This is a genomic window from Anaerocolumna xylanovorans DSM 12503 (assembly GCF_900143645.1).
Classification (GTDB): Bacteria; Bacillota; Clostridia; order Lachnospirales; family Lachnospiraceae; genus Anaerocolumna; species Anaerocolumna xylanovorans.
Window position 1 is genome coordinate 57,672 of record NZ_FRFD01000007.1, and the last position, 57,671, is coordinate 115,342.

56 protein-coding genes (2 of these 56 cut by a window edge) are annotated in these 57,671 nt (G+C 39.9%); 1 reads left to right on the forward strand and 55 read right to left on the reverse strand.

The features are described from left to right. The 34 genes from BUF11_RS12295 to nrdR form a co-directional block, all read right to left on the reverse strand. Positions 1-1,744, reverse strand: the 5' portion of a protein-coding gene (locus BUF11_RS12295; protein WP_073589160.1) for a chemotaxis protein CheA. The gene continues 341 nt to the left of window position 1, outside the view; the window shows 1,744 of its 2,085 coding nt (coding positions 1-1,744); the start codon lies at positions 1,742-1,744; the stop codon falls past the left edge of the window. 1 nt (position 1,745) lies between these two features. Then, complete coding sequence (gene cheB / locus BUF11_RS12300; RefSeq protein WP_073589161.1) at positions 1,746-2,900, reverse strand: chemotaxis-specific protein-glutamate methyltransferase CheB; 1,155 nt, start codon at positions 2,898-2,900, stop codon at positions 1,746-1,748. 107 nt (positions 2,901-3,007) lie between these two features. Continuing rightward, positions 3,008-3,763 carry a flagellar brake protein gene (locus BUF11_RS12305; RefSeq protein WP_073589162.1) on the reverse strand — a complete coding sequence of 252 codons (756 nt, stop codon included), beginning with the start codon at positions 3,761-3,763 and terminating at the stop codon, positions 3,008-3,010. A gap of 15 nt (positions 3,764-3,778) precedes the next feature. Then, positions 3,779-4,660, reverse strand: a complete 882-nt coding sequence (locus BUF11_RS12310; protein ID WP_073589163.1) for a MinD/ParA family protein — start codon at positions 4,658-4,660, stop codon at positions 3,779-3,781. After that, entirely contained in the window at positions 4,660-5,883 is a 1,224-nt protein-coding gene (gene flhF, locus BUF11_RS12315) for a flagellar biosynthesis protein FlhF (RefSeq protein WP_073589164.1), read from the reverse strand. Before flhF ends, BUF11_RS12310 begins: the two co-directional genes overlap by 1 nt. Next, on the reverse strand, positions 5,883-7,916 hold the full coding sequence (gene flhA / locus BUF11_RS12320) for a flagellar biosynthesis protein FlhA (protein ID WP_073589165.1): 2,034 nt from the start codon (positions 7,914-7,916) through the stop codon (positions 5,883-5,885). The genes flhF and flhA overlap by 1 nt, the downstream gene beginning before the upstream one ends. A 28-nt stretch (positions 7,917-7,944) precedes the next feature. Further along, positions 7,945-9,051 carry a flagellar biosynthesis protein FlhB gene (gene flhB, locus BUF11_RS12325; RefSeq protein WP_073589166.1) on the reverse strand — a complete coding sequence of 369 codons (1,107 nt, stop codon included), beginning with the start codon at positions 9,049-9,051 and terminating at the stop codon, positions 7,945-7,947. Between the two features lie 22 nt (positions 9,052-9,073). Beyond that, positions 9,074-9,805, reverse strand: a complete 732-nt coding sequence (gene fliR, locus BUF11_RS12330) for a flagellar biosynthetic protein FliR (protein WP_242952370.1) — start codon at positions 9,803-9,805, stop codon at positions 9,074-9,076. A gap of 29 nt (positions 9,806-9,834) precedes the next feature. Beyond that, a complete protein-coding gene (gene fliQ / locus BUF11_RS12335) occupies positions 9,835-10,110 on the reverse strand; it encodes a flagellar biosynthesis protein FliQ (protein ID WP_073589168.1) in 276 nt (91 codons plus the stop codon). Positions 10,111-10,124: 14 nt separating this feature from the next. Further along, positions 10,125-11,000 carry a flagellar type III secretion system pore protein FliP gene (gene fliP, locus BUF11_RS12340; protein ID WP_073589169.1) on the reverse strand — a complete coding sequence of 292 codons (876 nt, stop codon included), beginning with the start codon at positions 10,998-11,000 and terminating at the stop codon, positions 10,125-10,127. 11 nt (positions 11,001-11,011) lie between these two features. Further along, positions 11,012-11,449, reverse strand: a complete 438-nt coding sequence (locus BUF11_RS12345) for a flagellar biosynthetic protein FliO (RefSeq protein WP_073589170.1) — start codon at positions 11,447-11,449, stop codon at positions 11,012-11,014. Beyond that, entirely contained in the window at positions 11,449-11,811 is a 363-nt protein-coding gene (locus tag BUF11_RS12350) for a response regulator (RefSeq protein ID WP_073274046.1), read from the reverse strand. The genes BUF11_RS12345 and BUF11_RS12350 overlap by 1 nt, the downstream gene beginning before the upstream one ends. A 146-nt stretch (positions 11,812-11,957) precedes the next feature. Next, positions 11,958-13,091 (reverse strand): flagellar motor switch phosphatase FliY, encoded by a 1,134-nt coding sequence (gene fliY / locus BUF11_RS12355; RefSeq protein WP_073589171.1) that lies wholly within the window; start codon positions 13,089-13,091, stop codon positions 11,958-11,960. 4 nt (positions 13,092-13,095) lie between these two features. Further along, positions 13,096-14,073 carry a flagellar motor switch protein FliM gene (gene fliM / locus BUF11_RS12360; protein WP_073589172.1) on the reverse strand — a complete coding sequence of 326 codons (978 nt, stop codon included), beginning with the start codon at positions 14,071-14,073 and terminating at the stop codon, positions 13,096-13,098. 70 nt (positions 14,074-14,143) lie between these two features. Continuing rightward, on the reverse strand, positions 14,144-14,662 hold the full coding sequence (locus BUF11_RS12365) for a flagellar basal body-associated FliL family protein (protein WP_084558630.1): 519 nt from the start codon (positions 14,660-14,662) through the stop codon (positions 14,144-14,146). 56 nt (positions 14,663-14,718) lie between these two features. Beyond that, entirely contained in the window at positions 14,719-14,919 is a 201-nt protein-coding gene (locus BUF11_RS12370) for a flagellar FlbD family protein (RefSeq protein WP_073589173.1), read from the reverse strand. A 144-nt stretch (positions 14,920-15,063) separates the two neighbouring features. Further along, on the reverse strand, positions 15,064-16,530 hold the full coding sequence (locus BUF11_RS12375) for a flagellar hook protein FlgE (protein WP_073589174.1): 1,467 nt from the start codon (positions 16,528-16,530) through the stop codon (positions 15,064-15,066). A gap of 78 nt (positions 16,531-16,608) precedes the next feature. Then, positions 16,609-17,001, reverse strand: coding sequence for a TIGR02530 family flagellar biosynthesis protein (locus tag BUF11_RS12380; protein ID WP_073589175.1), 393 nt, complete (start codon positions 16,999-17,001; stop codon positions 16,609-16,611). A 107-nt stretch (positions 17,002-17,108) separates the two neighbouring features. Beyond that, positions 17,109-17,942, reverse strand: coding sequence for a flagellar hook capping FlgD N-terminal domain-containing protein (locus tag BUF11_RS12385; protein WP_073589176.1), 834 nt, complete (start codon positions 17,940-17,942; stop codon positions 17,109-17,111). 16 nt (positions 17,943-17,958) lie between these two features. Beyond that, a complete protein-coding gene (locus BUF11_RS12390; RefSeq protein ID WP_073589177.1) occupies positions 17,959-19,371 on the reverse strand; it encodes a flagellar hook-length control protein FliK in 1,413 nt (470 codons plus the stop codon). 84 nt (positions 19,372-19,455) lie between these two features. After that, positions 19,456-20,232, reverse strand: coding sequence for a MotE family protein (locus BUF11_RS12395; protein ID WP_073589178.1), 777 nt, complete (start codon positions 20,230-20,232; stop codon positions 19,456-19,458). A gap of 11 nt (positions 20,233-20,243) precedes the next feature. Further along, positions 20,244-20,690: a flagellar export protein FliJ gene (fliJ, locus tag BUF11_RS12400; RefSeq protein WP_073589179.1), complete on the reverse strand. Its 447-nt coding sequence runs from the start codon at positions 20,688-20,690 to the stop codon at positions 20,244-20,246. A gap of 34 nt (positions 20,691-20,724) precedes the next feature. After that, positions 20,725-22,029, reverse strand: a complete 1,305-nt coding sequence (fliI, locus tag BUF11_RS12405) for a flagellar protein export ATPase FliI (RefSeq protein ID WP_073589180.1) — start codon at positions 22,027-22,029, stop codon at positions 20,725-20,727. Between the two features lie 32 nt (positions 22,030-22,061). Continuing rightward, complete coding sequence (locus BUF11_RS12410; RefSeq protein WP_073589181.1) at positions 22,062-22,883, reverse strand: FliH/SctL family protein; 822 nt, start codon at positions 22,881-22,883, stop codon at positions 22,062-22,064. Then, positions 22,867-23,877, reverse strand: a complete 1,011-nt coding sequence (gene fliG, locus BUF11_RS12415) for a flagellar motor switch protein FliG (RefSeq protein WP_073589182.1) — start codon at positions 23,875-23,877, stop codon at positions 22,867-22,869. The genes BUF11_RS12410 and fliG overlap by 17 nt, the downstream gene beginning before the upstream one ends. A gap of 13 nt (positions 23,878-23,890) precedes the next feature. Continuing rightward, entirely contained in the window at positions 23,891-25,486 is a 1,596-nt protein-coding gene (locus BUF11_RS12420) for a hypothetical protein (RefSeq protein WP_073589183.1), read from the reverse strand. 24 nt (positions 25,487-25,510) lie between these two features. After that, the gene (gene fliE / locus BUF11_RS12425; RefSeq protein WP_073589184.1) at positions 25,511-25,822 is read right to left on the reverse strand and encodes a flagellar hook-basal body complex protein FliE; all 312 of its coding nucleotides are present in this window, start codon (positions 25,820-25,822) and stop codon (positions 25,511-25,513) included. Between the two features lie 17 nt (positions 25,823-25,839). Beyond that, complete coding sequence (gene flgC / locus BUF11_RS12430; RefSeq protein WP_073589185.1) at positions 25,840-26,280, reverse strand: flagellar basal body rod protein FlgC; 441 nt, start codon at positions 26,278-26,280, stop codon at positions 25,840-25,842. Positions 26,281-26,291: 11 nt separating this feature from the next. Continuing rightward, the gene (flgB, locus tag BUF11_RS12435) at positions 26,292-26,684 is read right to left on the reverse strand and encodes a flagellar basal body rod protein FlgB (RefSeq protein ID WP_073589186.1); all 393 of its coding nucleotides are present in this window, start codon (positions 26,682-26,684) and stop codon (positions 26,292-26,294) included. A 301-nt stretch (positions 26,685-26,985) separates the two neighbouring features. After that, a complete protein-coding gene (gene codY / locus BUF11_RS12440; RefSeq protein WP_073589187.1) occupies positions 26,986-27,756 on the reverse strand; it encodes a GTP-sensing pleiotropic transcriptional regulator CodY in 771 nt (256 codons plus the stop codon). Between the two features lie 193 nt (positions 27,757-27,949). Next, entirely contained in the window at positions 27,950-30,004 is a 2,055-nt protein-coding gene (gene topA, locus BUF11_RS12445; RefSeq protein ID WP_073589188.1) for a type I DNA topoisomerase, read from the reverse strand. Positions 30,005-30,176: 172 nt separating this feature from the next. After that, positions 30,177-31,268, reverse strand: coding sequence for a DNA-processing protein DprA (dprA, locus tag BUF11_RS12450; RefSeq protein WP_073589189.1), 1,092 nt, complete (start codon positions 31,266-31,268; stop codon positions 30,177-30,179). A 35-nt stretch (positions 31,269-31,303) separates the two neighbouring features. Then, positions 31,304-32,839 carry a YifB family Mg chelatase-like AAA ATPase gene (locus BUF11_RS12455; RefSeq protein ID WP_073589190.1) on the reverse strand — a complete coding sequence of 512 codons (1,536 nt, stop codon included), beginning with the start codon at positions 32,837-32,839 and terminating at the stop codon, positions 31,304-31,306. A 76-nt stretch (positions 32,840-32,915) separates the two neighbouring features. Further along, positions 32,916-33,374, reverse strand: a complete 459-nt coding sequence (nrdR, locus tag BUF11_RS12460; RefSeq protein ID WP_073589191.1) for a transcriptional regulator NrdR — start codon at positions 33,372-33,374, stop codon at positions 32,916-32,918. A 157-nt stretch (positions 33,375-33,531) separates the two neighbouring features. Between nrdR and BUF11_RS12465 the strand changes: the two genes are divergently transcribed. Further along, positions 33,532-33,795, forward strand: coding sequence for a PRC-barrel domain-containing protein (locus BUF11_RS12465; RefSeq protein WP_073589192.1), 264 nt, complete (start codon positions 33,532-33,534; stop codon positions 33,793-33,795). An 11-nt stretch (positions 33,796-33,806) separates the two neighbouring features. On the opposite strand, the gene BUF11_RS12470 is transcribed toward BUF11_RS12465, so the two are convergent. From BUF11_RS12470 to pknB, 21 genes are all read right to left on the reverse strand, one after another. Further along, positions 33,807-34,859: a ComEC/Rec2 family competence protein gene (locus tag BUF11_RS12470; protein WP_073589193.1), complete on the reverse strand. Its 1,053-nt coding sequence runs from the start codon at positions 34,857-34,859 to the stop codon at positions 33,807-33,809. A 132-nt stretch (positions 34,860-34,991) separates the two neighbouring features. Continuing rightward, on the reverse strand, positions 34,992-35,771 hold the full coding sequence (gene sigG, locus BUF11_RS12475) for an RNA polymerase sporulation sigma factor SigG (RefSeq protein WP_073589194.1): 780 nt from the start codon (positions 35,769-35,771) through the stop codon (positions 34,992-34,994). Positions 35,772-35,905: 134 nt separating this feature from the next. Next, the gene (gene sigE, locus BUF11_RS12480; protein WP_073589195.1) at positions 35,906-36,646 is read right to left on the reverse strand and encodes an RNA polymerase sporulation sigma factor SigE; all 741 of its coding nucleotides are present in this window, start codon (positions 36,644-36,646) and stop codon (positions 35,906-35,908) included. A gap of 192 nt (positions 36,647-36,838) precedes the next feature. After that, a complete protein-coding gene (locus BUF11_RS12485; protein WP_073589196.1) occupies positions 36,839-37,732 on the reverse strand; it encodes a sigma-E processing peptidase SpoIIGA in 894 nt (297 codons plus the stop codon). 254 nt (positions 37,733-37,986) lie between these two features. Beyond that, a complete protein-coding gene (ftsZ, locus tag BUF11_RS12490; protein ID WP_073589197.1) occupies positions 37,987-39,186 on the reverse strand; it encodes a cell division protein FtsZ in 1,200 nt (399 codons plus the stop codon). A gap of 152 nt (positions 39,187-39,338) precedes the next feature. Further along, entirely contained in the window at positions 39,339-40,061 is a 723-nt protein-coding gene (locus BUF11_RS12495) for a cell division protein FtsQ/DivIB (protein ID WP_073589198.1), read from the reverse strand. Positions 40,062-40,102: 41 nt separating this feature from the next. Then, complete coding sequence (gene murA, locus BUF11_RS12500) at positions 40,103-41,362, reverse strand: UDP-N-acetylglucosamine 1-carboxyvinyltransferase (RefSeq protein WP_073589199.1); 1,260 nt, start codon at positions 41,360-41,362, stop codon at positions 40,103-40,105. Between the two features lie 105 nt (positions 41,363-41,467). Beyond that, on the reverse strand, positions 41,468-42,613 hold the full coding sequence (locus BUF11_RS12505) for an FtsW/RodA/SpoVE family cell cycle protein (RefSeq protein ID WP_073589200.1): 1,146 nt from the start codon (positions 42,611-42,613) through the stop codon (positions 41,468-41,470). A gap of 23 nt (positions 42,614-42,636) precedes the next feature. Further along, on the reverse strand, positions 42,637-43,992 hold the full coding sequence (gene murD / locus BUF11_RS12510) for a UDP-N-acetylmuramoyl-L-alanine--D-glutamate ligase (protein ID WP_073589201.1): 1,356 nt from the start codon (positions 43,990-43,992) through the stop codon (positions 42,637-42,639). A 150-nt stretch (positions 43,993-44,142) separates the two neighbouring features. After that, the gene (gene mraY / locus BUF11_RS12515; RefSeq protein WP_073589202.1) at positions 44,143-45,111 is read right to left on the reverse strand and encodes a phospho-N-acetylmuramoyl-pentapeptide-transferase; all 969 of its coding nucleotides are present in this window, start codon (positions 45,109-45,111) and stop codon (positions 44,143-44,145) included. Between the two features lie 123 nt (positions 45,112-45,234). Beyond that, a complete protein-coding gene (locus BUF11_RS12520) occupies positions 45,235-47,184 on the reverse strand; it encodes a penicillin-binding transpeptidase domain-containing protein (RefSeq protein ID WP_073589203.1) in 1,950 nt (649 codons plus the stop codon). A gap of 89 nt (positions 47,185-47,273) precedes the next feature. Further along, positions 47,274-49,319 (reverse strand): peptidoglycan D,D-transpeptidase FtsI family protein, encoded by a 2,046-nt coding sequence (locus tag BUF11_RS12525; RefSeq protein ID WP_073589204.1) that lies wholly within the window; start codon positions 49,317-49,319, stop codon positions 47,274-47,276. Between the two features lie 24 nt (positions 49,320-49,343). Further along, the gene (locus BUF11_RS12530; protein ID WP_073589205.1) at positions 49,344-49,916 is read right to left on the reverse strand and encodes a septum formation initiator family protein; all 573 of its coding nucleotides are present in this window, start codon (positions 49,914-49,916) and stop codon (positions 49,344-49,346) included. 33 nt (positions 49,917-49,949) lie between these two features. After that, the gene (gene rsmH / locus BUF11_RS12535) at positions 49,950-50,906 is read right to left on the reverse strand and encodes a 16S rRNA (cytosine(1402)-N(4))-methyltransferase RsmH (RefSeq protein ID WP_073589206.1); all 957 of its coding nucleotides are present in this window, start codon (positions 50,904-50,906) and stop codon (positions 49,950-49,952) included. 18 nt (positions 50,907-50,924) lie between these two features. Then, a complete protein-coding gene (mraZ, locus tag BUF11_RS12540; RefSeq protein WP_073589207.1) occupies positions 50,925-51,353 on the reverse strand; it encodes a division/cell wall cluster transcriptional repressor MraZ in 429 nt (142 codons plus the stop codon). A 355-nt stretch (positions 51,354-51,708) separates the two neighbouring features. Further along, the gene (gene lgt, locus BUF11_RS12545) at positions 51,709-52,641 is read right to left on the reverse strand and encodes a prolipoprotein diacylglyceryl transferase (RefSeq protein ID WP_073589208.1); all 933 of its coding nucleotides are present in this window, start codon (positions 52,639-52,641) and stop codon (positions 51,709-51,711) included. Positions 52,642-52,658: 17 nt separating this feature from the next. Next, positions 52,659-53,756 (reverse strand): redox-regulated ATPase YchF, encoded by a 1,098-nt coding sequence (ychF, locus tag BUF11_RS12550; protein ID WP_073589209.1) that lies wholly within the window; start codon positions 53,754-53,756, stop codon positions 52,659-52,661. Positions 53,757-53,769: 13 nt separating this feature from the next. Further along, positions 53,770-54,426 (reverse strand): thiamine diphosphokinase, encoded by a 657-nt coding sequence (locus BUF11_RS12555; RefSeq protein ID WP_073589210.1) that lies wholly within the window; start codon positions 54,424-54,426, stop codon positions 53,770-53,772. Next, positions 54,423-55,103: a ribulose-phosphate 3-epimerase gene (gene rpe / locus BUF11_RS12560; RefSeq protein WP_330393884.1), complete on the reverse strand. Its 681-nt coding sequence runs from the start codon at positions 55,101-55,103 to the stop codon at positions 54,423-54,425. The genes BUF11_RS12555 and rpe overlap by 4 nt, the downstream gene beginning before the upstream one ends. A gap of 21 nt (positions 55,104-55,124) precedes the next feature. Further along, positions 55,125-56,006, reverse strand: a complete 882-nt coding sequence (gene rsgA, locus BUF11_RS12565; RefSeq protein WP_073589211.1) for a ribosome small subunit-dependent GTPase A — start codon at positions 56,004-56,006, stop codon at positions 55,125-55,127. 91 nt (positions 56,007-56,097) lie between these two features. Beyond that, positions 56,098-57,671 carry the 3' portion of a Stk1 family PASTA domain-containing Ser/Thr kinase gene (pknB, locus tag BUF11_RS12570; RefSeq protein ID WP_073589212.1) on the reverse strand. The gene runs 592 nt beyond the window's last position, so the window shows 1,574 of its 2,166 coding nt (coding positions 593-2,166); its start codon lies off the right edge, out of view; its stop codon occupies positions 56,098-56,100.

Below are 57,671 nucleotides of genomic sequence, written 5' to 3' on the forward strand. Positions count from 1 at the left end.
GGGGTATCGCATATTTTTCAGCTCCAAGTTCAACCATAAGAGCCTGTATGATGGCAAGTGTAAGCGGTAAGCGGATAATAAAATTACTTCCGGCACCTAACTTTGTTTTTGCCTCAATATCACCACCCAGGGCTTCAATCTTTGTCTTAACAACATCAAGGCCTACACCTCTGCCGGATACATCAGTGATAATCTCTGCTGTAGAAAAGCTTGGTCTAAACAGTAAATCTATAACTTCCTTATCACTCATTACTTCAGCCTGTTCCAAAGTTATCGTTCCTTTTTCAACAGCCTTTTTCTTGACTTTTTCTACGTTGATGCCGGCACCGTCATCCCTTACTTCAATTACTACATTGTTACCATCCTGATAAGCATCAAGGAAAATAGAACCCATTTCCGGTTTGCCTTTTGCAAGACGCTCTTCATTGCTCTCCAAACCATGGTCAGCCGCATTACGCAATAAGTGCATGAGCGGATCCCCGATTTCATCAATAACGGTCCTGTCAAGCTCTGTTTCTTCACCTGTCATATAAAGTTCCATCTTTTTATTCAAAGACTTTGATAAATCCCTGATCATACGAGGAAAACGGTTAAGAACGCTCTCAATGGGCACCATTCTCACCTTCATGACAGATTCGTGAAGATTGGTCGTTACTCTTTCAAGATATTCTATTTGTTCATTAAAACTGGACTCTGACTTTGTACCTTTTTCACTGATATTCATGGAAACGAGGCCATTCTTTGCAATAATCAGCTCACTTACGAGATTCATAAGCACATCCAGTTTTTCAATATCAACACGGACAGAACGGTTTACTACCGGTTTTGATGACTGCTGTTTGGCACTGCTCTGTGCCACAGCCTTATTTTGGATGTTACCCCGCAGTTCGACTTCCTCTGTATGAACAGCTTCTCCCTTTTCTTCGGGTACTTCGTCTGCACTTACGCTTATCTCTTCTACATACACTTCTTTAATTTCTGAAACATTCAAAATTGTTTTTTTAACTTTTTCAATATCGTCCTTCGTCAGCAATACCACACTAAAATCCAAATCAAACTTCTCATCTTCAATATCCTGCACTTCGGGTTTTGACTTAATTACATCGCCCATACTTTCCAATGCTTTAAATACCAAAAATGCTCTTGCTGCCTTCAGAATACAGTATTCCTGTATATAAACTGTTACCCCAAAAGCATGAATGTCCATCTTTTGCGCTTTTACGATTGCATTTCTTTCGTAATCAGCAAGGGGCAGTTCCTTATATTTATTCCCGGCAGCGCCTGCCGTATCTGCAGCAGCCGTACCACCTGCTGCCTGAACTGTTCCTTTTGCCTCTTCTTTCTTAACTTCTTTTCCCAAGCCAATATTTAGAATATTGTTAAGCTGTTCTATGATATCTTCATAATCTTCCGTTCCTTCATCAGCACTTGCCTGTATGTTGCTTAGGTAGCCTTCTAAAGCATCCAATCCTTTAAACAATACATCCACTAATTCAGCAGTAACACCCATCTTACCATTACGGATTTCCGAAAAAACATTCTCCATGTCATGGGTCAACCGCTGCATCCTCTTAAATCCCATTGTTCCTGCCATACCTTTTAAGGAATGGGCGGCTCTGAAAATCTCATTAATTGTTTCACTGTTTTCGGGTTCTGTTTCCAATATTAATAACTGTTGGTTTAAACTCTGCAAATGTTCCTTGGTTTCATCAATAAAAATATCCAGATATTGACTAACATCCATCTTATTGTACCCCCAGACTTTTTTGTATTGCACTTGCCACCTGCTCTAATGAAACAACCTCATTGACCAGCCCGGCATCTTTGATTACCTTGGGCATTCCATATACGGTACTGGTTGCTTCATCCTGTGCAATTACATATATATTCTTTTTCTCTTTTAGTTTCTTGATTCCGTAGGTTCCATCGCCGCCCATACCTGTTAATACCACACAGATTATTTCTGAAAAGTTTGATTCCGCCAATGATTCATACATATAGTCGGCACAAGGTTTTAAACCATTTTTAGCTGCCTCCTGCGTAACCGTCAGAACGTCTTTTCCCTGATCTGTGCAATGAAAACGCATCTGGTAACCACCTCTTGCAATGTAGACTGTGTTATCCTCCAGCCCATCAAGGTGTTCTGCTTCTTTTACCTTTATTGCACTTATCTCGTTCAATCGGCTTGCTAAGGATGCTGTAAATCCTTCCGGCATATGCTGAACAAGCAATATGCTGCATCCCAATGTAGCACTAAGCTTTGGTATTACCTGCTGTAACGCTTTGGGGCCTCCTGTTGAACAGGCAATCGCCACCAGTTTCTTTCCTGTACCGCTTCTGGTTGGAATCCTCGTGTTTATAGCATTTTCGGTAATGTTTCTTGAAACGATCTCTCTTTTAGGCGGAAAGCTGGTATCCACCGTAACAGGTGTTTTAGGAATCAGAGGTTTTATAAATCCCTCTTCCTTTAATACCTCTTTCACGTTTAAATTATACAGTTTTGTAGCAGTTTCAAGACAGGAGATAATCTTATCCTTAAACTTATCACTCTTTACTTCGAAAAAGCTCTCCGGCTTGGTAACAAAATCAAATGCACCCAATTCCAAGGCACGTATTGTTTCTTTTGCCCCTTCTTTTGCCACTGTACTGACTATTATGATGGTGGCTTTGATTTTCTTTTGCTCCAGCTGTTCTAATAGTTCGATTCCGCTCATCTTTGGCATATTGATATCTAAAATAATCGCATCATATGTCTCTTCCTGCTGCGTCAATAATAGAAATGCCTCAAGTCCGTTAACAGCAACTTTTGAAACCTGAAACCTAGGATCTGAATTAATTATATCAGAGAGTACCCTTCTCATGAGTGCAGAGTCATCAACTATTAAAACTTTTTTCTGCATATTTACCTCTTTTCCGTATATTCAATCTATAATCAGACACATTTCGTGGAAAAATGCCGACTATTCGATTTTCTATATCTATCAGGATTACATGTAAACGGTTACGATTATTTTTTATCTTTCGTATGCTGCTTGATTTCTTCTTCAAATATGTATTTAATGATTGCTTCCCTGTCTTCTTTCAGCAATTCTCTAAACTGTACCCGATGTTCATAAAAACCAACTCTGTTTACCATTTTCTCTGCAGATATGATTATTCCGGTTAAATAATCTGCCTTTATCTTGACTTTACTGCCAAACTGTATACGCATTTGCATATAGTTTCCTACTTCGTGGACATTCTCTGACATCAGTCTTGCACCGCCGCCGCTTAAATCCACAATGATTCCCATAAGCCATTCTTTTTTACATTGCTCCAATGCCTCTATACAAGCCTGCTTGTCTTCCGGATTTTTAAATATATTCTGTTTTAGTTTGTACCGAAGCGTCAGTTCTGCTTCCGTTGCTATGTAATAGTCTAAATCCAATACACAGTTCAGCCGGAAAAACTGGCGTCTCTGGTATTTTTCCAGTGCTGATGTGAACTCAACTGTCAATATGTATATTTTATCATCATTGGATCTGCTTGTAATCACACCCCTGCATTCATAAAGTCCAGTTTGTGAAAAGAAACGTAAGCTGTATTTATCACCTACAGAAAGAGGTATCACTCTTCCTTTGATAATAGGCATTGTTATAATGACAGAAGTATAATCGGGGAAATCCAACACTTTACTTTTGTATATCTTCTTTTCCATGTCTTCATTTCTATCCATTATCATAAGTTCTACCTTATCTCCAATGGCTACTACATCCCGTACCATGTTATGTCACCCCCGTTATTTGCTTGTCTTACGATGAAGAAGGCTTGAAAAGAAATGAGCAATTCCTCGCTGTCCTAAATTGCCGGCCGGAACATCATCACATAAAGCTTTAGCCAAAACAGATACAGCCCTTGAAGAGGGAGAATTCGGATACAGGACGGAATAAGGTTTTTGCTGCATAACTGATCTTGAAACATTCGAATCCTGCGGTATTCCTCCCAGATATTCCAGCTTTATTGTCAAAAATTTCTCTACAACAAGATTCATTTTGTTATAAAGGCTGCGTCCCTCCTCTTCCGAGTTTATCCTGTTAGCTATCATTTTAATGGATGTCATGTCAGAATTAAAATCTTCCCGCTTATTGAGTACCTTAAGTAATGCATAAGCATCTGTTATAGAGGTTGGCTCCGGTGTTATAACCAACAATACTTCCGAGCTTGCCATAACAAATTCTAATACACTGTCTGTAATACCAGCACCGGTATCAATTATAATAATATCGGCTATTTCATCTAATTCATACAGCTTCTCATTCAGAAAACTTATCTGCCCCTTCGTAATATTGGACAATTCCTGAATTCCTGAACCACCAGAAATAAACATCAGGTTTTCAGGTCCCTTTGTGATAATTTCCTGTAAGCCTTTACTGCCATATATGATATCTGCCAAATTGTATTTGGGTCTGATACCAAGCATAACTTCTACATTGGCCAAACCGAAATCAGCATCGAGTATTATTACCCTTTTACCCATTCTGCACAACTGAATTCCTAAGTTCACAGAAAGATTTGATTTGCCGACTCCGCCTTTTCCGCTTGTTACGGTTACAACTCTGGCAAGTTTGTCAGGCATATTTTGTCTTTTTATAATGTTGCGAAGCTGTTCTGCCTGATCCATCAATCAAACCCTCCTAATAATTTCTTGGCTGTTTCCTGTGTATCAAGCTTCCCTATGTCATCCGGTACATTCTGCCCGCAGGTTGCATAAGATAGCTCTGCATTTGTTAGCATCTTTATATTAAAAATATTTCCTACTGAAATGGTTTCATCTAATTTGGTAAATATGATACGGTAATTTGTAATTTCAGAATAATTTTCAGTGATTCGAATTAAGTCTTTATATTTTGTAGTAGCACTTAATACAAGATATATTTCCTTTTCATCCTCTTCAACTGTTCCAAGAAGCCTTAAGATGTCGTCCCTTTGCTCCCTGTTCTTATGGGAACGTCCGGCAGTGTCTACAAGAATAATATCATAATCCGATAACTCTTCCTTTGCCTGTGCCATTTCGTCTTCCGTATAAATTACTTTCATAGGAATACCAAGGATATTGGCATAAGTTCTAAGCTGTTCAACAGCAGCAATTCGGTAAGTATCGGATGTCAGCATAGCAACCTTTAACTTTTTATTTAATTTCAGGTCTGAAGCTATTTTAGCGATGGTTGTAGTCTTCCCCACACCGGTAGGTCCGATAAAGAAAATGAATTTGCATTTATTTTCAACTACTTCAATTATTTTTGGCTGTCCCAGCTTCAAAATAATCTTCTGATACACGTGGGATAGAATGTTGTCGATTGTGATATCTTTGGTCAGCTTGCTTTCAATCTCCCGGACTAATTGCGTAACATATTTCTCATCCACTTCATTTCGAAGCAGCTGGTCATATACCAGTTTAATACAGGCTTCTCTTTTTTGCTCCTCCGGATCTTTCTGCTTTACCACCTCTTCTGCCTTTTTTGTTTCCTGATGCTCTAAAAGCTGTTTCTCAAGCAGTTCCTGAAGACTGTTAAGTTTCTTTTCAATAGCAGAAGCCTCCTCTTTGGCATTATAAGGCTCTTTTGCTCTGCTGCTAGACATCCCCCCCTCACCATAACCTGATGGGGTATTCGTAAAAAAGGATGGTTTTGACTTCGGCACTTCCGCTTCTTTCTTCCCTCCGGATAAAACGCCCGTATCGTCTACAGCAGCTGTTATTTCAACAGTAGGTTTTCGAAAAAGCCGGTAAACACCCTTTGGTGAAATTGTCTTAATATTCATTACAATGGCATCTTTGCCCAGCTCATCCTTTGCCAAAAGAATTGCTTCTGTTTCTGTATTTGCCTGATATTTTTTAATTATCACTATACCGTCACCATCCCTACCGATTGTAATTCTACATTGGATTCAATCTCGTTATAGGATATTACGATTAAATCCTTAAAGTAATCCTGCGTAAGCTTCTTAAAATACATTCTGACAATGGGAGAAGTTATAACAATAGGATTCCTTCCTATGTTCTCCAACTTTTGGATTTCTTCCTCCACAGAATTCATGATACTCTTGGTTTTTTCCGGATCTAATGTTAGATATGCTCCCTGCTCTGTCTGCTTTACGCTGTTCATGATATCTTGCTCCACCTTCGGATCCAGCGTTACTACATTTGTAACCTCCGCTGCAGGGAAATATTTATTGCTGATAGCTCTCTTAAGGCTCTGGCGTACATATTCCGTAAGTACATCCGTATCTCTTGTTGTGGCTGCATAATCTGCAAGGGTTTCAAAAATAGTTACCAGATCTCTGATGGATATTCCTTCTTTTAAGAGGTTCTGTAATACCTTCTGAATCTCACCTACGCTTAACAGTTTAGGAACAAGTTCCTGAATAAGGGTTGCATTTGCCTCCTGAATATTGTTGATAAGGTTTTGTACATCCTGTCTTGTAAGCAATTCATAGATGTGGCTTCTGATAACCTCTGTCAGATGTGTTGCAATGATTGACGGAGGATCTACTACGGTATACCCTAAGGACTCTGCTCTTTCTCTCTGACTCTCTGTTATCCAGATAGCCGGTAAATGGAAGGAGGGTTCAAAGGTTGGAATACCGGTAATTTCTTCTTCCACATACCCCGGATTCATTGCCATATAATGATCAAACAGGATTTCTCCTTCACTGATAGGCACTCCTTTTATCTTGATCAGATATTGATTGGGATTCAACTGGATATTATCCCTTAAGCGGATAATGGGTACCACACAGCCTAATTCCAGAGCTATCTGCCTTCTGATCAGAACAACCCTGTCAAGCAAATCGCCTCCCTGATTGACATCGGCAAGGGGAATAATACCATAACCAAATTCCAGTTCTATCGAGTCCACCTGCAAGAGAGATACCACATTTTCCGGTTTACGTATCTCATCCCCACTGTTTTCTTCCATTGAAGCAGCACTTTCAATATCCTCTACTTCTATTCGGCCTGCTATGCTTCTGCCGCAAATAATGAAAACAACACCATATGCACAGAATACAAGATCAGGAAGAGGTGTTACGATTCCTAAAAACATCAGCGCTCCGCCGACAATATAGAGAACCTTAGGGATGGAGAAAAGCTGCTTAAGTAATGTATCGCCTATATCCGCATCCTTCGTTGCCTTTGTTACCACAATACCGGTAGATAAGGATATCAAAAGTGAGGGTATCTGACTGACAAGCCCTTCACCAATAGTAAGTATGGTATATTGATCAAAAGCATCATTCATGGATAAGCCGCCGCGTAATGCTCCGATAGCGATACCGCCGACGAAATTGATTATTACAATAATAAGTCCTGCAATGGCATCACCCTTTACGTATTTGGTGGCACCATCCATGGCTCCGAAAAAGGTGGCTTCCTGCTGGATCTTTTCACGCCTTTCCTTCGCCTGGATATCATTGATGGCCCCGGTATTTAAATCCGCATCTATCGCCATCTGCTTACCGGGCATGGCATCCAGTGTAAATCTTGCCGTTACTTCTGCCACACGTTCCGAGCCCTTATTAATAACAATAAACTGAACCAGAATCAGGATTACAAATACAATAATACCAATAATGGCATCACCGCCGCCGACGAAACCACCAAAAGTCTGGATTACCTCGCCTGCAAATCCATCTCTTAAAATCAGCCTCATGGCAGATACATTAAGAGATATTCGAAATACGGTTGTAAATAACAGAATAGTAGGGAAAGCGGAAAGACTTAATGCTTCCTTCGAAAACAAGGCATTGAATAGGACAATCAATGCTATGGATATATTTAGCGCTAATAGAACATCCAATAATATACTAGGTATGGGTACAATCAGAAATATAATTGCTGCCAGTAAATAAAGTCCCACAGCCATGTCCGTTTTTTTCATCAGCAATGCCCCCTGAATTTATAAGTAATCATGTCTTATTTTTTAAATTATAAACATAGGCTAAAACTTCCGCAGTCATCTGATAAAGCTCCGGCGGAATTTCATTGCCAACATCAACATTATAGTAAAGCATTCTGGCGAGAGGTTTATTCTCTACAATTTCAATTTTATTTTCCTTCGCCACTTCTTTTATTTTCTGTGCCAGATAATCCGCACCTTTCGCAATGAGCATCGGTGCGTCACTGCTATCCTTATCATACTTGATTGCCGCAGCAAAGTGAGTAGGGTTGGTAATAACCACATCTGCTGTGGGAAGCATCTGCATCATCCTTCTTTGGGATACCTCCCTCATCTTTGACTTGATTCTTCCCTTGATCTGAGGATCACCTTCTGACTGCTTGTATTCGTCCTTTACTTCCTGCTTTGACATCCTCATATCTTTCTTAAACTTTAACTTCTGATAGATATAATCTGCCATACCAATGATAAGAAAAACAACGCTTATATTCAGGCCTAATTTTATTACGATATTTCCAATGAATTCAATAGCCTGAATCAGTTCCATATCATAAAGCCTTTGTAGTCCGGCTCCATAATCAATTAATGTGTTGTAAGCAATATATATAATGGCGATTATTTTAAGGGCCTCTTTTAATGTGTCCACCAATTTATCTTTTGAAAATATCTTCTTAAATCCCTTAATTGGATTAAATTTATCAAATTTAGGCTTCAATGGTTTTGTTGTTAATTTCCATTTCACCTGGAATACGTTAATAATGATTACAACGACTACCGCAATCGAAAATATCGGTATCAAAATCCGAATAATACTGTAAATGCATTCTTTTAAAAGTGCTGTTGCAACAGCAACACTAAAATCATCCTCCGCTATCTTCTCTATATTACCATAAAACTCATAGAAGGACTCGATAAACTGATAACCGATCCTGGAGGCAAATACCTTTAAGGTAACAAATAAAGCAATCAGTGCTGAAGCAGTTATTAAGTCCGTACTTCTTGCAACCTGTCCTTCATCTCTGGCATCGTTTAATTTCTTGGGGGTCGGGTCTTCTGTTTTTTCACCGCCGCCTCCGTCTGCAAAAAATTGCAGATTATAAACCAATAACTTTCCCATTCCAAAGTCCCCTTACGGATAACTATTTTAATACCTGAACGGCTGCTTTCATCATACCAATCATTTCATTAAAAATAAACCCGGATACGGTTGGTAAAAACTTAACCAGTATAAACAGCATCAGTAAACCGGTCATTATTTTCAGCTGAAAGCCAATAACAAACATATTCATCTGGGGAGCTACTTTCGCAAGTATTGCAAGTATGGTATTTATAATCAGCATAGCCGCAAAAACAGGCAGTACTATGCGAAAGCCAATTATAAAATAATTTTTAATGAAGTCTGCCATCAGCAGATATATATTGGCGTCTATATGAGCCTCTCCCACCGGAATTACTTTAAAGGTATCCGCAAATGCCTTGATAATATAAAGATGCATATCTGTTACCATTAGCATAAGCATAACCGCATAGGAATATAGATTACTGGTTATGGTAGTTTGAATATTTGCAACCGGGTCAAGTTCATTTACCATGGAAAATCCTATTTCCATGTCCATTAACTGTCCCGCAAAGTTCAGGATATAGTAACTCACATTGGTAAAAAAGCCTATGATAAGGCCAGTTAATGCTTCCTTCAAAATCAAAGTAGCATACTCTATCACTGTACTGTATTGTATGTCAACCGTCGTTATTTGGAAAAGCACCAGTGCAAACATAAGGGAAAAGCCTGCTTTTACTCTCCCGGGAACATTGGGAATACTAAAAAAGGGAGCCACAAAAACAAAGGCCGATATCCTCACAAGAATTAGCATAAAGCTATCAAATCCATTAATTGTAAAGGTCATACGCTTTTAATGTAATATGGGAGATTATTGATAAGCTCCACAAAAAAGTCTCTGGTCTCCGACATTATCCAGCCTCCAAAAAGCATAATAATCAAAAAAATGGCTATAAACTTCGGAACAAATGTGAGGGTTTGCTCCTGAATAGAAGTTATAGTCTGCAGGATACTTATTATAAGACCTACTATAAGCGATACCAAAAGCATGGGAGCCGAAACTTTTATAATTATCCAAAGTGCTTCTCTGATAATATCAATTACAACATCTTCATTCATACTCTACCATCTTTCTAGGTGTAAAAGGTCTTAACCAGTACTCCTATAACAAGATTCCATCCGTCTGCCAATATGAACAGCAGAATTTTAAACGGCATGGATATCGTTGTTGGCGGAAGCATCATCATACCCATTGACATGAGGGTAGATGCAACTACCATATCAATAATTATAAAGGGTATATATATAACAAAGCCAATAATAAATGCAGTGCGTAATTCACTGATTATAAAGGAAGGTATAATTACTGTAATCGGTATATCATTAAGGTTATCAACCTTACCAATCTCTGCAATGTCCATAAACAGCTTAAGATCCTGTGCCTTTACTTCCTTTAGCATAAACTGACGCAAAGGCTTAATACCTGCATCAAACGCTTCCTGCTGTGTAATCTCTCCATTTGATAATGGCTTAATGGCATCATTATTAACCTGTGTAAATACCGGGGACATGATAAAAAATGTCAGGAATAAAGCTAATCCGATAAGTACCTGATTTGGTGGAGTTGTCTGCGTTCCTAATGCAGACCTCACAAAATGCAGCACAATAATAATCCTGGTAAATGACGTTACCATAATTAAAATTGAAGGTGCAAGAGAAATCAGCGTAATCACTAACATAATCTGTAGTGTGGAGGTTATACCTCCGCCGTTAGGATCTGTATCCATATTAAATTTAAACGGCCCAATCTGGCCGCTTAAATTATTTCCCGTCTCTGCGCTGTTATCCTGCTGTGACTGGTTATCGTTATCTGCGCCTGTCACGGCTGTTTCACTCGTTTGTGATGCGTACACAAAAACAGTTGTTTTATTGGTCAATATACCGGTAATGAATAAAATACAGATAATACATACCAGTTTTTTTAATGTCTTTTTATTCTTACTCTCCATGCATACTAACCTTAGTGAGGATTTGTTTTGTCTGCGTTGTCATGTTCATCCGACTGCTCTGCAAACAAATCACCACTATTATCTTCTTTCTCAATTTGTTTCTTAAAAGCCTTCAAAATATCCTGAAAGTTATTATTTTGCTTGGTACTTCTGTCCTTTACCGTGATTTCATCTTCCTTCAGCTCGGTAAGAAGCCTTATGTCATCTTTCCCCACCGCTATGACAAAATATCTGGTACCCACCTTTATTATCTGCAGATATTTATTCTGCATGAGTTTATAGGTATCAATAACCTTAAAATTACTGTCCTTTAAGGTTCCCATTTTAACACCGCCCACAAACTTGGTGGTCAGATACGTTATAACCAGTACCACAACGAAAAGAAGGATGACACCAAGAAGCTGCAGGAAATTATCTACTCCTGACAACCCCGATACAAAAATATTCATTAGCCCACAGCCTTCTTAACAGCTTCCAATACCCTGTCCGCCTGAAAAGGTTTTACAATAAAATCCTTTGCTCCAGACTGGATGGATTCAATAACCATGGCCTGTTGCCCCATGGCAGAACACATTATAATATTAGCAGAAGGATCTGCTGACTTGATTTTCTTTAAGGCCTGGATACCATCCATTTCCGGCATAGTAATATCCATCATTACCAGATCAGGCTTCGTCTCATTGTATTTTTCAATAGCTTTTGCTCCATTTTCAGCTTCTCCTACAATCGTATAACCATTTTTACTCAAAATGTCCTTAATCATCATTCTCATAAAAGCAGCATCGTCACAAATTAAAATACTTTTACCCATTTTTATTCTCCTATCATGTGTTGTATTTTATAATTAATAATATCACTATTCACCCTTAAATTAAAACCCTCTTAGAATCAATTATTATGATTATTTTCATGCATGAATGATTTGCATCACATGATTCATGGTTACACTTACAACTGCTACTTAATAATTTCGGTTACTCTTATGCCAAAGGATTCTTCGATTACTACTACTTCTCCCTTTGCAACAAACTTACCGTTTACAAGAACATCTATCGGTTCTCCTGCCAGTTTATTAAGCTCAATGATTGTACCCGGTGTAAAATCCAATATTTCTTTTATGGATTTATTTGTCCGACCAAGTTCTACTGTAACTTCCAAAGGAACATCCATGATCAGGTTTATGTTCTCAGGCTGGGGTGTCACCTGCTGTGGAACCGTAAAGTTCTGGAACTGCGCCGGTGATATATTAATATCCGGTGCAACATAAGGCATTTGGTATCCTGGCGCCTGCATCTGCGGGTATGGCATTTGCGGATATGGCATCTGTACTTGTGGAGCCGGTTGAACAGGTATTTCAGCTGCTTTAGGCTGCTGCTGTGGTTTCTGAACTTTCTCCGGTTCTACTTTTACCTCTTCCTTGACAAAATTACTGTAAAGTTCTCTTGCCAGCTCAAAGGGATATAATTGCATTAATTCACTGTCGACCAATGTTCCTATCTCCATTTTGAAAGAAACCTTGACAAATTTGCCTTTTAAGAAAGGTGCTATGTCAGAACCATCTATTGCCTCATTCATATCCACCAATGTTGAAATCGGAGGACTGATATCAACTCTCTTCTCAAGCATTGCTGAAATAGAAGTTGAAGCCGAACCCATCATCTGATTCATTGCTTCACTGATAGCACTTAAATGAAGCTCAGTTAATTCACCGGTTATATTTGTGCCGTCACCACCCATCATTAAATCTGTTATAATCTTTACGTCAGATTCTTTCAATATCAGGATATTGTTACCGTCTAAACCATCCTTATAATAGATTTGTATAAAAACACACGGTCTGTCATACGATTCTGTCAGATCATTCCATGTTGCATAGGAAACGACCGGAGTGGTTATGACAACCTTTTGATTAACCAAAGATGAAAGGGTAGTGGCTGCTGTCCCCATGCTGATATTGGAGACTTCACCAATCGCATCTTTTTCAGCATCTGACAGTGTTTCTGAACTATTGTCAATTCCCGCACTGCCCACATCTGCATTCATCCCACTTAGAAGCGCGTTAATCTCCTCTTGAGATAACATACCATCCATATTATTACTCCTCCCTAATTATTGATGTAATTCTTACTGCATAAGCATCCGAAGATGCCCCCGGCAATGCTTTAAATTTATCCAAATTACCTACATAAACGTCTAATTCATCTTCTATCTTTGTATTTAGCTTTATGATATCTCCAGTTTGAAGCCCCAGAAAATCATTTACTGAAATCGAGCTTCTTCCCAGTATTGCCTTAATCGGTATCTTTGCTTTGGATATGGCCATCTCGATAAGCTCCTGGTAAGACTTATCATCTTTAACCTGCATTGTTGAAAACCAATACTTTGTATTCAATTTATCTATAACACTCTCCAGGCAAGCATATGGCAAACATATATTCATCATCCCTTCCACATTTCCTATTTTTATATTCATAGTAATAATGGAAGTCATTTCACTGGGTGCAATAATTTGGGCAAACTGTGAATTTGTTTCTATCCTTATGAGCCTTGGTTCCAAATGCACTACTGTTTCCCATGGTTCGCCTAAAAGATTCGTACAGACATTGAATATGCGCTCCATAATAATCAATTCAATTTCTGTAAAATCCCTTGCTTTTTCTAACGGCATCCCAGTTCCGCCTAACATACGGTCTACCATTGCATAACCTAGATTGTCCGCAATTTCTATAATTATATTACCCTCTAAAGGCGAGAAATCAACTATCCCCAGCAGCACGGGATTTGAGAGGGCATTGCTGAATTCAGAATAAGCTACTGCTTCCGAGCTTACTACTTCTATTTGGACATTCTTCCGAAAATAAGCCGGTAAATTTGTAGAAAGCAATCTCCCATAATGTTCAAATATTATTTCTAATGTCCTAAGATGTTCCTTTGAAAACTTGGAGGGTCTTGCAAAATCATAATTTTTAACTTGCTTTTCGCCGCTGCCTTTAAATTCTTCTGCATCCAATTCTCCGCTGCTTAACGCTTTAAGCAGATTGTCAATCTCATTTTGAGACAAGACGTCGCCCATTGCCACTACCTCCCGGGTGATTACTTAATACCATAATATCACAAACCTCTACTGAAATCATCAAAATCCTTTATTGAGCGACTGTAAACTCAATAGTAATACCGACAATAAAATCAGATTTAAAATACTCCTGTAATGCTGCCAGTATATTGCTCTTTATTTCTTCTTTTTTCACTGTTACTTCATCCATGGTATATTTCATGAATTCATTCTGTATCATTTCATTAATCTTACTTTCATTGGTTTCTACCAGTGGTTGAAGCTTGGCATAATCCTCTGATTTTGTATTGAGAGATAAGGAGGTTTTAACCAATGCATAACTTGGTATGTTATCAGTCCCTTTTTTCAGGTTGATTGTAAGTTCTTTACTCATCCCATAATTTTCGATATCCTCAATACTTACTTCTTGGTTCGCAGGCGAGCCGTTGATTTCTAAATCTATGGTAGAAGCTACCTTGGATATCAGTTCATTTGTTCTCATAGTTGTTGGTACTACGGCAAATACAATAACCGCCGTCAGAATCATATTAACTATTCCTAAAGCCAGGATAATGACCGTTAAGAAGCTCTTCTTCATACTATTTCCCATCTGCCTTCCATAGGCATGTCCTTTCTTCCCTCTCTATCGGTTAGACTTGCAGTGTGTCATAAATTTGGTATACCAACAGAATAAAGTTCTTTTTTGTAACATTTTACAAGATTTATAATCTCTTGTCTACTCTCTTTTACCAGTATTTTTTTCCCATTGGAAAGGGTAATTACTGTTTCCGGTACTTCTTCTATTGTTTCAATCATATCACAATTAAGCGTTACTTCTACACCACTCAATTTCGTTAAATTTATCATCCATGCCTCTTTCCTATATAAAATATAAGTATTATTGAAAGATGACTACTATATTCCACAGTTTTTGAATCAGGAAATGCTCATAACCCCTCTGCTGCATTGTAATAAAAGATGGCGGCGGTTTACGCCGCCATCAGCCTATATTTATCTTTTCAAATTAATGAGTTCTTCCAATAAAGTATCGGAAGTGGTTATAATTCTTGAGTTTGCCTGGAATCCTCTCTGTGTTGTAATCATTTCCGTAAATTCAGCAGCCAAATCTACGTTAGACATCTCCAGAACACCCGTTGTAAAGCTTCCGCCGTCACTTTTAACATCATGACCAATTCCGTCGAATTTTCCTGAGTTCTGAGTCTCTGCAAAAAGGTTTCCTCCCTTTGACTCAAGTCCGGCAGGGTTAGAGAAGGATGCCACTGCAATCTGCCCTAAGAGCCTGTTATCTCCATTACTGTAGGTTCCGTAAATTTTACCGGAAGTATCAACACTAAGGCCTGTCATATTACCGGCTTTACGCCCTTTACCAAGTCCATTCAAATCACCCATAGCGGAACCTAAGGTAGTACTTCCGCTGCCTGCATACATTGTGATAGTGGAAAAGTCAACCTTTATATCACTGAAATGGTTGGTTGCTGCCGTGGCCCCCAGCTTTAAGTCTATCGCTTTGTCCGTAGACGTTGCAGAACCAATACCAACAAACTTACCGGTCGCAGCATTGAAAGTCAAAGTTGGCATGGCATTCGTAAATGAAACTGCTCCGGTTGTGGCATCTACATTATAAGCCAGGGATGTCCCTGCAAAAGACGAACCGGATAATCCGCTGGAAGCATAAGTTACATTTCCCGTGGACGCATCAACAGTTTTCTTTACGAAAACAGAATTTCCCTGGGAATCCAATACATCCACCAGCTGTACGTCGTACTGGTTCTCTATTGCCGTAGGCGGGGTTCCTGTACCGGAATGAATAATTTTAAAGGTGGCGCTGTAAGACTCTCCAAGCTTGTCATAAAAAGATATATTTACCGTTTTTCCGGTTCCGGTTAAGGCAAGCTGTGTATCCTTGCTGTCAATGTTACCGCTTATATAGGTATTCGTAGTTGCTACCGGTGTTGAATACTGATTTTCCGGAGCCATAATCCTTAAAGGTGAAACTACGTCAGCTACCGTTTTTGTTGCATCTTTCGGATCTACCTGCCAGCCCATAACAGTCGCGCCGCTTGAGGTACAGAGGTTTCCGTCGGCATCAACTTTAAAATCTCCGGCCTTTGTAAAGTAGTTGGTCCCTCCCTGGTTTACAATAAAGAAGGAATCCCCGTTAATCATAATATCAAAGGGATTGTCCGTCCTTTGGGCACCGCCTGTTTTCGTAGGTGAAGCCACAATGGAAGAAACCGTACTTCCAAGACCTATCTGCATCGCATTCTGTCCCGCTGCGCCGGTAGATTCATTAGGACCGGTAGCGCTCTGGACAGTCTGATAAAATACATCCGAGAAAGCTACCCTGCTTGCCTTGAATCCGACTGTATTAACATTTGCAATATTATTACCGATTACATCCATTTTAGTCTGGTGAACACTTAATCCGGAAATTCCGGAATATAATGATCGCATCATAGTGAAATGACCTCCTTATTTTTTGTGCCTGTCCTCTCTGTCAGTCAAGGACCTTATGCCTCCCAAAGGTCCGGCATATTACATAATTACGGCACCATCAATATTTGTAAATATCTTGTCTTCTCCCTCATCAAGAGCTGTTATAACTGTACTGTTCTTCACATTCACGATAAAAGCAATGTTATCAACCATCACAAGCGATTCTGATATTCCCTTTTCCTGGGCTTTCCTGGTTCCTGCCGACAGTTTATTAAGCTGTTCCTCTGATAAATCAATATTCCTGCTTTGAAGCCTTTCATTAGCATGTTTTGAGAACTTCAGAGCATTGTTTTGTATTGCGTATTGATTTTCCAGGATACGCTGAAAGGAATTATTGGTATCGGCTTGCCCTGTTTGCACTGTTCTTTTATTTAACAGCTGTCCAGTCATCTGCTCGATGGTAGAGTATTTTGTTTGAGAAATATGATTCATATCAGCCTCTTTCTCTATCCACGTCCTTGTGAATATGGCGGAAGATTGTTTACGAGTCACTAATCATAAGTTATGACAGCTTAGGCTTCCGTTCCGTCACCGTCTCCCTATTCATCCGGTTTATCTGGTTCCTTCGGTTCATCTGGTTCCTTCGGTTCATCTGGTTCCTTCGGTTCATCTGGTTCCTTCGGTTCCTCCGGTTTATCTGGTCCCTTAACCGTTATACTGATCTGGTTTGAAATAGTTGTATAATTGGCATCGTTAAACATTACTGTAGGTTTATATGTGCCATTATCTAAATCTGCCAGGCCTTCCTTACTGATAGTGACCTTTGTGCCATCCAGTTTCACATATTTTGAATCCAACACCTTGCCATTAAGAATAACTGCAACATCCGTTGCCACCGTCTTACCGGAACCTAAGTTTACTGTAAAGCTGACATCCTCCGGCTTTTCTTTATCAAAAGTTGCATCCACTTTTTTGGTAATGTAGGGCAGACCCTTTTCTATTACATAGTCACCGGAAAGAATGGTTGTTACCTGATCCAGTGTATAAAGATTGTCGTTTACGGATACTCTTGCCGTACCGTTGCTCATAACGACATAATCAACACGTCCGCTGCTTACAGTCGATTTACCGGATGTGTCCGTGGTACTTACCTCTACATCCATGCCAACCAGTCCGAATGCCTGATTATTTGATGTTGTTGCATTCAAATTCTGCATCTGCTCCAGCTGTGAGAAAGTTGCCAACTGCTGTACAAACTGGGTATCAGTACTGGGATTCAACGGGTCCTGATATTTCATCTGTGCAACCAAAAGCTGCAAAAATGCATTTTTATCAAGAGATGATGTTCCCGTAGTCATTGTTTTTTTTGTTGCTGAAGTTGTTGAAGCGCTGCTGTCAACAATCTTTCCGTTTGAAACTGCCAGAACGCTCATGTTTCCTCCTTTGTCACTACGCGGTATAATCTACACTATTTGTACTCTGTTCCAGGCTTCCCAAATTAGTAAGTTCTTCCTTTGAGGTATCCGTCAAACTTCCGTTTATCTCATCCAGGCTCCTAAATGCTCTGTTTCTGCCTTTTTCCTGATTGTCTTTACTGCTCTCCTGAAACCCTTGTTCCTTTTGGTCAAAGGCCGAATAAGATACTGTAACTTCCACATTTTCAACCTTTAATCCCTGGTTATTCAGATTCTCTTTAAATACCTGCAGCTGACTCTCTATTGCTTCTTTCGCAGTTTCTGTCCCTGTTACAAACCTGGCTGTAAGAACTCCTTCCTTTGATACGACCGTCAGATTGATCTTACCCAGATTTTCGGGATTTAATTGAAGTTCCATTGATGTCTGGTCCGGCTTAATATTAATACGGACAGCATCTAAAATCTGACTTGTTATTTCCCTTATCTGCTGTACCTTGGAAAGCTGATTTGTAAAAATAGCTTCCTCTCCGCCTGAATTAACCGCCAGATTATGTATCAAAAGTTCTGTAGCCGATAGATTCTGCTCGGTCTTCTGCTTATCTGACTTGCTGCCTTCACTGCTATGTGTATCTGTTGATTTGACTGATTTAACAACCGTTATATTAATTTCATCATCCGGTTGTACAGCAGTTTTCGCATCGGTATCAGTGTCAGCCTGGATATCCTTAAATGTCTTATTTTCCGCAGTTGTTACCGGTTGGGTCAAAACGGGAAGCTGTTCTTTCGATACAGGGAATTGTTCTTGAATGGTATCGCAAACCTTCATCAGCTCTTTTAAAGTATTTCCCAAGTCTTCATTGGTTAAAAAGGCCGACATATCATCGTTATTGCTTACCTTTAAAAGAAATTGCTTCAGATTGTTAACATCCAGCAGACTAAGTGGTGTAAATCCAAGAGATTCCAATGCCTTATTAAGGTCATCCTCTGAAATGCCAAGTTTTTGTTTGATACCGTTCTTGATTGCATCCAGAAGATCTTTGATATTAATATTGCTAATATCAGTAACCTTATTTTCTGTAAGGTCTGTTATAACATTTTCTTTTTGTACCGCATCCTTATCCTGTAACTGGCTTACTGCCTGGCTGGTATTATCAGTGTCTTTTGTATTATCCGCTTTTCCTCCCGCCGTAGCTTCTGCTGCACCAGGCTTTGCCTGTGAATCACCCTGCTTTGTCTTTACATCCTGGGCTGCTTTATTTGCATCAGTGCTGTTAGCAGTTTTTGCTGCATCCGTACTTCCCGTATTATCCGGCTTACTTGCTTTGAGGCTGCTGGTAATTACGTCTTCAAATGACTTATTGCTGCTCTTAGCTGTTCCCTGGGATCTCATACTTCCTGCTGCGGCAGTATAATTATCAACAAAACCAGCCTTTACATTCTGCATCATTTTTTCTCCTCCTTTCTTACTATAATATTTATACTTAAGTAACCCTCCCTGTAATCAGAAAACCAGGGATATATTACCTTAAGCCTATTCACCGCTTGAAAGCTCAGTATCCATATCTATCATCTTTTTGGTGATTTTCGCTGCCGCTGTCGTGTCCATGGCTGCCAGAATCGCTGAACTCTGTGATGCATTCATACTAAGAAGCATCTGCGCCACTGTATCAATGTCCGCCGTCATTGTTTCTAATATCTTTGCTGCTGCATCCGGCTTCATCTTTTTATAGATATCCGCCTTTTCCTTAATGGCATTTGAATACTGGAGCTGCTCTACAACCTGCCTGTAAATTTCTTCTGCATTGGTAGGGTCAATACTTTCATAATATTTTTTATATTCTTCAACATCAGGAGCCTGATCGGCAAATACCACCTTCTCGTCAAATTCCTTGACTCTTTCTTCAAAAGTCTTTTGCTCATCTTCATAAACCTTAAGCCTCTCGACCTCTGCTTCCTGCTCCTTTATTGTTTTTGCCGAACTGCTGCTTTCTTTCGTGAGTGCATCATTTTCTTTTTCCAATTCCTTGATTTTTGCTATTGCTTCCTCCAAGCTGCTGTACGGATAATCATTTTCGTATGCCAGCTGCTGCTCCGATACATCAGGAAGAATCTTATTTACCACCGGAATATCTTTTATTAACGGTCTTAACACAGAAGAGCCAAGCCCATTTACATCTAATTTTATTAAGAGAGCAAATACCACAAGCCAAACCAGAATGACCATCAGCACAATTACTGTCACTGTTATTTTGGCGCCAATGTTTTTTTCATTCTCCGGAGCCTCTGCTGTTTTGTTCTTTCTTGCCATTTTCTTTCCTCCTAATTAGTAGGATTATTATACCGAAAGCTTACCAATTCATCTATTTCTTTTCTTTCTCCCGAAGCTAATTCAAGGAAAAATACTTCTTTTGCATTCTCTTTTAATTTTTCGTGAGTTTTTCTCTCTAACATTGCAGCATTCAGTCTCTGTCTTGCAAGTTCCACTTGCTGCTCTGCTCTTCTTACGGCTAATTCCTGCAGCTTTATTTCTTTTTTTACCGCTTCCGAAGCTTCCGTATATTCTCTAAGCTTACATATATTAAGCTTCTGCATTCTTAATTCTTTTCCCTTGTTTTGATACCCTTCCAACCGAATATTAAGCTCATGAAGCCTGTCTTCTTCCTTCATAAGCTTTCTGCGGGCTATTCCATAAGAAATTTTCGCCTGATCTTCCATCTTATATTTTATTCCCAAGATGCTTTCCATTTTGTAAATAAACTTAGCCATATACCCTCGATTCTTAATTTTCCGGATAGTTTTCTCAATCTTCAAACAGATTTATTAATTGGTCAACTATCAGGTCAAAATCCATCTTTTCATCTACGTTCTGACGTAAAAATGCATTCACAGCCTCAATTTTGGAGATTGCATAATCAATCTCCTTATTAGAACCATTTTTATAGGCTCCTATATTTATCAAATCCTCTGCTTCGGTATAAGTAGCTAAAACATTCTTCAATCTTCCTGCCGCACTTTTATGTTCCTTTGCTACGATGGAAGACATAACACGGGATATACTTTGCAAAACATCTATGGCCGGATAATGATTCTTATTCGCCATTTTTCTTGTCAGCATAATATGTCCGTCAAGGATACCTCTTGCTGTGTCTGTTATGGGTTCATTGAAATCATCTCCGTCAACTAATACGGTATAGAGACCGGTTATGGAACCTTCCCCGGAGTTGCCTGCCCTTTCAAGCAGCTTTGGCATCTCAGAATATACACTCGGCGGATACCCTCTGGAAACAGGGGGTTCACCGGAGGCCAGTCCGATTTCTCTTTGAGCCATTGAAAAACGCGTGAGGGAATCCATCATCAAAAGTACATCTTTTCCCTGGTCCCTGAAGTACTCGGCAATTGCGGTAGCTGTTTTTGCAGCTTTCTTTCGAATAAGGGCCGGTTTATCAGAAGTGGCTACCACTACTACTGACCTTTTCATCCCTTCTTCACCCAAATCTCTTTCCAAAAATTCTCTTACTTCCCTGCCACGTTCACCAATCAGGCCAATGACATTAATATCTGCTTTTGTATTTCTTGCAAACATACCAAGAAGAGTACTTTTACCAACACCGCTGCCGGCAAAAATACCTATTCTCTGCCCTTTACCTACGGTTATCATAGCATCCACCGCTTTTACTCCCAACGGCAGGACTTCATCTATCAGCTTCCTTTTTAAAGGATCCGGAGGCTGTGCTTCAACGGAATATTCCGCTTCTATCTCTAATTCTGTATCATCAATTGGTCTTCCAAGACCATCAAGGGTCTTTCCAAGAAGGCTGTCCCCTACAGAAACCGTTAAAGGTCTTCCGGCAGATTCTACTGTGCTTCCCACTCCTACGCCTTCTATATCGTCATAGGGCATCAATAGGATGCGGTTTTCCTTAAAACCCACCACTTCAGCCATTATAGTCTGTGATTTATCAGAAGATACAATGGTACACAAATCATTTAAATTTGCTTTGGGTCCTATGGATTCTATGGTTAATCCAACCACCTTCACCACTTTCCCTAAGTGCTTTTCATAAGTTCTGTCCAGCAGAATATCATATTTTTCCAGATTAGTCATGCCTTTATCTACCTGCCTTCACTTATCAAAAATTACAGATTATCCATTGAAAGAAGCATAATATCTTTCTTTAGATTTTCCAATTGTGTATCAAGACCACAATCAACTATTCCGGTTTCTGTATCGATAATACACTGGTTTTTTGAAAGATTTTTATCCATTGCAATATCCAGTTCAATAGTTTCATTCAGAATTTCTACCAGACTAGGTCTGTATGCCGTAACTTCCTCATAATCCTCTTTTGACACCTTTATATGATAAAACCTGCTGTTATCACCATGAAGTATGGCTCTGTGGATAAGATGTGTTATAACACCTTTTTTTCCTTCCACTGCAATTCCTGTAACTTTTTCTATCAACGCTGTCATAATTCCCGCAAATTCAGGTTCTAAGGCTGCCGTTTTTTCTTCGTATTCCTTCTTAAGCTCTCTCTCAAGCTTTTCATATTCCTCTTTTCTCTTGAGAGCTTCTTCCATTCCCTTTTTGAACCCGTCATCATAGCCTTTTCGTGTAGAATCATCATACAGCCTTCTGCAATTGGCTTTGCTCTCTTCTTCTGCTATCTTCCGGATAAGCGCCGCTTCTTCTTCCGCCTTTGAAATCATATCTTCCAGACGGCTTCTTAGCTCATCTTCACTTTCCGTTTCCTCTGTCTCTATTACAGGCGCATCTATTCCCGGCTTAAAGCCTTCTAACGATTCGGGTATTTCTTTATTGATAACATGAACCTGGGGCTTATTTGCAAAATTGATAAGTCTGAATTCCTCACTTCTTTCATTTGAGTCAATTACGAATTTATCTTCTGCACTTACTGCTATATATCTTGATTTAATAAGATTAGACAATAATCTCATCACCTCCACCTCTGGAAATGATAATCTCAGCGGAGTCCTCTAATTTTCTAATAATATTAACAATCTTCTGCTGTGCTTCTTCAACATCCTTCAAGCGGACAGGACCCATGAATTCCATATCTTCCTTTATCATAGCTGCAAGACGTTTGGACAGATTGTTAAAGATAACATTCTGTACTTCTTCATTAGAAGCCTTCAATGCTACTGCCAATTCATTATTGTCAACCTCACGAAGTACTCTTTGTATCGAGCGGTCATCCAGAGTAAGAATGTCTTCAAATACAAACATCTTCCTTCTGATTTCATCTGCAAGCTCTGGCTCTTCAATTTCAAGAGTTTCCATAATATGTTTTTCAGTTCCTCTGTCTACAGTATTTAAGATAGATACAATAGAATCTACGCCGCCCACGATGGTATAATCCTGATTAACAAGGGAGGATAATTTACGCTCCAGCACTCTTTCCACTTCTTTGATTACATCCGGAGATGTACGGTCCATCTGTGCAATACGCTTTGCAACATCTGCCTGTTTATCCGGCGCAAGGGCTGATATAATGGCAGATGCCTGACCGGAGGACAGGTAGGAGAGAATGAGGGCAATGGTCTGTGGATGCTCATCCTGAATAAAGTTTAACATCTGGCTGGCATCTGCTTTCCTGACGAATTCAAAAGGACGAACCTGCAAGGAAGCTGTCAGCTTTCCAATAACATCCTTTGCCTTGTCTTCTCCTAAAGCCTTTTCCAGAAGCTCTTTTGCATAAGCAATACCACCTTCTGCAATATACTGCTGTGCAAGGCATATCTCATAAAACTCATCCAATACCTGTTCCTTGGTAGCTGGTGAAATGCTTCTTGTATTGGCAATTTCCAATGTTAACTGTTCTATCTCATCTTCCTTCAAATGCTTAAAAATACTGGCCGATTTCTCGGGCCCTAAGGATATTAAGAGAACAGCGGCTTTTTGTACTCCCGATATTTCTGTATTCTTTGCCATATTCTCCTCCTTATCAACCCCATTCGTCGTTTAGCCAGTTCCTCAAGAGCTGGGCAACGGCATCCGGATTCTCGTCCACAAACTTTTCTATCATCTTCTTTGCTTCTGACTTCTCGCTGAATTCAATATCCTCCAAGGTCTGGTTTTCCTTCGTAGTTGCCAACAACTGTTCGACTGATAACTCCGGCTCAAGCTCTGTAATATCGGCAGGTGCTGTTCCCTTAAATACTACAAATATCAAAAGACCAACGATTGCAGCACCCAAGAGGATCTGCAGATAGAATGACCAGTCTCTCTGTGCCTTTTCCACAGGAATAAATACCGGCTGTTCATAAGCTAAAATGGAGATCGCGTTTGTCGGAATTCCCGTTGCAAGGGACACTGCCTTGTAAACATCATCACTTACGGTTATTTGCTTCGGTTCTTTGTTATCCAATGCATATTTATCAAATGTCGTATTGTCAAGTAATCCCTGGAGTTTTAAATCTTCTTCCTTATAGGTAACGACTTTCGTACATATAATACTGCCTGATGATTCCTCCGGCACTACTGCTCCGACTTCATATTCTGTATTTGTAACACGTTCATTGGGCAAATATTCGATTTGAACCGTAGAAGAAGAGGCACCGTTTTCCGAATCGTTATCGGTATCATAGGATGCTTCATCATTAGAATCTGTCCCCGGCGTTCCGCTGCTTGTCGTGCTGGAATTCTTCGTATCGTATGAGTAATATTTACCATACAGTCCCTGATCCTGCCCGTCTGCAGGAATCTTTTCATTGTACAGCTCAGTTACCTTTTTCATATCAATCTTCCAGTTAAACATAGGCTGAACGTCCGTATATCCAAGCTTTAGCATCAGCATATAAATATTATTGTTAAAGGTATTCTGAAGCTTTTCCTTATACTCCAATACAGAATTGGCATTCCCCGTATAAAGGTCATCCTTTCCGCCAAATAAGAGATTGCCGTCCTGATCAATTATCTTTATTTTATCCGTTGTTTCATTTCCAATGGCGGCCGCAACATATTCCGCTACCGCAGAGGCATTTGCCTTATCAAAATCATCCGTGATGGTAAGTGCCACACTGGCCGGTAAATCCTGCTTTTCAGAAAGAACACTGTAAGTTGTCTCTTCCGGAACATATGTGACCTGCGCATCCTTAATTCCCTTCATCTTAATAAGGTAATTCCGGATTTCTGTCTGTACATACAGATGGTTCTTTAAATTACGGTCACTGTTGGTTGTGCTTAAATCATTCTTTACCAACTGATCCAATGTTAATCCGCTTGTAGGTACATCACTTGAATAAACAACCAACAGTGCATCTGAGAATCTTTTCTTATCAACACTGATTGTCATCCCGTCACCACTCAACTTATAGGCAATTCCCTCATCCTTTAACAGCCCGGCAACCGTACTGACATCTTTCTTCGTCTCGCCGTCCATCAGCTCTTTATATTGGGTTCTGTTCATTACCGTCACCAATATTACCAGCGCAAGAAATACTGTGGTAACAACTGCAATGATTACTGTTTTTTGTTTGCTGGTGTACTTGTTCCATTGATTAAGTAATTGAACTGGTATCTGCTTTAGTCTGTCAACCATAATACTGCTCCTTAAGTTCCATTGTTAGAATTGGAGATTCATAATCTCTTTGTAAGCTTCTAATACCTTATTTCTCACCTGAACAGTATACTGTAATGACAGATTGGCTTTTGACTGCGCAACCTGAAGGTCATAAGTGTTATCAGACAGCCCTAATGCATAGGAAACTTCCGCTTCTTTTGCAGCATTTGACAAATCATTTGTCTCTTTTAACATAGAAAGAGCAGACTGAAACACACTTTCGAAAGTATTGTTCCCAGTGCTCTTCTCTACTCCTGTATTATTTGTACCATATGCGTTTACGCCTGATATTCCGTTAAGAAGTGTAATGTCCATTATTCACCGTTCCCCCACTATTTACCAACTTCAAGGCCTTTTAGCGCCATGCTCTTCATACCATTGAAAGCTGTAATATTTGCCTCATAAGCTCTGGATGCATCAATCAGATTTGCCATCTCAGTAACAGTATTCACATTCGGATATGTTACATAACCGTTTTCATCCGCATCGGGATGGGAAGGATCATAAACCACATTCATTGGAGTTTTTGTATCTTCCTTGATTTCCGTAACCTTAACTCCGGCTCCGGCTGCTTCACTTATCTTCCCTCCCAGGATTTGTGCAAAGGGTGTTGTATTTCTCTCTTCAAAAACCAGAATCTTACGTTTATAAGGGTTCCCATCCTCATCTCTGGTCGTATTCACATTGGCAATGTTCTGCGATATAATATCCATGCGGAGTCTTTGTGCTGTCATACCGCTTGCACTTATATTCATTGCATCAATAACGGACATTCATTTTCCTCCTAACTATTGGATAGTGCTATTCTTATTCTGCTGAATTCCTGTGTCATCGCATCCAGCAAAGCATCATGAGTAATTTGGTTCTCTGCAAAATTCGCTGATTCTGTATCTATATCAACATTATTACCGTCAAGCCTGTAGCTTAAGGATGAATTATCTGTATAAATAGTCGGTTCTATTGACTGTAAATCTACCCCTGCTACTTTTCTGTCGAGAGTGCCGGAGCCCTGCTGTAAGGCGCCCGCCAAATAGGTCTGAAATTCAATGTCCTGTCTTTTATAGCCCGGAGTACTGACATTGGCAAGATTGTTAGTCAACAGCTTGCCTCTTGTCCAAGTAGCATCTGCTGCTTTGTTTAGTATGTTTACATAGTTAAACAAATCTGAATTTATCATACTTACACTCCTTTCGTAACTAGTTTCAATTATAAAGATATTACGACAAAAAAACAAGTTAATTTTTTGAAATTAGTACTATTATATCATATAATGTAAATTATTCGAATATTAGCTCAAATGCACATTTTCTGCGGAGAATCATAGTTGTATTAAGAGTTTTAATTGATATCTTAATCATATTTTTACAAAATTTACTTTTACATTTTTTAACAATTCCGCAAAAAAATGGACTTATAAATATACAATTTAAAAGTCCATTTTTATTATCGCATAAATTGGTATCAGCCAACCAGCATTCCTATTTATTTAATTTTTTCAATTCCTCAAATACAACGTCATTTAAGACCTTAATATAAGTTCCCTTCATCCCTGAAGAACGTGATTCAATAACACCGGCACTTTCAAACTTACGGAGAGCATTGACAATTACAGATCTGGTAATTCCTACTCTGTCAGCAATTTTACTTGCAACAAGAATTCCCTCAGTGCCTTCCAGTTCCTCGAATATATGAATGATCGCTTCCAGTTCTGAAAAAGATAAGGTACTGATTGCAGATTTCACAATCTGTACTTTACGGCTTTCCTCTGCGCTTTCTTCATTCACGGAACGCATCATCTCAAGTCCGACAACTGTTGTTCCATATTCACTAAGTATGATATCATCCAAATCATATTGCTTCTGGCTCTTATACAGAAACAGGGTTCCGAGCCTCTCTCCTGCGATATCAATCGGTATGATAATCGCCTGATAGTTAACATCCGTATCAAGCTCAAAACCGAGAGTTAATAAGTTGACATTTTCTTTGGTTGACAGGATGTTTAAAAGTCTTTCATTCAGCATTTGATCAATGTAGCCGCCAACGGCATCCTTAATCAGTTCTTTAATTTCGACAATATCATCTCTGTTCTTAATTCCCAGAACCTTACCTTTTTTACTGATTACCAGAATATTTGACTCCAGAATCTCACTTAACACCTCACAGATGTCATTAAATACAACCTTGTGAGAATTGTTATTGTGTAACAGCTTGTTAATCTTTCTCGTCTTATCCAGCAATTGTACACTCATGAAATAACCTCCCAGTACCCCCGCTTGTTTACCTGATATTTCAAAATAACCAGTAATATTTCACAAAAGATAAGATACCGGTCATTTATATTGGCATTAGATAAATATTATCATACCTTTTTCATAAAAACAATAGTTATTTCTTGTTTTTGACGCACATTTTAATTAAATTTATCTGTTTTTCTTATATTTCTCATTTATTCGCAACAATAAACCCACATTTATCATCGGAACACACCAGGCTGTTTCCTTTTTCTATCAGTACTTTGCCGCATTTAGGGCACTTTTTATCCGTAGGTTTCTGCCATGTCATAAATTCACATTCCGGATTATTCTCACATCCGTAATATTTACGTCCTTTTTTTGTTTTGCGGATTACAACATCTTTTCCGCATAAGGGGCAGGCGACTCCGATTTTCTCAAGGTAAGGCTTTGTATTACGACATTCCGGAAAACCGGGGCAGGCTAAGAATTTACCGTGGGGCCCATATTTGATGACCATATTCCTGCCGCACTCTTCGCAGATGATGTCCGTCTTTTCATCCTCAATCTTTATTTCCTCCAGACTGTCTTTTGCATTGGTAACTGCTTCCTCAAGGTCCGGATAAAAGTTACGTACCACTGTTTTCCAGCAAATACTTCCATCTTCTACTTTATCTAAAAGTGATTCCAGATTTGCCGTAAAATTAACATCTACAATACTGGGAAAAGCTTCTTTCATAATCTTATTCACTACTTCACCAAGCTCAGTCACATACAGGTTCTTATTCTCTTTTATCACATATCTTCTGGCAAGAATCGTTGAAATCGTAGGAGAATAGGTACTGGGTCTTCCAATACCAAGTTCTTCCAGTGTCTTAACCAGGGAGGCTTCTGTATAATGGGGCGGCGCCTGTGTAAAATGCTGGGAGGGATCAAATTCCAAAAGCTTTACCTTTGAATTCTCCGTTATATCCTTTAGCATGGCACTGCTTTCGCTTTCTTCCTCCTCGGAATAAACACTTAAATATCCGTCAAATATCATTTTGGAGGCGGAGGCAGTAAACTTATACCCCTTCGCTTCTAATTTAACATTGATGGTTTCATATCTTGCAGGCGACATACGGCTTCCTACAAAACGCTTCCAGATAAGCTGGTAAAGCCTGAATAAATCACGGCTTAAAGATTCCTTTACGATTACCGGTGTAAGATCCGTATAGGTCGGCCGGATAGCTTCATGGGCGTCCTGTATCTTCTTACCGTTTGCCTTTTTCTCTTCCGCTTCGGATATATAATTACTTCCATAGTTCTTTTCAATAAAATCTCTTGCAAACGTATCTGCTTCTTCTGAGATACGCACGGAATCCGTTCTTAAATAAGTAATTAAACCTATGGTGCCATGTCCTTTGATGTCAATACCCTCATATAACTGCTGCGCCAGCCTCATAGTCTTGGAGGTGGAGAAATTCAGGGTCTTGGCAGCCTCCTGCTGTAAAGTACTGGTGGTAAAGGGCAGCGGCGCTTTTCTTTGCCTCTCTCCCCTTTTAATTTCTGCAATTTTGAATTCTGCATTTTCCAGTTCTTTTAAGATACCTTTTAATTCTTCTTCGGATGCAATATTCTTTTTATCGGAAGAGGCAGGTAAAAACTTTGCTATAAGCGGCTTTTTTTCTCCCTCCACCTGAAAGCTTCCTTCTAATGTCCAGTACTCTTCCGGCACAAATGCATTAATTTCATCTTCTCTGTCGCAGATAATACGAAGAGCAACGGATTGCACACGCCCTGCACTTAACCCCCGCTTAACCTTTGCCCACAGCAAAGGGCTTATACTATAACCCACCATACGGTCTAACATTCGTCTGGTCTGCTGGGAATCCACAAGGTCCATGTCAATTTCCCTTGCCTGTTTTATGGAAGCCTTAACTGCATTTTTGGTGATTTCATTAAAAGTTATCCTGCTGCTGCCTTTTTCATCCAGCTTTAAAGTCTTTGTCAAATGCCAGGATATTGCTTCTCCTTCACGGTCAGGGTCAGTAGCCAGATATATCTTATCTGCTTTTTTAACTTCTTTTCGAATCTTCGCAAGAAGGTCACCCTTGCCTCTGATTGTAATATACTTGGGTTCAAAATCATTTTCTATATCAATGCCAAGCTGGCTCTTCGGTAAATCTCTGACATGTCCGTTTGAAGCCACCACTTCATAATTCGTACCTAAAAATTTCTTTATTGTCTTTGCTTTTGCCGGTGATTCTACAATAACTAGATTCATGTACACTCCCCTATCTGGATTTCTGTTTCCTTTCTTAATGAGAGGAGATAGTTTCTTCTCCCTTCACACTAGCTCCCATGCCTTCCTCAGTACACCTCAAGTTTGTGCCGAGGATTTCGCAAGTTTACTTGCGAAACTGCTCAAATCAAAAGTGAAAAATGTCTTTTATTTTTCACACTATATCTGTCACATAATAATTTGCTCTGATTTGCTTTATATAATTCTTACTTTCCAACTGAAATAGCAGCGAAGCCAATTCTCCGATAGGAAAATCCGCTTCCTTTGCAATGTCGTTTAAATGTTTTGGGATACGACTTAAACAAGCATACACTATTTTTTCATTCGCTTCAAGTAATTTATCATTTTTTTTATTGCCTTTAGTAATTTTTTTACAAGTCAGAATATAATCTTCCAGAATATCATAGGTTTCTGTGCACATCTTGGCGCCCATTTTCAGGATATTATTGCAGCCATCACTTAAAATATCTCCCGGCCTTCCCGGTATGGCATAAATGTTTTTTCCCTGCTCAAGTCCATAATCCACGGTAATTAAGGAACCGCTTTTTTCTCTGGCTTCTACTACCAGTATTCCATCGGACATCCCGCTGATAATCCGGTTTCTCATGGGAAAATGATATGCCCTGGGCTGTGTCCCAGGAGCATACTCTGTAAGGATTCCTCCACTCATACACATTTTCAGATAAAGATTAAAATTTTCCACCGGATAACAGATATCTGCTCCGCAGCCAAGTACTCCAAAGGTATCCCCCTCTGCCATTAAGGCTCCGTCATGAGCTGCCCCGTCAATACCTGCCGCTAATCCGCTGATAATTCCAACACCTGCCTTTGCCAGTTCCTTTGCAAAGCTTCTTGCCATCTCCCTGCCGTAATCCGAACAGTTCCTTGCTCCGATTACCGCTATATTTACGCCCTCTTTGGCCGGAAGCTTCCCCTTATAAAAAATTCCTAAAGGGGATTCATATATGTTTCTTAGCTTTTCGGGATATTCTCCGTCCTCTATTGTTACAAAATATATGCCCTTACTTTTAAGTTTAGCATAGTTTTCCTGGACAGAGCTTTCTTTTCGGCTGTTATCTATTCTTTCGATATCCTTGTTTGTCAGAATCTCAAGCCTTGAAAAGGCCTCTGTTTTTTCTTTAAAAGCTTCCTCCGGGGAAGAGAAAAAGGAAAGTATCGCTTCCTTTTTCTTTTGGCTCAGCTCTGATATTGAACAAAGCCAGTACCAATACTCTTTCTTTGTCATATATGCCTCCTGCTAATACTAATAATTTCCCTGCTCTAGAGCTGCTCCCAATATTTTTTATCCATGCTGCGGTAACAGATTGCCTCGCTGATATGCCTTATACCTATGCATTCCTCTTCTTCCAGATCTGCAATGGTTCTTGCTACCTTTAATATCCTGTGATAAGCCCTGGCGCTCAAATTAAGCCTGTTATAAGCCTCTTCCATGATTCTCTCCTCCTCTTTTCCAAGTCTGCAAAAAGAAGTCAGCATTTTCGAACTAAGCTCTGAATTGAATTGGATATTTTCATTCCGGTAACGGGCATACTGCATATTTCTTCCCCGTTTGATGCGCTCTCTGATGGAAGCAGAAGTTTCGTTCTTTCCCTGTTTATTTAATTCCTTATAGTCTGTCTGCGGCACTTCAATGCTGATGTCAATTCTATCCAGCAGCGGACGGCTGATTTTCCCAAGATAGTGCCTTACCTGGGAAGAGGAGCAGCGGCACTTACTTCTGTCAGGGTAATACCCGCAATTACAAGGGTTCATGGCAGCGCAGAGCATCAGGTTAGCCGGATACCGGTAAGTCCCGGTAAGCCTTGTTATGGTTATTTCATTTTCCTCTAAGGGCTGCCTTAGAATCTCAATCGTATTACGGTTGAATTCCGGAAATTCATCCAGAAATAATACCCCCAGATGGGAAAGACTGATTTCTCCCGGCATCGGAAATCTTCCCCCTCCTGTTAAGGCTGTTGCAGTGATTGTGTGGTGTGGTGACCGAAATGGCCTGTTTCGTATCAAAGACTGGTTATTATTTAAAAGACCAGAGACACTATATATTTTAGAAATTTCCAGACTTTCTTCAAAAGACAGTTCGGGAAGAACTGTGGGTATCCTTCTTGCAAGCATGGTCTTCCCCGAACCGGGAGGACCGATTAACAGAATATTATGCATACCGCATGCAGCAATTTCTATAGCACGTTTCGCAAGCTCCTGCCCTAAGATATCAGAGAAATCAACCTCATAAGGTTCTTTCCCCTGTTTAAGCTCTTCTTTCTTTATCATGCAAGGCTCCAGAGGTATTTTTTTGTTCAAAAACCCGGCCAGTTGGATTAAGTTCTCTGCGCCATATACCTCAATCCCCTGAACCACAGCCCCTTCCCTGACATTGGCAGCAGGAACAAAGCACCTTTTAAAGCCCTGCTCATATGCCATGTAGACAATTGGCAAAACACCGTTAACTTTTTTGATTTCTCCGCTTAAGCTTAACTCACCGATAAATAGGGAATCTTTTAGACTGTCCTCTGTCAAAAATCCCAGAGAAACAAGGACTGCAACTGCAATAGGCAAGTCAAACGCCGTACCTTCCTTGCGCATATCTGCCGGCGAAAGATTGATGGTTATCCGTTTTGCCGGCAAACGGTAACCAGAGTTTTTCAAAGAAATACGGACCCGTTCCCTGGCTTCCCGCACCTCCGATCCGAGGTATCCTACCAGGTCAAATACAGGCAGGCCGTCACTGATATCTGCTTCCACAGTGACGACCCTGCTCTCAATTCCATGAACAGCTCCGCTAAAGACTTTACTAAACATTAACTTCCTTTCCCTGTCTCCGGAAAGAAGCACCATCCATGAAAAGTATAACAAAATATGGAAGGACTTACAAGCTTTATTTCTTCGTATCCAATATCTTCTTCAGTTCATCCATAAAGGTATTAACATCCTTAAATTCCCTGTACACGGAAGCAAATCTCACATAGGCCACCGCATCCAGGTCTTTTAGCTTATCCATTAATATCTCGCCGATCACAGAGCTTTTTATTTCCTTTTCTTCCATATTAAATATGGCGGTTTCCACCTCATCAACCAGTGCTTTCATCTGGTCAACGGATATGGGCCTTTTATGGCAGGAACGAAAAACTCCCGCTTCGATTTTCGACCTGTCATAGGGCTCTCTGTTATTGTCTTTCTTAATTACAACCAATGGGATGGCTTCAACCTTTTCATAGGTTGTAAAACGCTTGGAACATTCATCGCATTGCCTTCTTCTTCGAATGGAGCTTCCGTCATCCGCCGGTCTTGAGTCTATTACTCTTGTATTTTCATCACTGCAAAAAGGGCACCTCATACTATATACCTTATCCTTCCCTCGAACATATTAAATAAATTATTAGTTATTTTAAGTTGATTATATTGAAAGATATTCCTTCGGTCAAGATATTTTATTGTTTCATGTTACATATATTTATTAATAATGGCATTTTAAGACATAGGGAGGCTATCTTATGAGACTATGTGATCTAAAGCAAAAGGAAGTTATTAATTGCAGAGACGGAGAGAGACTTGGCTATGTCTGCGACCTGGATTTCGATGTTAACACAGGAATAATTACCCATATCATAGTTCCCGGTCCCTGTAAAATATGGGGCATTATAGGCAGGGACCAGGAATATATCATCAGCTATAATTGCATTAAGCAGATTGGAACGGATGTAATACTGGTGGATATCGAGGCAGAAAAGTTTTTGGTCAGATCACCCTATATCTGAAACAGTCCTTTTTAAGGTTTGCAGACACGGCAGGGCTCATATCCCTCTTCTTTTGCTTTTTTAAGTGAGACAGACCTGTAGTTGCCTTTTATATACTTACAATCCTTTCTATGATACTTATTTCCCTTCTCCGTAATATACACCAGCTCGTTACTCTTATCCGCTTTCTTATCTTTTATTTTACCCGTTGTTTTCACCGATATATTTTTGCCGTCACTGGTAATTACAATTGTTCCCTGCAAATCTGTACGGTAGGTTTGTATATCTTCCTCTTCAAGGCCGGCTAAGGTAGCATAGGCAGGATGCCCATAAGTGTTATTTTTCCCACAGGATATCATCGCATAGGTCGGATCAACTGCTTTTAAGAATTCAGGACAGCTGCTGGTCAAGGAACCATGATGGTTTACCTTTAATACGTCCGCTTCAATATTTCTTCCGCTCAAGGCAAGGTCCTTTTCTGCCTTTTCTTCCAAATCTCCTGTAAAAAGAAAGGAAGTTTTTCCATTGACAAGCCGTATTCCCAGGGAGTAATTATTGACATTGTCCCCATAGTCCTCCTTAGCGGGCGTAACAAAGGTAAAAGAAGCATTTCCTAGCCTGTATGTATCACCGGCAGAAGGATGGGTCATTTTTATCTCTTTTCCAATTACCTGTAACAGGTTATCATATTCCTTGGAATTGTATGTAACATCGCTTAAAAATACTTCACCCGTCTTAAATGTTTGTATTACCTGGGCCAGGCCTCCGATATGGTCACTATGAGGATGCGTTCCGATTACGTATTTCAGCTCCTTTATATTCTCGGCTTTAATATCCGAAACAACCGTATCTCCTTTTTCTGCTTCGCCGGCATCAATTAACATAGCCTCACCCTGGGATTCAAGAAGGATAGAGTCCCCCTGTCCCACATCCAGATACATAACCTTTAAGATTCCGGTATCAATATCCGTATTGCTATTCATATCCTGTGCCGAGCACCCGGTGAAAGCCAGAAATATAACTAAAATAAAAGACAGCTTAAAGAACCATCTGAATTTATAAAGCCTATTTTCTTTTTTCGTCATTCTTCTTCATCCTTTTCTTATGGCAATCTTTTTATAGCTTACTAAAGGTAAAGAAAAAAAGCAATACAAAAAGCACCCTTACTATGCTAAAATCTAATAGTTCGGGTGCATCTGTGCTATGGTAAAATATATCTATTGGCTTAAATAATTTTTCATGTTTTTCAGAGCAGACTTTTCAAGCCTTGATACCTGCGCCTGGGAAATACAGATTTCCTTTGCAACCTCCATTTGGGTCTTCCCCTCATAAAAACGCAGTTTGATAATTCCTCTTTCTCTTTCAGACAATTTTGACAGAGCTTCCTTTAAGGCTATTTCTTCCACCCAGTTTTCTTCTTTGTTCTTTTTATCACTGACCTGGTCCATGATGTAGAGAGTATCGCCGCCTTCTGAATATACGGGTTCATACAAAGACACAGGGCTTTGTATTGCATCCAGGGCATACACAACATCCTCCTTGGATATTCCGATTTCCTCTGCTATCTCACAGACAGTGGGCTCCTTGTCATTTTTCTTAAGCAATGCTTCTTTTGTATAAATTGCTTTATAAGCAGTATCTCTTAATGATCTGCTTACCCTTATACTGTTATTATCTCTTAGATATCTTCTGATTTCCCCAATAATCATAGGTACTGCATAAGTGGAGAATTTCACATTCTGGGTAATATCAAAATTATCAATTGCCTTCATAAGCCCAATACAGCCTATTTGAAATAAATCATCAACATTTTCATTACTGCCTGAAAACCTTTGGATTATACTAAGTACAAGACGTAGATTTCCTTTTATATACAATTCCCTGGCCTCTTTATCTCCTTCTAAAATGCGTTTAAACAATTCTTCCTTTTCACTATTGTTCAGTAATGGCAATTTCGATGTATTTACACCACATATCTCTACCTTATAAAGAGCCATATGAAAACCTCCAAATCATTTTTTCGTCATGTATCGGAGTGGCTGTAACCATTTCTTCCACTCATTGCATAAGTAAATGATTTACTATTCTGGTCATCTTTATACGGTAAAAATAGATGTAATAATTTCCTTTTTTATTCTAAGCGAAGCATTTCTTTTTTTAGCCTCTTTATTATTTTCTTTTCCAGCCTTGAAATGTAAGATTGGGATATTCCAAGAAGGTCCGCAACCTCTTTTTGAGTTCGTTCATTCCCATCTTCCGTGTTAATTCCAAACCTTAACTGGACGATAATCCGCTCTCTTTCGCTAAGCTTTGAAAGTGCTTTTCCAAGAAGCTTTCTATCAACTTCTTCCTCTATATTCCGATAGATAACATCTTCTTCCGTGCCAAGAATGTCGGATAAAAGGAGCTCATTACCATCCCAATCCACGTTAAGAGGTTCGTCAATGGATACCTCAAGCTTCGTTTTATTATTACGCCTTAAATACATCAAAATTTCGTTTTCAATGCATCTGGAGGCATAGGTGGCAAGCTTTATATTCTTATCCGGATTATAGGTATTTATGGCCTTAATTAATCCGATTGTACCAATGGATATTAAGTCCTCTACACCAACACCTGTATTATCAAATTTTTTTGCTATGTATACAACCAGTCTGAGATTATGCTCCACTAATATTGATTTTGCTTCGGTATCATCCTCTGTGCCAAGCCTGGCTATCTCCTGTGCCTCCCTTACGGCATCAAGAGGTGCAGGAAGAACTTCTGCTCCGCCGATATAGTGGATCTCACCGCGCCCATTAAATAAAATACTCCTGAAATCAGGTATCAACCGAAAAGTAAACTTATTCGGAATAGTTATTTTTAACAGCATTAATCTCTTTCCTCCCTTTCCATTACATAATACTCCATGCATATCGCAAGTTTGCCAGTAGATTGCTTGCAATCTACACGATACTGCCTGAATAAAAAGTGAAAATTTTTATAATTTTCACATAACCCTCTTGCATATCGCAAGTTTGCTTGCGATACTGCCCAAATAAAAAGTGAAAATTTTTTATAATTTTCACATAACCTCCTTATGTAAAATGATTTGATAATCCTTACGGACGGATAGCTTCCTTCTGCTGACAGCAGTCAGAACTTTCTCCCTGACAGTTTCTTCCTCCCCTTCCCACAGGACAACTTTATCCAATTCGAAAGCTGGTAAAATTCCACTTTTTCCAACTGAATGAAAAGGGATCAGCCGTATGGGCAAAATCTCTCCTGCCGCTTCCTTCCACTCCAGGAAATCCCCCGAGGAGCAGCCTTCTTCAAAATTATCAAGCAGTTTTTGCAACATAGTATTCTCCGAATTCGTCAATAAGGGTTCAATCACTGTATATTCTGTTACTATAACCGGTTTTCCAAGATAAGGATCCCTTAAGCAATTGCCGGTATCCATAAAGCCAACTGCTCTGACCACCTTTTCACGAAATACAAGTTCTGCCGGATATAGCTCCGACTCCTTATACCGAAGTTTTTTTAGAAAACCCGCAAAAATAAGCATTCCCGCTGTTCCTGATACAAAAGCCAATAACAGATACAGGCGGCTGTTATCTGCAAGATATAAGCCAAATCCGGTATAATAATAAAGACCGTTCAGCAGACCTCCCAAAAAGAAGGTTGAAATGTAAAGTAACACCACTGCTTTGATTCGCTCTCTCCATGATTTTCTGCTAAAAGTAATCCTTACCATGAGATAACTTAGTAAAAAATAGGCCAATAAAAACCGTAACAGGCGGTTTATATCCGGTGTTACCGCAAACAGGCAGGCGCCGGCCGCACCCACACCAGCTCCCAGGCATATCCTTAAATGAGAGCTCTCATACTTTAATATTCTTTTGACCGTGGCCAAAAGAATAAAATCCATAATGAAATTTATGATAAAAATCACATCAACATAAACTTCTAAATACAAAGCCACCCCCTCATTTCACTTATAATAGAATCTATTATAGCTGTTCTCTTCTGTTATTTTTGTCAAATACTGGTATTTAAACTTAAGTTTTCATTTACCTTCACTTACAATATACCCGCCTATTCAACGATATAATCAGGTTTCCTGTTAGAATATTAACCAATATGTAAATATATGGTAACTAATGGTTAAAAAAAGACCTGTATCAGGTTTTAAGGCCTGATACAGGCTGTTAATCAGCATTTTTATTTTTCTTATTTATGGTTGCGGTTCTTTTGCAAAAATTCCGGTATTTTAATACTTCCGGCATCATTATTTTCTCTGGTAGTGTTATGTGAAAGGCTGCTGCCATAGGAGGGATTTACATTCGTATTTGTTGCTGCCACCTGGGATTGTGCTTTCTCATAAGGAGACACCGGCTGGCTGTTAAACTTATAATCCGGTCTGCTCGTGGGCTGCTTTAGGAAGCTGGGTCCCTTTGCCTCAATTCTGCCGGTATTAGCTGCTCCTTCCAGTCCTGTCGCTATTACCGTAATGGTAACATAGTCAGGTGCAGTTTCATCGTACATGGCACCAAAGATAATATTAGCAGCTTCACCTGCCAGTTCCTGAACCATCGTTGCCGCTTCATTTGCCTCAATAAGGCTGATGTCACCGGATATATTGATAATAACATGGGATGCTCCCTGTATGGTTGTCTCAAGAAGGGGACTGGTAATCGCCTGATTCACAGCGCTGATACATTTGTCATCACCCTTTCCTATACCGATACCGATGTGGGCAACACCCTTGTCCTTCATAACAGTCTGAACGTCCGCAAAATCCAGGTTAATAAGTCCCGGCACATTGATTAAGTCTGTTATACCCTGGACACCCTGCTGTAATACTTCATCCGCTTTCTTTAAAGCATCCGGCATAGTAGTACGCCTGTCCACAATTTCTAAAAGTTTATCATTCGGAATTACAATTAAAGTATCCACATGTTCTTTTAAGCGCTCAATTCCTGAAAGAGCATTGTTCATGCGGGCTTTTGCTTCGAATTTGAAGGGTTTCGTCACAATACCTACTGTAAGTATTCCCATATCCTTTGCTATCTGTGCCACTACGGGAGCCGCTCCTGTTCCTGTTCCGCCGCCCATACCGCAGGTTACAAATACCATGTCAGCACCTTTTATTATCTCTATGAGTTCTTCCTTGCTCTCTTCCGCAGCCTGGGCTCCAATCTCCGGCTGTGCCCCTGCACCAAGGCCCTTTGTCAGCTTTTCACCAATTTGAACGCACTGAGGTGCCTTACAGTTCTTTAAATGCTGCTTGTCCGTGTTTACGCAAATAAATTCAACTCCAATAATATTTTGTTCAATCATTCTATTTACAGCATTATTTCCTGCACCTCCTACTCCGATTACTAGTATTTTTGCAGTAGATTCTGCTTCACTCGTTCTTATTTCAAGCAAGGTACTTCCTCCTTCACTATACACCTAAAATTATATTAATTATATACGATTGTGCCAACATATTCAATATTGCTGTTCTAGTAATATTAGGCTAGATATTCTAATAAATATCATATCTTTAATCCAGCAAATAATCAACCTTTTTTTGCGTTTTATTCAATAGGCTTGGCAACAATTTTTTCCTGTCCTTCCACAAAATTCTTCATATCGATAAGAAGCTTTTTACCGCCAGCTTTTGGCAGAAGCGTTTTGAGGTCAGCCATCTGTTCATCATATGTATCTCTTTTTCCTAAAAGGATTTTATTTTGTCCGCTTTTTATAAGTACTTCCGAATCCTCATTAAACTGTATTGTGTCCACCTTGAGGTCAAATTTCTGAATCAATCTGGTCAGCTCTAAGATAACCGGAAACAGTTCTTTTTTTTCCGTATCCATCTTATTGTAAAGTACAAAGCTGCTAAACTTAATACCGGAAATGAAAGGTACTCCTTTCAGTTTCTTTTCAGAGCTTTCAGCCACAATACCATCCTTGTCAAAATACATGTAACTTCCCATATACTGTATGCAGCCGATAACCGGCTTTTCATATATACGGAGCTTCACCGTATGCCTGTCAACAAGACTAACTGTAATATCCTCCACAAAGGGAATTGTTTTTTTTCTGCCATATTTCATTCTCAAATAAAAAAGAATTGTATTTCCATCTGTTTTTTTTGACAGTATTTCCTGCTTTAACTCCTTCTCACTGTAATGGGTACTTCCGGTTATGCTTACAGTCCTTAGATTACAGGTCGTATAAAGCAGGAAACCTGCAAGGAAAACAAAGAGAACAGACAGTATTATTTTTTTTCTGCTTTTATCCTTTTGTGCTTTCAAGGCTTCCTATCCTTTCCTGACGAAGTTTAACCACTCACTTTTTAATTTTCCTCTTTATAATCAATCTGTGCTCCCAATGTTCTTAAGTCTCTGCATATATCCTCATAACCCCTTTGGATATGATAAGGATTTTTTACTATGGTCTTTCCTTCTGCCATAAGACCTGCTATTACCAGCGCTGCTCCCCCCCTTAATTCACCTGCGGATACTTCAGAAGCTTTCAGAACAGGAACGCCGGTAATATAAGCCTCTCTGTCATGTAAACAAATCTGCGCTCCAAACCTGGCCTGCTCCGGTACATTCTGATACCTGCCTTCAAAGATCTCTTCTACAATTTTACTGCTGCCAGAAGCCTTCATAAGCACTGACATAATCTGTGACTGCATATCCGTAGGAAATCCCGGATACGGAGCCGTTTTAATTTCAGGAATGGCTGTTACATTTCCGCCAGACCGGATGGTAATGGAATCCTGGCCGCATTTTATATGGCTTCCCATTTTTCTTAACGTCTGTATGACGGTAGAAAGACTTCCGCATCCAATACCTTTTAATGTAACTTCTCCCCCTGTACCCGCTGCTGCAGCCAAATAAGTACCTGCCACAATCCGATCAGACGGTGCACTGTATTCTGTCTGATGCAAAGAAGCTACTCCCTCAATCTCTATTCTGCTGGTGCCTGCTCCATAGATCTTAGCACCGGCAGAGTTTAAAAACTTGCATAGTTCCAGTATCTCCGGCTCCCTGGCTGCGTTAAATATTCTGGTTTTGCCAAAACCCAATGTTCCGGCAAGAATCACATTTTCCGTTGCTCCTACACTGGGAGACGGGAAATAAATATCTGCTCCTTTGATACCGCTTGTAACGCACTTAACCAGCCCGTCCTCTTCTTCCAGAGCAACATTCATTTTCTGAAATGCATCAAGATGAAAATTAATGGGTCTGGCTCCTATGGTACAACCGCCCGGATAAGACACAACTGCATGGTGGCTTCTGCCAAGAAGCGCTCCTAAAAGAATAATAGAGGAACGCATTTTCTTTACCAATTCCGTGGGTACGACTTCCGTATTCAGTCCTCTGGTGTCCACAATGATAGAGGAGTCCTCCCAGGTAACGCTGCAGCCGATTTCTATCAGAATCTTAATCATGTGTTCAACATCCAGTATCTTAGGACAATGATTCAGCTTTGTAATACCATTTATCAATAACGTTGCTGCTAATATGGGTAAAACCGTATTTTTAGAACCTTGTATGTTAACTTCACCATTTAACTTCTTACCACCCATAATTTCAATATATGTCATGGTGCACCTCAAACCTGATATAGTATTACTATATGTTAATTTTCTGTATTTGTGCCTTACAGATTTAGCCGGTGCTAAATCTGCGTTAAAAGGTGAAGAATATACCTACCTTTCATATTTTATCTGATTGGAAACGCTTAGGACGATTCCCATTTCCGCCAGTAAAACCAAAAGGGAACTTCCTCCGTAGGAGATAAAAGGAAGCGGGATACCGGTAGACGGAATCGTATTTGTTACAACCGCAATATTAATAAGTACCTGTGCTGCTATATGTGTCAATACACCAGTAGCGATTAATCCGCCAAAAAGATCCGGTGCGTTTACCGCAATTACAAAGAGACGCCAAATAACCAGTACGAAGAGTAAGATAACTGCAACTGCTCCAAATAAACCAAGTTCTTCACATATGACTGCAAAGATCATATCGTTATGGGACTCTGGAATGAATCCCAGCTTTTGCATACTCTCTCCAAGACCTTTGCCGAATACACGTCCGGAGGCTATGGCATATAACCCCTGGAGTATCTGGTATCCCTTGGGATGAGTCTCAACATGCTTCCATACTTCAATTCTTTCACTTCGGTAACTTACAAAGAAGATGAAGATGGAACCAACTGCTGCCATCAATCCTCCCGATACAATAAAATAAAGCTTCTTCCTGCTGGCTACAAAACAGATGGCAACCATGATAAGTCCCATTACCAGCGCTGTACTGAAGTTCTGGGATAATACAAGTCCAATCAGCGGAAGAACCAGGATTAAAATCTTTAAGAATCCTCTGAATTTATCCAGCCTCTTTGGTGCCAGGCTTACAACAAATGCTGTAAATAAGATGATGCCAACCTTTGACAGCTCCGAGGGCTGAAATTTTCCAAGAGGTCCTAAAGAAAGCCAGCGCTTGGATCCATTGATTTCTTTAGCGAATATTAAAACAGCAATCTGTAAAACAATACACAAAAAATATAAGGCTGTAATCGGTCTGATTCTTAATACCGGAAGCTTCGCTTTGTAAATACGGTAATCTATTTTGGATACAATAAGCATTACAATAACTCCAAAAACAGCAAATGCTCCCTGCTTCTCCAGGTAAAATGCCGGGTTTCCGTAATCTCTGGCAGCATTATAGGAGCTGGTGCTATAAACCATTACTAACCCAAAGCATACCAGAAAGATTGTAAGAAACAGCAGGTTGTAATCATAATAGCTATGAAGTTTTTTCGGTTTTCCTCTTTCTCTTTCTTCCCTTGTCATACCGCCCTCTCTTATTTATGTCATTATAGATTTCTTACGTATTCTTTAAAGAGGCGTCCTCTTTCCTCATAGTTCGGAAACATATCCCAACTTGCACAAGCCGGCGAGAGAAGAACACATTCTCCCTCCTGTGACAGTTTATAGCAGACCTCAACGGCTTCCTTTAGGGTCTCTGCTTTGTAAATTTCATTAAAGCCATGCCTTTTTGCGGTTTCCTCAATTTTATCCTTCGTCTGCCCAATTAATACAAGGGCTTTAATCTTTCCCCCAAAGGCTTCAACCCACTCATCATATTCAGAGCCTTTATCATATCCTCCTGCTATAAGACAGGTGGGAAACGGCATGGAGTCAATAGCTTTTATGGATGCATCGGGATTGGTTCCCTTGGAGTCGTTGTAATATTTCACACCATTTTTGGTAGTTACAAACTCTATCCTGTGTTCTACTGCAACAAAATCCCTGACAGCCTTATTAATACACTCATAAGGAACATGAAGGCAAATTGCAATGCCGATAGCTGCCATGGTATTTTCATAATTATGTCTTCCAAAGATATTCATCTGTGTTACATTTACAATGCTTTGCGTGGTATGTCCATCACTGTAGAGGATATTGTCCCCTTCCAGATAAATGCCCTTATCAAGCTTTCTTAAGCTGCTAAAGTATAATACATTCGCCTTTAGTTTCTTTCCTGCTTCTCTCAAAACCTCATCCTCATAATTCAATATGCAGATGTCTTCTTCGTCTTGATTTTTTGTTATATTAAGCTTTGCAGCAATATAATTTTCCATGGTATGGTGACGGTTAAGATGATCCGGTGTAATATTTAAAATAGCACTGACATAGGGCTTAAAATCTACGATTGTTTCAAGCTGGAAGCTGCTCATTTCAATTACAGTGACAGAATCCTTCGTTGTCTTTCCCGAAATATCCGTATACGGTATTCCGATATTGCCTACAACAAAGACTTCATGATAGAAGGTTTTCATAATATCTCCCACAAGAGAGGTGGTTGTTGTCTTACCGTTGGTTCCTGTAATTGCTGCAATCTGTCCCTGTGACTTGTAGTAAGCAAGCTCTATTTCCCCCCAGATAGCAATATTGTTATCCCTCATTTTATTTACAACCGGAAGGTCCGTAGGTACCCCCGGACTAAGCACTGCCATATCTATTTTAGTTAAGTATTCTTCTGATAAATTTCCCAGTATAATCTCCCCGGAAAAGTTCTGCGGCAGTTTCTCTCTTATAGTCTCTGCCTCCAGCCTTTCATTGGTATCATATACGATGATGCTATCCGTAATATCCTGCAAAAACCTGACAGCAGATATACCGCTTAAACCTGTTCCGAATACCAGCACCGTTTTATTATCCAGTCTCATCTTAACTCCTTTCGTGAATATCCGCTTCCTAACATTCTTCGTATTTTCAATTTCATCAAAATCCCCATGCATACCGCAAGCAAGCTTGCGGTACTGCCTAAATAGAAAGTGAAAAATGCTTTTTATTTTTCACACGGCTGCTTTTGTTTTTTATATCCCAAGTAAGGCAATGATACAGCAAATGGCTGTTGCAATGGAAAAAACAGATACTACCTTCATCTCTGACCATCCGCACAATTCAAAATGATGATGTATGGGTGCCATTCTAAAAATGCGTTTTCCCTTTGTCAGCCTAAAATATACTACCTGCAATATAACCGACATTACCTCGATCAGATAAACCAGGCCAACAATTATCAAAAACAATGGCATTTTTAACATAAAGGCCGAAGCCGCAACAAAACCGCCCAAGGCCAGGGATCCGGTATCTCCCATAAAAACTCTGGCCGGATAGATATTAAATACCAAAAAGCCAAGCAGGCTTCCTGCTGCCGCATTGGTGATAGGAAAGATACTGCTGTTTTGCACAATAGCCGCCACTGAAAAAAATGTTGTAATAAGCAGGGTAACACTGGCTGCAAGCCCATCAAGCCCATCCGTGAAATTGGCACCGTTTACTGTCCCAAGCAGTACTATGAACATAAACGGAATAAACCAGATTCCAAGGTCTAAGAATCTTCCTTCCCGAAATCCTCCGGTAAAAGGTATTAACATAGAGGTTCCTACCTCGGTATAGCAGATAAAATAGTTGATAAGCACCGCTGATACCAGTATTTGCCCTAAAAGTTTCTGCCAGACCTTTAATCCCATGGACCTCTTCATAATTATTTTAAGATAATCATCCAGAAATCCAATCAGACCGAATCCTACTGTCGCAAACAATACCGGAATCATATCTCTGTTATTCTTTATGTACATTACCGAAGTAAATGTTACACTTAAAAGAATTACAATGCCACCCATAGTAGGTGTGCCTGATTTCTTGATATGGCTTTTGGGGCCGTTGTTTCGTACATATTGTCCCCATTTTAACTTTTTTAAGAATGGTATCAGTATGGGGCATAATGTTAAGCTTATTACAAAAGCTATGACAACCGGCATTAGTATCCTAGAATTCATTCCTGTTTCCTCCGTAAAAATGCCTATTCATTCTTTTGTATGTTTTCTTCTGTACGGCCACCGATTATTATATTCTATCCCTAAGCATATGGCAAGCCTGCCAGTACTGCCCAAACAGGAGATTTATTCCATATATAGAATCAAGTTGCTGTTATTGTTAATTTCTTCTCCTTGCAGCGGGAATTGGCTCTTAACCTTATCCCCTTCTCCGTCGTAATATACCTCCTTAAAAGTATAATCCTTTAACATTTTCTTCACTTCTGCTTTCGTCATACCGATCAAATCCGGCATAATCATAGTACCGATATTATTTTTCTTTATTTCTTCCTCAGTGTATTGGGGTTGAATCCCAAGATAAGGAAGAACATCTTCATAAACCTCAGCAACAACCGGCGCCGCAATGGTTCCGCCGTAGTAAATGCCTACCGGTTCATCTATCAGTATAATGCCGATAATCTGCGGATTATCAGCAGGAGCAAAGCCTAAAAAAGAAGATATGTATTTGTTGCTGCTTCTTGGCAGCTTTTCAGAAGTAGCAGTTTTTCCTCCGATATGATAACCGGCAAGATAAGCCCTGTTACCAGTTCCTTCTGATACGACAGTTTCTAAAAGCTGTTTCATTAAATCAGAAGTTTCCTTGGATACGGCTCCTGCTTCCTCTTTGTATTTAAGTGTTTTTACTATGGAGCCGTCTTTATTCTTAATTTCTACTCCAAAATGAGGAGTAACTATCTTACCGCCGTTTACAATAGAACTGGCTGCAACTAAAAGCTGCAAAGGTGTAATCTGGAAAGACTGGCCGAAGGACATGGTAGCAAGTTCAACTGCCCCGACATTCTCCGGTTTATGCATAATGGATTTTGCCTCACCCGGAAGGTCAACTCCGGTTTTTCGCATCAAACCCAGTCTGCCAAAATACTTATACATATTAGTAACTCCGACCCTTGCTCCTATTTCCATAAAAACAGGGTTGCAGGAGTTCTTAATACCATCAATAAAATCTTCGCTTCCGTGTCCGCCCACCTTATGGCAGCGGATTCTGCGGTCCTCAACAATTTTATAACCCGGACAATAAAACCTGTCGGTCAGCTTTACAACCTTTTCCTCTAAGGCTGCCGTTGCAGTTACTACCTTGAAGGTCGAGCCAGGCTCATAGGTATCGCTGATACTGGCGTTACGCCACATATTATTGAGTAAATCATTCTTTTGTTTCTCCGTAAGTGTCGAAGAATCCAATCCATTTAATGCAGAATCTGTAAGCGTGTATGGATCGTTTAAGTTAAATTCAGGTACATTTACACAGGCATAAATCTCACCGTTTTGAGGATTCATAAGAATCAGTTTAACATTATTGGCCTGTTTGGCTTCTAATACTTTTAGTGCTGCCTGTTCTGCATATTTTTGGATATTAACATCTATACTGGTATATAAATCTTTGCCGGCAACCGGCTCGATTCTGTCTTCTGCTGCATTTTCAATTTCAACGCCATAGGCCGTTGTAAGTGTGAGTATGGTTCCATCCGTCCCCTTCAGGTAATTATCGTATTGAACCTCAAGACCTATAATTCCCTGATTATCACTTCCTGTAAATCCTATTACCTTGGAAGCTAAATCACCGTAAGGATAATACCTTTTGTAGTCTTCATCCACCATGACTCCATCCAAATCATATTCTCTTATGGTATCTGCCACAGTTTTTTCTACATTGGATTTAATTCTTTCAATAGAGGAATTCTTCTCGACCCTCTTTTTGATATAGGCTTCACTAAGTCCTAAATTTTCGGACAGAAGCTTTATTACTTTCTCCGGGTCAGTAATCTGACTATGTATAACGGAAATGGTACTGACAGGCTTGTTATCTGCTAATACTACCCCATTTCTGTCATATATGATTCCTCTCTCCGCCTTAATTGCCCTCTCTCTTTCATGAAGTTCCTCTGCACGTTTGGCATAATCGGCAGATTTTGCAATCATTAAGTAAGCAAGCCTTCCTGTCAACAGTATTGCTGCTGCTATTACTACTGTTACTATAATAAGTACATTCCTGCGGTTGAAGGTTTTATTTCTTGCCATAAAGGATGCCTCATATATCTGATTGTTTCATCTTATGACAATCCTTCCCGGGTTATGATAATACAATAAATTTAAGATGAAGTTTCACCCTAATCCGGTAATGCATCAGGATCTTCTTCCTCGTTACTGTTTTGGCCCGTCTGGGTACCCCCGTTTGCGGCCTGCCCTTCGGTATTCGTAGTCTCTCCATTTCCTCCACCGGTCTGTCCCGATGAATTCTGCTCTTCCGCCGATTGTCCGCCGGCAGCTTCACCGCTGTTATTCCCTGCGGTGCCTGTATTCTGTCCTGGTCCTGAAGAAACGGCGCCAGTGCTGTCAGAACTTTTTTCTGTAGGATATATTTCTAATAAAGGCAGTATTTCTTTTAAAATAGCCCCTGCCGCCTTAGTAGCCAGAGAACTGTCAGCCTGCTTAATAACATTCTGCGGTTCATCTATTACTACATAGATAACGACCTGAGGATTATCCGTCGGAACACAACCGATAAAAGACACTAAATAGGTACGGTCAGCACGCGGGCTCTTCTGGGCAGTACCTGTTTTACCGCCCACCTTATAGCCGGGAACCTGCGCCCCCTGGGCAGTACCTTCCTGTACTGTCAGGTAAAGAGCATCTCTTAGAAATTCCGAAGTATTACTGGAAACTGACAATTTCACCAGTTTCTTATCGTAAGCAGACGCTATGCCGCCGCTGGCATTTAGAACCTCTTTCATCACATGGGGTTCATAATAATAGCCTCCATTAACTAAGGAGGAAAATCCCGCTGCCATCTGTATCATGGTAGAAGTAAAGTTTTGTCCGAAACTGTTGGTGGCCAGGTCCACTTTACCCAGCTTGTCTTTTGCAATAAGAATTCCATTTGCTTCACCGGGAAGGTCAATTCCCGTCTTAGTCCCAAAGCCAAAAAACTTCTGGTAGCTGCTAAATAAATTGCTTCCTTCCTTTGCCCCAATCTGCATAAGGGCATCATTACAGGATTTCATAAGTGCCTGGGTAAGAGTTACCTCACCATGTCCCGAGCGGTTGCTGCAGTGGATAAGAGTACCTGCAACATCTTCTACTCCATCACAATAGAAGGTATCATTCTGCTTAATAACATTCTCCTCCAGGCCAGCTGCTATAGTAAAAGGTTTAAAGGTAGAACCCGGCTCATAGGCATCACTTATCGTATAATTTCTCCATATTTTATTTAACGCAGCTAACTTCTCTTTATCAGACATTTTATCAATTTCATCTTTTGTATAGAAAGGAGTTAAATCCGTCGGATTATTCAAGTCATATGCTTCATTAGAAGCCATAGCAAGAATCTCTCCGTTATTAGGATTCATCACCACGACTCCCATGTTTTTACTTCCGTACTCCGTATTAAAAGCCTTGATTTGTTCCTCCACGGCCTTTTGCACATTGGAATCGATTGTAGAAACGATGGAACTGCCGTTTATAGCAGGTTTCACGGTGCGTTTAAGCTTTAAATCCGTGTCTATGTAACCAAACTCAATACCGTTCGTACCATTTAAAATATCGCTATAATACTGTTCAATTCCCCAGGTTCCCACATTCCCACTGGCGGTAAAACCTAAAACATCACTGGCAATTGTCTTATAAGGATATTTTCTATTATAATCTTCCTCAAACCACACACCCTGTATATTTTCATCTTTCTCTTCTAACTTCTTAAATTTCTCCATATCATCATAGGTTATGCCTTTTTTGATTATACTGTATCTGCTGTTTGGTTTGTTTTTGTAAAGGTCATTTACAGTTTTCTCCGTAACATCCTTAAAGCTGTCTGCCAGGGCCTTTCTCGTCGGCTCACTGTATTTCTCATCAGAAAGAGCATAATAAACATCCAGAATTACATTGTAAACCTTTTCACTGTAAGCAAGCACCGTCCCATTCCTGTCAAATATGCTTCCCCTTTGGTACGGAACCGCTGTACTGGTATAAGTCTGCTGTGAAAGTACCCTTTTTTCATAGCGTACACCATCTGTATGGTTAAGGGTGGCAATCCTCACTATCAGCACCGACATAAGAGCAAGAACTACGCCAAAAACAAACATAAGTCTTGCACTCATCCGGTTTGTAAACTTCTTTATCGGTTTTACTTTCCTTTGGTTTCCCCTGCGTTTTTCCATTGAACTACCTCATCTCTCCTAACGTTATTTCTTAATTATACTATCAAGAAGGGATTTTTCATCGGTCTGTGGAATCTCTGCATACTGCTTCATATAATCACTTGTATTTCTCTTGTAATTAATGACCTGCTTATCATCAGGATAAACCATTCCAAGTTCTTTAGTGGCATAGTTATAAATATAGTTTAAATCAACAGATGTATCAATTTTAGCCAGATTGGCTTCGTTATCATTTTCAAGCTTTGCTAATTTCCTCTCAAGCTCAGCTATTTTATTATTTTTTCTCGTTATATTGGTCTGCACATTAAGATAGCCAACACAGGTATAAAGGGTTATACAGATTGCTACTGTCAGAACCATCAGAGAAAATACATCCAATACCTGCTTCTTTCTGGTCTTCCTGTGAATCCTGGGATTTCTTGTAATTCCAGGGATGGTCTGCTCCCTTTGCTCTTCTCTCCCCGGTATTTCCTTTTCCGGCCTGGCTTTCTGCGGATAGTATTCCTCTTCATATGGAAGCTCTCTTAATTTTCTTACCGCATTACCATCATAATAACTATTATTCTGCTGCCTATATTTTCTTGCATTTTCCTCCATGTTTTTCCCCCTCTTAAGTCCCTTTCTTCTGTCTTATAAACGGCGCTCAAACACTCTTAACTTTGCACTTTTCGATCTCTTATTGCAGAGTATTTCTTCTTCTGACGGTAAAATTGCTTTCTTGGTTTTTACAATTCCAAAAGGTTTCTTTCCGCATACACAAACCGGAAAGCTCGGTGGGCAGGTACAGGGATTCTCTTTGTTCTTAAAGAAGGATTTCACGATCCTGTCTTCCAACGAATGGAAGGTTATAATGCAAAGCCTTCCTCCGTCATTTAAAAGTCCCGTCATATCCTCTAAGGAATTGCTCAAAACCTCTAATTCCTTATTAAGCTCTATCCGTATTGCCTGAAAGGTCTTCTTTGCCGGATGTCCGTTGACACGCAGCTTGGCAGGAATAGCTGCCTTAATCACCTCTGTAAGCTGTCCGGTTGTTTCTATAGGGCTTTCTGTTCTCACTCTTAATATGTGTTTTGCAATGTTCTTTGCAAATTTATCTTCACCGTAATCTCTGATAATCCGGTATAAATCATACTCACTGTATCCATTTACGATATCTCTGGCTGTGATATCCATCCTGGTATCCATACGCATATCCAGGGGTGCATCTTCCTTATAGGAAAATCCCCTCTCCAGGGTATCAAGCTGGTATGAAGATACTCCCAAATCCAGTAAAATACCGTCTACCTTATCTATCTTTTGTTCCTTTAATACTTCCTTCATATTGACATAATTACTTCTGACAATCGTAACCATGTCCTCAAATTCTTTCAGTCTTTTGCTTGCTGCCTGTATTGCTGCTTCATCCTGATCTATCCCAATCAGCCTTCCTTTGCTGTTAAGCCTTTTTAGGATCTCAAAAGAATGTCCTCCTCCTCCCAGGGTTCCGTCAACATAGATACCCTCAGGGCGGATATTTAGCATTTCTATGGTTTCATTAAGCAATACCGATATGTGGCCGAATTCAAAGTGTGCCGTTTCCTTGTCCATAATCATCCTTCTCCCAGACTAAAAACTTAAACCAAAGTCCGCCATATGTTCAGCAATCTGGTCCATATTCTCATAATTATTGTTACTGTCCCATCTTTCCTTGCACCAGATTTCAATCTTGCTTAGTACTCCGACAAATACAATGTCCTTTTCCAGGGCTGCGGCTTCTCTAAGCTTTGATGGAATCAATACTCTTCCCTGCTTGTCCACTTCGCAATTAGCGGCACCCGCCATAAAATATCTCTGCAGCTGCCTTGCTTCCTTGGTGCCGGGCAGGGTCTTTAACTGGTTTACGAAACTCATCCATTCTTCATTAGGATATACAAAAAGACATCCATCTAATCCCAAAGTAACCACAAAATCCTCTCCCAATTCTTCTCTGAATTTGGAGGGCATTATGATTCTTCCCTTTGTATCAATCGTATGGATATATTCTCCCATGAACATGAATCTCACCACCTAGTCCTCATGTATATCGCAGACTTGTTTGTAAATGATTTACTGTTTCAAATCAGGTTGTGAAAAATATGATGCCTTTTTCACATTATTACTCCACTTACAACCACTTCGCACCACTTTGCACCACTCATACAGCTATTTTATACCACTTTATTTAATATGGCAAGCTTTTCTGAATAAATTTACGTTCCAATTTTTACATTTTTTAGGAGTTTTGTGGTATAAAATTTGCCTCACACCATATATTGTGGAGGCCTTATTTTTCTTTCCTTTATTTGCCGCAAAAAACGACAAAAAAAGAAGGTAGGAAATTAGTCCCACCTTCTTTTTAGTTCCTGTATGTTTATGCAGTTTTCTTTTTTAATTGATAACGCTTGATAAGGATGATAATACTTGATACAACAACCAGTACTCCTGAAAGCAACTGTGAAACAGCTATAGGCGTATTAAATAAAAACAGTTGATCTGTCCGAAGGCCTTCTATCCATACCCTTACCAGTCCATAACCCAATAAATAAAGGAGGATTACTTCACCGTTAAACTTTTTATGCTTTGAGTAAATTATTAAAAGTATGAGTAATATCAGATTGCACACCGACTCATAAAGAAAGGTCGGCTGGACCTGAATATATGTGGCACCACCAAGATTCACCGTATGGTTACGGATCTCTAAAATCTCCTGGTAAGCCTGCTCTTTTCCGGCAAATTTCTGTGCCAGGTTTGCCAAAGGCATTGTATAATCACTGCTCACATCCTGAATATTTAACTGCATGGCAAATAATCCATTTGTATATTTACCAAAGGCTTCCCGGTTAAAAAAATTTCCCCATCTGCCGATAATCTGTCCAGTAATCAGTCCAAGACAGCCTGTATCCGCCAGAAGTCCAAAAGATATCTTTTTAATTTTGGAATAAATGAAGGCAACTAAAACTGCCGTAATAACACCGCCGTATATGGCAAGTCCACCGTTTCGGATATCAAAAACCTCAAGAGGCGAATCCTTATATTCATTCCAGTTAAATACTACATAATACACTCTTGCACCAATCACGGAAAGTACAATTGCATATAGGGCAAAATCCAGGTACAAATCGGTGTTTTGTCCCGTTCTTTTTGCTTGCCATTCTGCCATCAGATATCCCGCAACCATGCCAAGGGCTATTATCATACCATAGTAGGCAATTGAAATTCCAAATATATGAATGGAAGACCCGACATCTTTCAACTCGATACCCAGATTAGGAAAATTGATATTTGTACCTGTACTTAATAGCATCCCATATCACCACTTTCTTAGACATTGAACCGGAAAAGAACGACATCTCCGTCTTGTACCACATATTCTTTTCCCTCTGAACGAACCAGTCCTTTTTCCTTTGCCAGATTAAAATTACCGCATTCAGTCAGATTATCATAACTTACGATTTCAGCACGGATGAAGCCTCTTTCAAAATCGGAATGAATTTTACCGGCGGCCCCGGGAGCCTTTGTTCCTCTCTTAATAGTCCATGCTTTTGTTTCCTTGGGCCCTGCCGTAAGGTAACTGATAAGCCCAAGAATATGGTAACTGGCAGCAATGAGCTTTTCAAGGCCCGATTCCTTTAAGCCCAATTCCTCAAGGAACATTTTCTTTTCTTCTTCCTCAAGCTCTGCAATTTCCTGTTCTATCTGTGCACATATAACGAACGCTTCGGAGCCTTCCGCTTTGGCGAATTCCCTTACTTGCGCGACCTTTTCATTGTTTACTCCCTCATCTGCCAAATCCTCTTCTTTCACATTGGCTGCATAGATTACCGGCTTATAGGTAAGCAGGTTATAGGATAAAAGCAGTTCTTCCTCCTCTTCATCCAACACAGCAAAACCCTTTGCAAGCTTTCCTCCCTCTAAGTGTACTTTCAGCCTTTCTAAAAGCTCTAATTCCTTGGCAAGAGCTTTATCATTTTTAGCACCCTTTGAGGTTCTTGCAAACCTTCTCTCCAGTATCTCCATATCCGAAAAAATCAATTCCAGGTTTATCGTTTCGATATCCCTTAACGGATCCACGCTGCCATCCACATGAATGATATTACTGTCTTCAAAGCAGCGTACTACATGAACTATGGCATCCACCTCTCTGATATTGGACAAAAACTGGTTTCCAAGTCCCTCACCTTTGGAGGCTCCCTTTACAAGGCCTGCAATATCTACGAATTCAATAGCCGCCGGCACAACCTTTTCAGAGTGGTACAAATCTCCCAATACCTTTAAGCGTTCATCGGGTACTGCAACAATACCTATGTTAGGGTCTATGGTGCAGAAAGGATAATTCGCAGATTCTGCTCCTGCCTTTGTGAGAGAGTTAAATAATGTGCTTTTGCCTACATTGGGTAAACCCACTATACCTAATTTCATATATTTCTTCCTTTCAGTCTTTGGCTTCGATTACCAATAGAATCCCGGATTCCATCAGAATTTCCGCACTTTCTTCCGTCACTTCATTGCTTACGCCTAAGCTGCTTCCTAACGTAAGAGTCTTCTTTTGCAAAGGATATAAGAATCCTTTCAGGGTAACTCCTTTGACGATTTCCGTAAAGGGAAGCAATGACACATAAGGTCCATGAAGCTTACCACGGTACAAAACCGTATCATGGTTTATAAGATAGATTTTATTATGATCATCCACCAGGGAGGTCTTTATATTCTCTCTTAAGGGCAAATACAAAAGAGAAACATTCGCTATCATGTGATCAGCCCTGTTTCCGGTAGCCCCAAGTATTACTATTTCTTCCGGCTTTAGTTCCATCGCAGCTAAAATGCCCAATTCCGTATCCGTAGCATCCTTCATGGGATCATATTCTGCCACCTTAACCCCTTCAAGGCCTTTGTAATATTCAATCACATCCTTTGATACGGAATCAAAGTCTCCAATAATATAATCCGGTTTTAAAGAAAGCGCCTGAACTGCTTCAAGTCCTTTGTCCACCGCTATGATTTTATCAAAAGCTTTTTTGTCAAGATACTCCTTCATAAAGGCAAGGGAAACTTTCCCTCCGGTTACAATCAGTACCTTTATTCCATTCATTTAACTGCCTCCGGCTTTGGAAAAGCACTCTTAAAATCGATTACATTTTTTTTGATGTCGCCGTTAAATACGGCCGTTCCCGCCACTATAACATCAGCTCCCGCTTTCAAAACCTCTCCTACATTTGACAAAGTAATTCCGCCGTCAACTTCTATATCAATATTCAGCTGCCTTTGCTTTAGAATTTCTTTTAGAGTTTTTATTTTATCAAGGGCAAGCGGTAAAAAAGACTGGCCTCCAAATCCCGGATTAACGCTCATAATAAGTACCATATCGATATCCTGATAGATATATTCCAGCTCCACAAGCGGCGTAGAAGGATTTAAAGAAACTCCTGCCTTCAGCCCCAATTCCTTTATTTTAGCCACTGTACGGTGCAGATGCCTGCAGGCTTCCGCATGAACTGTAATGATATCTGCTCCTGCCTCTTTAAAATCCTCCAGATAGCGGATAGGTTCCTCTACCATAAGATGTACATCAAATACCATCTTTGATTCTTTCCTTATGGACTTAATAACAGGTGCCCCAAAGGAAATACTTGGTACATATGCTCCATCCATCACATCTATATGAAGATAATCTGCCCCTGCCTCTTCTACTTCTTTTATATATTCCCCAAGACGCCAAAAGTCGGCGGCCAGGATTGAGGGTGCCAATTTATACATATCAATAGCCATGCCTTTCCCAAATATTCAATCTTAATATTTCTTTTTCTTTTGGTTTAGTTCCTCAAACAAATCCTTATAATTCTTATATCTTATACGGCTAAGCTTCCCATCCGAAAGTGCTTCCTTTACCTTACATCCGGGTTCATTTAAATGCATACAGCCTAAAAATCTGCATTCATCCGCATATTCATTAAATTCCGGGAAAAAATCCTTTAATTCATCCTTTTCCATGTCAGCTAAGTATAAAGAACTAAAGCCAGGCGTGTCCATTACAAATCCGCCTTCTCCCATTGCTATCAGCTCGGAATGCCTTGTAGTGTGCTTCCCTCTTTGTATCTTTTCACTGATTTCTCCTGTTTTTGTATTTGCCTCCGGAGAAAGTAAATTGACAAGAGAGGATTTTCCCACACCGGACGGTCCCGCTAACACCGTGGTTTTATGCGCAAGCAATTCCTTTAGGGAAATGATTCCTTCTTCTGTATACGTACTGGTAAACAATGTATGGTATCCGCAATTCCGGTAGGTTTCTTCCAGTAAAGCGATTTCTTTTTCCGTTACAACATCCTTCTTATTAAAGCAAATAATCGTTTCTACCTGCTGCTTTAACATCAAAATCAAAAACCGGTCAAGAAGATTAAGGTTAGGTGCAGGCTTAGCTGCAGCAAATATAATCAGTGCCTGATCAACATTTGCTACAGCAGGTCTTATAAGTTCGTTCTGTCTTTCCCTGATATCTGTTATATTGCCCTTTTTAGAATTCTCATCCAGAATATCCATCAGAACATCGTCGCCTACCAGCGGTTTAATATTCTGATTGCGGAAAATACCCTTTGCCTTGCATTCATAGATTTCCATGTTTTCTGCGAATACATAATAGAAACCGCCGATACCTTTTATTATCTTTCCTGTCATCTTAACCTCTTTCGTGAATATCAAATCTCTGATTTGATATTCCTGAATACGTAGTTGAAAAATTTATTTTTCAACCTAACCTCTTTCACAACTAATTTTCCGGAGTAAATGTTACGTTCCAGGAATTACCATATTCTTCATATACAACCCACTTACCGTTTTCCGATACTGCTCCCGGATCTCCTTCGCTAGCTTCTCGGCCTATAAACATGATTACCGTTGCGTCAGAACCGCTGCGGCTGCTTATGGAAATACTGATGGGGAAACTGTCATAGTCCTTATTTTCCTTCTGCAAGGTGGTAGTCTTACCGTCCTGTACCATCTGAATCAGTATGATACCGCTATCTCCCGGATAATCGAAAGGATTCTCATCAATGGTAACGGAACCGGTATAAGACTTAGGAGTATCATTTCCCTGGGGTCCTAAGCTAAGTACCAGGTCTACTGCTGACCCTTTCGTTACTTCCGAACCTCCCGTAGGTCCCTGGTTCATAACCTTTCCTTTTGCATAGGTATCGGAATAATCCTTTGTAATATTTCCTGCTGCCAGGCCTTTTTCCTTTAACTTGGCTACGGCATCTGCCTTGCTAAGATTACGCACATCCGGAACCAATACGGTGGTATCTTCGGGCCCCTTGCTTAGAAGTACGGTAATGGTATCGCCTTCTTTCACCAGGCTGCCCCTGATAGGCTCTGTAGAGATAACGCTGCCTTCCGCTACCGTATCATTATATTCTGAATTAAATTTCACTTTAAGTCCTTTATCTGTTAAGGTAGTTTCCGCCTCTTTTTGAGGATGGTTATACACATCCGGCAGCTCAAAGCTGTCAGGACCAAGGCTTACTACTAACCTCACTTCTCCGTCGCTGTCAATCTCTGCTCCCTTGGCAGGGTATTGCTCCATAACAATGCCTTTTGCATCCGTATCGGAGGCTTTTTCAGTTTTTATAATCTGCAAATCCTCTGATTTTTCTGCCAGCATCTTTTCAGCATCCGTCAGGGAATAACCAACTACGGAAGGCATAATCACTGTCTGTACTTCTTCCTCTGTCGGTGTTGCCGTAGGTGTAGCCGTAGTCTCTACCGGGTTATTATTTTCCCCTTTATTATTAGGGAACAGGTGGAATATATTCACTGTAAAGAAGATAATCAAAGCCACCAGAATAATACCAACTATAATGGAGCCAATCAGTATGATTTTCTCTATTCTGGGGTCTACCTGGTCAATCTCTTCCTCATCATCCTTTACTTTTTTATTGAGATTTGTATTCGTATGTCTTAAATCAGGATTGGTATTTCCTTTTACCGTGTCAAAAGAACCGGTATTTCTGCCGGAATGAAAAGACGCATTTTTGATATGGCTGACTTCTTCTTCTGAAATTGTTATTGTGGGAGAATCTGTAGCAGCCGCTGCGGGTATTACCACAAAATCCCCGTTGGGATTGGAGATAGAGCGTTTTAAGTCCGCAATAAGCTCTGAAGCAGAAAGATACCGTCTTTCCGGCTTTTTCTGCATACATTTCTGGACTATCTTTTCAACGCTTAAAGGAATGGAAGGGTCAATTTCCCTAAGAGGTATTGCTTCTCCCTGAATATGCAATAGGGCTACGGACACCGTATTATCTCCGGCAAAGGGTACCTGTCCGGACAGCATTTCATACATCG

Bases quoted from the DNA above. Each gene is read 5' to 3' on its own strand.
- ychF (WP_073589209.1), bottom strand. From the start codon at position 53,756: ATGAAATTAGGTATAGTGGGTTTACCCAATGTAGGCAAAAGCACATTA.
- BUF11_RS12390 (WP_073589177.1), bottom strand. From the start codon at position 19,371: ATGATGCAGAATGTAAAGGCTGGTTTTGTTGATAATTATACTGCCGCA.
- flhA (WP_073589165.1), bottom strand. From the start codon at position 7,916: ATGAAAAAAACGGACATGGCTGTGGGACTTTATTTACTGGCAGCAATT.
- BUF11_RS12465 (WP_073589192.1), top strand. From the start codon at position 33,532: ATGAGACTATGTGATCTAAAGCAAAAGGAAGTTATTAATTGCAGAGAC.
- BUF11_RS12455 (WP_073589190.1), bottom strand. From the start codon at position 32,839: ATGTTTAGTAAAGTCTTTAGCGGAGCTGTTCATGGAATTGAGAGCAGG.
- fliR (WP_242952370.1), bottom strand. From the start codon at position 9,805: ATGCTAATTCTTGTGAGGATATCGGCCTTTGTTTTTGTGGCTCCCTTT.
- fliP (WP_073589169.1), bottom strand. From the start codon at position 11,000: ATGGAGAGTAAGAATAAAAAGACATTAAAAAAACTGGTATGTATTATC.
- BUF11_RS12395 (WP_073589178.1), bottom strand. From the start codon at position 20,232: ATGGCAAGAAAGAACAAAACAGCAGAGGCTCCGGAGAATGAAAAAAAC.
- BUF11_RS12530 (WP_073589205.1), bottom strand. From the start codon at position 49,916: ATGGAGGAAAATGCAAGAAAATATAGGCAGCAGAATAATAGTTATTAT.
- BUF11_RS12410 (WP_073589181.1), bottom strand. From the start codon at position 22,883: ATGAGATTATTGTCTAATCTTATTAAATCAAGATATATAGCAGTAAGT.
- BUF11_RS12310 (WP_073589163.1), bottom strand. From the start codon at position 4,660: ATGGATCAGGCAGAACAGCTTCGCAACATTATAAAAAGACAAAATATG.
- BUF11_RS12525 (WP_073589204.1), bottom strand. From the start codon at position 49,319: ATGGAAAAACGCAGGGGAAACCAAAGGAAAGTAAAACCGATAAAGAAG.
- BUF11_RS12420 (WP_073589183.1), bottom strand. From the start codon at position 25,486: ATGGTTGACAGACTAAAGCAGATACCAGTTCAATTACTTAATCAATGG.
- fliI (WP_073589180.1), bottom strand. From the start codon at position 22,029: ATGACTAATCTGGAAAAATATGATATTCTGCTGGACAGAACTTATGAA.
- BUF11_RS12470 (WP_073589193.1), bottom strand. From the start codon at position 34,859: ATGACGAAAAAAGAAAATAGGCTTTATAAATTCAGATGGTTCTTTAAG.
- fliG (WP_073589182.1), bottom strand. From the start codon at position 23,877: ATGGCAAAGAATACAGAAATATCGGGAGTACAAAAAGCCGCTGTTCTC.
- dprA (WP_073589189.1), bottom strand. From the start codon at position 31,268: ATGACAAAGAAAGAGTATTGGTACTGGCTTTGTTCAATATCAGAGCTG.
- rsmH (WP_073589206.1), bottom strand. From the start codon at position 50,906: ATGGACAAGGAAACGGCACACTTTGAATTCGGCCACATATCGGTATTG.
- BUF11_RS12555 (WP_073589210.1), bottom strand. From the start codon at position 54,426: ATGAATGGAATAAAGGTACTGATTGTAACCGGAGGGAAAGTTTCCCTT.
- BUF11_RS12380 (WP_073589175.1), bottom strand. From the start codon at position 17,001: ATGAATCATATTTCTCAAACAAAATACTCTACCATCGAGCAGATGACT.
- BUF11_RS12385 (WP_073589176.1), bottom strand. From the start codon at position 17,942: ATGAGCGTTCTGGCAGTTTCAAACGGAAAGATTGTTGACAGCAGCGCT.
- mraY (WP_073589202.1), bottom strand. From the start codon at position 45,111: ATGAATTCTAGGATACTAATGCCGGTTGTCATAGCTTTTGTAATAAGC.
- BUF11_RS12305 (WP_073589162.1), bottom strand. From the start codon at position 3,763: ATGGTACGGGATGTAGTAGCCATTGGAGATAAGGTAGAACTTATGATA.
- fliM (WP_073589172.1), bottom strand. From the start codon at position 14,073: ATGGGCGACGTCTTGTCTCAAAATGAGATTGACAATCTGCTTAAAGCG.
- codY (WP_073589187.1), bottom strand. From the start codon at position 27,756: ATGAGTGTACAATTGCTGGATAAGACGAGAAAGATTAACAAGCTGTTA.
- flgB (WP_073589186.1), bottom strand. From the start codon at position 26,684: ATGATAAATTCAGATTTGTTTAACTATGTAAACATACTAAACAAAGCA.
- fliY (WP_073589171.1), bottom strand. From the start codon at position 13,091: ATGGATGGTATGTTATCTCAAGAGGAGATTAACGCGCTTCTAAGTGGG.
- BUF11_RS12365 (WP_084558630.1), bottom strand. From the start codon at position 14,662: ATGGGAAATAGTATGAAGAAGAGCTTCTTAACGGTCATTATCCTGGCT.
- cheB (WP_073589161.1), bottom strand. From the start codon at position 2,900: ATGCAGAAAAAAGTTTTAATAGTTGATGACTCTGCACTCATGAGAAGG.
- BUF11_RS12520 (WP_073589203.1), bottom strand. From the start codon at position 47,184: ATGGCAAGAAATAAAACCTTCAACCGCAGGAATGTACTTATTATAGTA.
- murD (WP_073589201.1), bottom strand. From the start codon at position 43,992: ATGAGACTGGATAATAAAACGGTGCTGGTATTCGGAACAGGTTTAAGC.
- flhB (WP_073589166.1), bottom strand. From the start codon at position 9,051: ATGGGAAAGTTATTGGTTTATAATCTGCAATTTTTTGCAGACGGAGGC.
- sigG (WP_073589194.1), bottom strand. From the start codon at position 35,771: ATGGCTCTTTATAAGGTAGAGATATGTGGTGTAAATACATCGAAATTG.
- BUF11_RS12350 (WP_073274046.1), bottom strand. From the start codon at position 11,811: ATGGGTAAAAGTATTTTAATTTGTGACGATGCTGCTTTTATGAGAATG.
- fliQ (WP_073589168.1), bottom strand. From the start codon at position 10,110: ATGAATGAAGATGTTGTAATTGATATTATCAGAGAAGCACTTTGGATA.
- BUF11_RS12370 (WP_073589173.1), bottom strand. From the start codon at position 14,919: ATGATAAATTTAACGAAATTGAGTGGTGTAGAAGTAACGCTTAATTGT.
- BUF11_RS12505 (WP_073589200.1), bottom strand. From the start codon at position 42,613: ATGACAAGGGAAGAAAGAGAAAGAGGAAAACCGAAAAAACTTCATAGC.
- rpe (WP_330393884.1), bottom strand. From the start codon at position 55,103: ATGGCTATTGATATGTATAAATTGGCACCCTCAATCCTGGCCGCCGAC.
- flgC (WP_073589185.1), bottom strand. From the start codon at position 26,280: ATGTCCGTTATTGATGCAATGAATATAAGTGCAAGCGGTATGACAGCA.
- topA (WP_073589188.1), bottom strand. From the start codon at position 30,004: ATGAATCTAGTTATTGTAGAATCACCGGCAAAAGCAAAGACAATAAAG.
- BUF11_RS12345 (WP_073589170.1), bottom strand. From the start codon at position 11,449: ATGAATATTTTTGTATCGGGGTTGTCAGGAGTAGATAATTTCCTGCAG.
- fliJ (WP_073589179.1), bottom strand. From the start codon at position 20,690: ATGGCTAAGTTTATTTACAAAATGGAAAGCATCTTGGGAATAAAATAT.
- rsgA (WP_073589211.1), bottom strand. From the start codon at position 56,006: ATGACAGGAAAGATAATAAAAGGTATCGGCGGTTTCTATTATGTATTC.
- fliE (WP_073589184.1), bottom strand. From the start codon at position 25,822: ATGGACATTACACTTCTTAACGGAATATCAGGCGTAAACGCATATGGT.
- sigE (WP_073589195.1), bottom strand. From the start codon at position 36,646: ATGCTGTTAAAAATAACTATTCCGAATAAGTTTACTTTTCGGTTGATA.
- mraZ (WP_073589207.1), bottom strand. From the start codon at position 51,353: ATGTTCATGGGAGAATATATCCATACGATTGATACAAAGGGAAGAATC.
- murA (WP_073589199.1), bottom strand. From the start codon at position 41,362: ATGACATATATTGAAATTATGGGTGGTAAGAAGTTAAATGGTGAAGTT.
- BUF11_RS12375 (WP_073589174.1), bottom strand. From the start codon at position 16,530: ATGATGCGATCATTATATTCCGGAATTTCCGGATTAAGTGTTCACCAG.
- lgt (WP_073589208.1), bottom strand. From the start codon at position 52,641: ATGCTATTAAGTACAGGTACAAATATCAATTTTCCTAATCTGGGTATC.
- nrdR (WP_073589191.1), bottom strand. From the start codon at position 33,374: ATGAGGTGCCCTTTTTGCAGTGATGAAAATACAAGAGTAATAGACTCA.